Annotated in this window: 53 protein-coding genes (1 of these 53 only partly in view); 18 read left to right on the top strand and 35 right to left on the bottom strand. The window is 73.1% G+C overall.

All coding sequences use genetic code 11. The features are described from left to right. Positions 1-735 carry the 3' portion of an aminotransferase-like domain-containing protein gene (locus ACYP53_RS11255; RefSeq protein ID WP_189916002.1) on the top strand. Its footprint begins 720 nt before the window's first position, so only the last 735 of its 1,455 coding nucleotides appear in the window; the start codon falls outside the window, past its left edge; it ends in the stop codon at positions 733-735. Between the two features lie 42 nt (positions 736-777). Here the strand turns inward: ACYP53_RS11255 and htpX are convergent, their stop codons facing one another. The 11 genes from htpX to ACYP53_RS11200 all read right to left on the bottom strand — a co-directional run bounded on the left by htpX (position 778) and on the right by ACYP53_RS11200 (position 12,005). Then, on the bottom strand, positions 778-1,641 hold the full coding sequence (htpX, locus tag ACYP53_RS11250; protein WP_459647313.1) for a zinc metalloprotease HtpX: 864 nt from the start codon (positions 1,639-1,641) through the stop codon (positions 778-780). Between the two features lie 192 nt (positions 1,642-1,833). Beyond that, positions 1,834-3,396: an NADH-quinone oxidoreductase subunit N gene (locus ACYP53_RS11245; RefSeq protein WP_459647312.1), complete on the bottom strand. Its 1,563-nt coding sequence runs from the start codon at positions 3,394-3,396 to the stop codon at positions 1,834-1,836. Between the two features lie 56 nt (positions 3,397-3,452). Further along, complete coding sequence (locus ACYP53_RS11240) at positions 3,453-5,009, bottom strand: complex I subunit 4 family protein (protein WP_189915999.1); 1,557 nt, start codon at positions 5,007-5,009, stop codon at positions 3,453-3,455. A gap of 53 nt (positions 5,010-5,062) precedes the next feature. After that, positions 5,063-7,081, bottom strand: a complete 2,019-nt coding sequence (locus ACYP53_RS11235; RefSeq protein ID WP_189915998.1) for an NADH-quinone oxidoreductase subunit 5 family protein — start codon at positions 7,079-7,081, stop codon at positions 5,063-5,065. Further along, entirely contained in the window at positions 7,078-7,452 is a 375-nt protein-coding gene (gene nuoK, locus ACYP53_RS11230; protein ID WP_459647311.1) for an NADH-quinone oxidoreductase subunit NuoK, read from the bottom strand. The genes ACYP53_RS11235 and nuoK overlap by 4 nt, the downstream gene beginning before the upstream one ends. Next, positions 7,452-8,204 (bottom strand): NADH-quinone oxidoreductase subunit J family protein, encoded by a 753-nt coding sequence (locus tag ACYP53_RS11225; protein WP_189915996.1) that lies wholly within the window; start codon positions 8,202-8,204, stop codon positions 7,452-7,454. The genes nuoK and ACYP53_RS11225 overlap by 1 nt, the downstream gene beginning before the upstream one ends. Beyond that, on the bottom strand, positions 8,201-8,770 hold the full coding sequence (locus tag ACYP53_RS11220) for a NuoI/complex I 23 kDa subunit family protein (RefSeq protein WP_459647310.1): 570 nt from the start codon (positions 8,768-8,770) through the stop codon (positions 8,201-8,203). The genes ACYP53_RS11225 and ACYP53_RS11220 overlap by 4 nt, the downstream gene beginning before the upstream one ends. 73 nt (positions 8,771-8,843) lie before the next feature. Further along, positions 8,844-9,803 carry an NADH-quinone oxidoreductase subunit NuoH gene (gene nuoH, locus ACYP53_RS11215; RefSeq protein ID WP_373313718.1) on the bottom strand — a complete coding sequence of 320 codons (960 nt, stop codon included), beginning with the start codon at positions 9,801-9,803 and terminating at the stop codon, positions 8,844-8,846. Next, positions 9,800-10,942 (bottom strand): NADH-quinone oxidoreductase subunit C, encoded by a 1,143-nt coding sequence (locus ACYP53_RS11210; RefSeq protein WP_459647309.1) that lies wholly within the window; start codon positions 10,940-10,942, stop codon positions 9,800-9,802. The genes nuoH and ACYP53_RS11210 overlap by 4 nt, the downstream gene beginning before the upstream one ends. Then, entirely contained in the window at positions 10,939-11,598 is a 660-nt protein-coding gene (locus ACYP53_RS11205) for an NADH-quinone oxidoreductase subunit B (RefSeq protein ID WP_229928566.1), read from the bottom strand. Before ACYP53_RS11205 ends, ACYP53_RS11210 begins: the two co-directional genes overlap by 4 nt. Next, positions 11,589-12,005 (bottom strand): NADH-quinone oxidoreductase subunit A, encoded by a 417-nt coding sequence (locus tag ACYP53_RS11200; protein WP_229928565.1) that lies wholly within the window; start codon positions 12,003-12,005, stop codon positions 11,589-11,591. The genes ACYP53_RS11205 and ACYP53_RS11200 overlap by 10 nt, the downstream gene beginning before the upstream one ends. A gap of 326 nt (positions 12,006-12,331) precedes the next feature. Here ACYP53_RS11200 and ACYP53_RS11195 point away from each other — a divergent pair, with 326 nt between their 5' ends. Next, complete coding sequence (locus ACYP53_RS11195) at positions 12,332-13,555, top strand: sensor histidine kinase (protein ID WP_189915992.1); 1,224 nt, start codon at positions 12,332-12,334, stop codon at positions 13,553-13,555. 127 nt (positions 13,556-13,682) lie between these two features. On the opposite strand, the gene ACYP53_RS11190 is transcribed toward ACYP53_RS11195, so the two are convergent. Then, positions 13,683-14,858, bottom strand: a complete 1,176-nt coding sequence (locus ACYP53_RS11190) for a S1C family serine protease (RefSeq protein ID WP_459647308.1) — start codon at positions 14,856-14,858, stop codon at positions 13,683-13,685. A 143-nt stretch (positions 14,859-15,001) separates the two neighbouring features. Between ACYP53_RS11190 and galE the strand changes: the two genes are divergently transcribed. Beyond that, positions 15,002-15,988 (top strand): UDP-glucose 4-epimerase GalE, encoded by a 987-nt coding sequence (gene galE, locus ACYP53_RS11185; RefSeq protein ID WP_459647307.1) that lies wholly within the window; start codon positions 15,002-15,004, stop codon positions 15,986-15,988. A gap of 82 nt (positions 15,989-16,070) precedes the next feature. Here the strand turns inward: galE and ACYP53_RS11180 are convergent, their stop codons facing one another. Next, entirely contained in the window at positions 16,071-18,461 is a 2,391-nt protein-coding gene (locus ACYP53_RS11180) for an outer membrane protein assembly factor BamB family protein (protein WP_459647306.1), read from the bottom strand. A 425-nt stretch (positions 18,462-18,886) separates the two neighbouring features. On the opposite strand from ACYP53_RS11180, the gene ACYP53_RS11175 reads away from it, so the two are divergent. After that, positions 18,887-19,534 carry a TetR family transcriptional regulator gene (locus tag ACYP53_RS11175; protein WP_189915989.1) on the top strand — a complete coding sequence of 216 codons (648 nt, stop codon included), beginning with the start codon at positions 18,887-18,889 and terminating at the stop codon, positions 19,532-19,534. A 350-nt stretch (positions 19,535-19,884) separates the two neighbouring features. On the opposite strand, the gene ACYP53_RS11170 is transcribed toward ACYP53_RS11175, so the two are convergent. From ACYP53_RS11170 to ACYP53_RS11145, 6 genes are all read right to left on the bottom strand, one after another. Further along, entirely contained in the window at positions 19,885-20,829 is a 945-nt protein-coding gene (locus ACYP53_RS11170; protein WP_189915988.1) for a beta-ketoacyl-ACP synthase III, read from the bottom strand. Positions 20,830-20,945: 116 nt separating this feature from the next. After that, positions 20,946-22,316, bottom strand: coding sequence for a L,D-transpeptidase family protein (locus tag ACYP53_RS11165; protein WP_459647305.1), 1,371 nt, complete (start codon positions 22,314-22,316; stop codon positions 20,946-20,948). A 128-nt stretch (positions 22,317-22,444) separates the two neighbouring features. After that, positions 22,445-23,608, bottom strand: coding sequence for an aminofutalosine synthase MqnE (gene mqnE, locus ACYP53_RS11160; protein ID WP_189915987.1), 1,164 nt, complete (start codon positions 23,606-23,608; stop codon positions 22,445-22,447). 52 nt (positions 23,609-23,660) lie between these two features. After that, positions 23,661-24,623, bottom strand: a complete 963-nt coding sequence (locus ACYP53_RS11155; protein ID WP_189915986.1) for a threonine ammonia-lyase — start codon at positions 24,621-24,623, stop codon at positions 23,661-23,663. Positions 24,624-24,626: 3 nt separating this feature from the next. Then, positions 24,627-25,085, bottom strand: a complete 459-nt coding sequence (locus ACYP53_RS11150; protein ID WP_030232219.1) for an Lrp/AsnC family transcriptional regulator — start codon at positions 25,083-25,085, stop codon at positions 24,627-24,629. Between the two features lie 119 nt (positions 25,086-25,204). Next, a complete protein-coding gene (locus tag ACYP53_RS11145) occupies positions 25,205-25,915 on the bottom strand; it encodes a UbiX family flavin prenyltransferase (protein ID WP_459647304.1) in 711 nt (236 codons plus the stop codon). A gap of 66 nt (positions 25,916-25,981) precedes the next feature. Here ACYP53_RS11145 and ACYP53_RS11140 point away from each other — a divergent pair, with 66 nt between their 5' ends. The 4 genes from ACYP53_RS11140 (at position 25,982) to ACYP53_RS11125 (ending at position 29,405) form a co-directional block, all read left to right on the top strand. Further along, positions 25,982-26,734, top strand: a complete 753-nt coding sequence (locus ACYP53_RS11140; protein WP_189915984.1) for a cyclase family protein — start codon at positions 25,982-25,984, stop codon at positions 26,732-26,734. Positions 26,735-26,809: 75 nt separating this feature from the next. Next, complete coding sequence (locus ACYP53_RS11135; protein WP_459647303.1) at positions 26,810-27,526, top strand: MOSC domain-containing protein; 717 nt, start codon at positions 26,810-26,812, stop codon at positions 27,524-27,526. Positions 27,527-27,696: 170 nt separating this feature from the next. Further along, on the top strand, positions 27,697-28,452 hold the full coding sequence (locus ACYP53_RS11130) for an alpha/beta fold hydrolase (RefSeq protein WP_189915982.1): 756 nt from the start codon (positions 27,697-27,699) through the stop codon (positions 28,450-28,452). Positions 28,453-28,598: 146 nt separating this feature from the next. Further along, positions 28,599-29,405, top strand: coding sequence for a Rossmann-fold NAD(P)-binding domain-containing protein (locus ACYP53_RS11125; RefSeq protein WP_459647302.1), 807 nt, complete (start codon positions 28,599-28,601; stop codon positions 29,403-29,405). Between the two features lie 36 nt (positions 29,406-29,441). Here the strand turns inward: ACYP53_RS11125 and mqnP are convergent, their stop codons facing one another. Next, the gene (gene mqnP / locus ACYP53_RS11120; protein WP_189915981.1) at positions 29,442-30,338 is read right to left on the bottom strand and encodes a menaquinone biosynthesis prenyltransferase MqnP; all 897 of its coding nucleotides are present in this window, start codon (positions 30,336-30,338) and stop codon (positions 29,442-29,444) included. After that, complete coding sequence (locus ACYP53_RS11115) at positions 30,338-31,795, bottom strand: menaquinone biosynthesis decarboxylase (protein WP_189915980.1); 1,458 nt, start codon at positions 31,793-31,795, stop codon at positions 30,338-30,340. Before ACYP53_RS11115 ends, mqnP begins: the two co-directional genes overlap by 1 nt. A 92-nt stretch (positions 31,796-31,887) precedes the next feature. Here ACYP53_RS11115 and ACYP53_RS11110 point away from each other — a divergent pair, with 92 nt between their 5' ends. From ACYP53_RS11110 to ACYP53_RS11095, 4 genes are all read left to right on the top strand, one after another. Further along, on the top strand, positions 31,888-32,310 hold the full coding sequence (locus ACYP53_RS11110; protein WP_189915979.1) for a PLD nuclease N-terminal domain-containing protein: 423 nt from the start codon (positions 31,888-31,890) through the stop codon (positions 32,308-32,310). 451 nt (positions 32,311-32,761) lie between these two features. Continuing rightward, positions 32,762-34,363, top strand: a complete 1,602-nt coding sequence (locus tag ACYP53_RS11105) for an acyl-CoA carboxylase subunit beta (protein WP_459647301.1) — start codon at positions 32,762-32,764, stop codon at positions 34,361-34,363. A gap of 73 nt (positions 34,364-34,436) precedes the next feature. After that, on the top strand, positions 34,437-34,646 hold the full coding sequence (locus tag ACYP53_RS11100; RefSeq protein WP_189915977.1) for an acyl-CoA carboxylase subunit epsilon: 210 nt from the start codon (positions 34,437-34,439) through the stop codon (positions 34,644-34,646). A gap of 237 nt (positions 34,647-34,883) precedes the next feature. Further along, positions 34,884-35,495 (top strand): ScbR family autoregulator-binding transcription factor, encoded by a 612-nt coding sequence (locus tag ACYP53_RS11095; RefSeq protein WP_189915976.1) that lies wholly within the window; start codon positions 34,884-34,886, stop codon positions 35,493-35,495. A gap of 90 nt (positions 35,496-35,585) precedes the next feature. Here ACYP53_RS11095 and ACYP53_RS11090 read toward each other — a convergent pair whose 3' ends face one another. Continuing rightward, entirely contained in the window at positions 35,586-36,221 is a 636-nt protein-coding gene (locus ACYP53_RS11090) for a ScbR family autoregulator-binding transcription factor (protein ID WP_459647300.1), read from the bottom strand. A gap of 348 nt (positions 36,222-36,569) precedes the next feature. Here ACYP53_RS11090 and ACYP53_RS11085 point away from each other — a divergent pair, with 348 nt between their 5' ends. Further along, positions 36,570-37,661 (top strand): ScbA/BarX family gamma-butyrolactone biosynthesis protein, encoded by a 1,092-nt coding sequence (locus ACYP53_RS11085; RefSeq protein WP_459647299.1) that lies wholly within the window; start codon positions 36,570-36,572, stop codon positions 37,659-37,661. Positions 37,662-37,679: 18 nt separating this feature from the next. Here the strand turns inward: ACYP53_RS11085 and ACYP53_RS11080 are convergent, their stop codons facing one another. The 7 genes from ACYP53_RS11080 to hemL all read right to left on the bottom strand — a co-directional run bounded on the left by ACYP53_RS11080 (position 37,680) and on the right by hemL (position 44,764). Then, positions 37,680-38,087: a hypothetical protein gene (locus tag ACYP53_RS11080; protein WP_189915973.1), complete on the bottom strand. Its 408-nt coding sequence runs from the start codon at positions 38,085-38,087 to the stop codon at positions 37,680-37,682. Between the two features lie 125 nt (positions 38,088-38,212). After that, positions 38,213-39,343, bottom strand: coding sequence for a c-type cytochrome biogenesis protein CcsB (ccsB, locus tag ACYP53_RS11075; RefSeq protein WP_459647298.1), 1,131 nt, complete (start codon positions 39,341-39,343; stop codon positions 38,213-38,215). Positions 39,344-39,346: 3 nt separating this feature from the next. Beyond that, complete coding sequence (resB, locus tag ACYP53_RS11070) at positions 39,347-41,143, bottom strand: cytochrome c biogenesis protein ResB (protein WP_459647297.1); 1,797 nt, start codon at positions 41,141-41,143, stop codon at positions 39,347-39,349. 3 nt (positions 41,144-41,146) lie between these two features. Further along, the gene (locus ACYP53_RS11065; RefSeq protein WP_229928561.1) at positions 41,147-41,920 is read right to left on the bottom strand and encodes a cytochrome c biogenesis CcdA family protein; all 774 of its coding nucleotides are present in this window, start codon (positions 41,918-41,920) and stop codon (positions 41,147-41,149) included. Next, complete coding sequence (locus ACYP53_RS11060; RefSeq protein WP_189915971.1) at positions 41,917-42,534, bottom strand: TlpA family protein disulfide reductase; 618 nt, start codon at positions 42,532-42,534, stop codon at positions 41,917-41,919. Before ACYP53_RS11060 ends, ACYP53_RS11065 begins: the two co-directional genes overlap by 4 nt. Positions 42,535-42,721: 187 nt before the next feature. Next, positions 42,722-43,372: a histidine phosphatase family protein gene (locus tag ACYP53_RS11055; protein ID WP_189916225.1), complete on the bottom strand. Its 651-nt coding sequence runs from the start codon at positions 43,370-43,372 to the stop codon at positions 42,722-42,724. A 63-nt stretch (positions 43,373-43,435) separates the two neighbouring features. Beyond that, entirely contained in the window at positions 43,436-44,764 is a 1,329-nt protein-coding gene (gene hemL, locus ACYP53_RS11050) for a glutamate-1-semialdehyde 2,1-aminomutase (protein ID WP_459647296.1), read from the bottom strand. Between the two features lie 483 nt (positions 44,765-45,247). On the opposite strand from hemL, the gene ACYP53_RS11045 reads away from it, so the two are divergent. After that, positions 45,248-45,730, top strand: a complete 483-nt coding sequence (locus ACYP53_RS11045; RefSeq protein WP_078589103.1) for a hypothetical protein — start codon at positions 45,248-45,250, stop codon at positions 45,728-45,730. A gap of 56 nt (positions 45,731-45,786) precedes the next feature. Here the strand turns inward: ACYP53_RS11045 and ACYP53_RS11040 are convergent, their stop codons facing one another. The 3 genes from ACYP53_RS11040 to ACYP53_RS11030 all read right to left on the bottom strand — a co-directional run bounded on the left by ACYP53_RS11040 (position 45,787) and on the right by ACYP53_RS11030 (position 49,191). Beyond that, positions 45,787-47,232: an MFS transporter gene (locus tag ACYP53_RS11040; protein ID WP_459647295.1), complete on the bottom strand. Its 1,446-nt coding sequence runs from the start codon at positions 47,230-47,232 to the stop codon at positions 45,787-45,789. A gap of 108 nt (positions 47,233-47,340) precedes the next feature. After that, on the bottom strand, positions 47,341-47,829 hold the full coding sequence (locus tag ACYP53_RS11035; protein ID WP_189915968.1) for a MarR family winged helix-turn-helix transcriptional regulator: 489 nt from the start codon (positions 47,827-47,829) through the stop codon (positions 47,341-47,343). A gap of 63 nt (positions 47,830-47,892) precedes the next feature. Next, positions 47,893-49,191: a hypothetical protein gene (locus tag ACYP53_RS11030; RefSeq protein ID WP_459647294.1), complete on the bottom strand. Its 1,299-nt coding sequence runs from the start codon at positions 49,189-49,191 to the stop codon at positions 47,893-47,895. A 155-nt stretch (positions 49,192-49,346) separates the two neighbouring features. Between ACYP53_RS11030 and ACYP53_RS11025 the strand changes: the two genes are divergently transcribed. Continuing rightward, a complete protein-coding gene (locus ACYP53_RS11025; protein ID WP_459647293.1) occupies positions 49,347-49,934 on the top strand; it encodes a DUF4291 domain-containing protein in 588 nt (195 codons plus the stop codon). Between the two features lie 93 nt (positions 49,935-50,027). Here ACYP53_RS11025 and ACYP53_RS11020 read toward each other — a convergent pair whose 3' ends face one another. Then, positions 50,028-51,665 carry an RICIN domain-containing protein gene (locus tag ACYP53_RS11020; RefSeq protein ID WP_459647292.1) on the bottom strand — a complete coding sequence of 546 codons (1,638 nt, stop codon included), beginning with the start codon at positions 51,663-51,665 and terminating at the stop codon, positions 50,028-50,030. A 273-nt stretch (positions 51,666-51,938) separates the two neighbouring features. After that, entirely contained in the window at positions 51,939-52,178 is a 240-nt protein-coding gene (locus ACYP53_RS11015) for a chaplin (RefSeq protein ID WP_189915964.1), read from the bottom strand. Positions 52,179-52,751: 573 nt separating this feature from the next. On the opposite strand from ACYP53_RS11015, the gene ACYP53_RS11010 reads away from it, so the two are divergent. The 3 genes from ACYP53_RS11010 to ACYP53_RS11000 all read left to right on the top strand — a co-directional run bounded on the left by ACYP53_RS11010 (position 52,752) and on the right by ACYP53_RS11000 (position 53,870). Continuing rightward, positions 52,752-52,994: a chaplin gene (locus ACYP53_RS11010; RefSeq protein WP_189915963.1), complete on the top strand. Its 243-nt coding sequence runs from the start codon at positions 52,752-52,754 to the stop codon at positions 52,992-52,994. 109 nt (positions 52,995-53,103) lie between these two features. Next, positions 53,104-53,376: a chaplin gene (locus tag ACYP53_RS11005; RefSeq protein ID WP_189915962.1), complete on the top strand. Its 273-nt coding sequence runs from the start codon at positions 53,104-53,106 to the stop codon at positions 53,374-53,376. A gap of 113 nt (positions 53,377-53,489) precedes the next feature. Then, a complete protein-coding gene (locus ACYP53_RS11000) occupies positions 53,490-53,870 on the top strand; it encodes a hypothetical protein (protein ID WP_189916224.1) in 381 nt (126 codons plus the stop codon). A gap of 169 nt (positions 53,871-54,039) precedes the next feature. On the opposite strand, the gene ACYP53_RS10995 is transcribed toward ACYP53_RS11000, so the two are convergent. Further along, entirely contained in the window at positions 54,040-54,759 is a 720-nt protein-coding gene (locus ACYP53_RS10995) for a hypothetical protein (protein WP_459647291.1), read from the bottom strand. Between the last annotated feature and the right edge of the window lie 105 nt (positions 54,760-54,864).

Raw genomic sequence — 54,864 nt, 5'->3', positions numbered from 1 at the left:
GACCTGCTCGCCGACGCCTTCGCGGCCACCCGGGCGCGGGTCTTCGTCTGCCAGCCGCTGTTCCAGAACCCCACCGGCGCGGTGCTCTCCCCCGCCCGGCGGGAGGAGGTCCTGCGGATCGCCCGCGCGGCCGGAGCCTTCGTGGTCGAGGACGACTTCGCCCGGCTGCTGCTCCACGCGGACGCCCCGGCGCTCCCCCGCCCGCTCGCCGCCGACGACCGGGACGGCGTCGTCGTGCACCTGCGCTCGCTCACCAAGGCCGCCTCCCCCAACCTGCGGGTCGGCGCCCTCACCGCCCGCGGCCCGGCCCTCGCCCGGCTGCGGTCCACCCAGGTGGTGGACAGCTTCTTCGTGCCCCGGCCGCTCCAGGAGGCGACGCTGGAACTGGTCTCCGACCCCGCCTGGGCCCGTCACCTGCGCACCCTCGGCGCCGAACTGCGCGACCGCCGCACCGCCGCCGTCGCCGCCCTCCACCGCGAACTGCCCGGCTTCCTCACCATCCACCGCCCCGGCGGCTACCACCTCTGGCTGCGCCTGCCCGACGGCACCGACGACGGCGCCGTCACCGCCGCCGCCCTGCGCAACGGCGTCCAGGTCACCCCCGGCCGCCCCTACCACGCCGCCGAACCCCCGGCCCCGCACCTCCGGCTCAGCTACGCCGCCGCCGAAAGCCCCGCCCAGGTGGTCGACGGCATCCACCGCCTCCGCCTGGCGTACGAGGAAGCCACCGCCTGAACAGCCCCACCCAGTGCCCGCGCCCAGCTCCCGTCCGACGACCTACCGCCCGTACCCCGCCATCCGCTCCAGGCGGGCGATGCGCTCCGCCATCGGCGGGTGGGTGGAGAACAGCCTGGCGCCGGCCTCGCCCGGGCGGAACGGGCTGGCGATCATCATGTGGCTGGCCGTCTGGAGCTGCGGCTCGGGCGGGAGGGGCAGCTGACGGGTGCCGGCGTCGAGCTTCCGGAGGGCGCCGGCGAGGGCAAGCGGGTCGCCGGTGATCCGGGCGCCGTCGGCGTCGGCCTGGTACTCGCGGGAGCGGCTGACCGCCATCTGGATCAGTCCGGCTGCCAGCGGCCCGAGGATCATGATGGCGAGCACCCCGAACAGCCCCGGGCCGTCGTCGTCGTCGGAGCGGCCGAAGGGGACCAGCCAGGCGAAGTTGACCAGGAACATCACCACCGAGGCGAGTGCCCCGGCGACCGAGGAGATCAGGATGTCCCGGTTGTAGACGTGGCTCAGCTCGTGCCCGAGCACGCCCCGCAGCTCGCGCTCGTCGAGGATCCGCAGGATGCCCTCCGTGCAGCAGACCGCCGCGTTGCGCGGGTTGCGGCCGGTGGCGAAGGCGTTCGGGGCCGGGGTCGGGGAGATGTAGAGGCGGGGCATCGGCTGGCGGGCGGCGGTGGAGAGCTCGCGCACGATCCGGTACAGCTGCGGCGCCTCGAACTCGCTGACCGGCCGGGCCCGCATGGCCCGCAGCGCGATCCTGTCGCTGTTCCAGTAGGCGTAGGCGTTGGTCCCGAGGGCGATCAGCAGGGCGATCACGAAGCCGCCGCGACCGAAGAAGCTTCCGATGACCAGGATCAGCGCCGAGAGGCCGCCGAGCAGGACGGCGGTCCTCAGTCCGTTGTGCCGGCGGTGCACGTCAGGCCCTCCAATGGTGCGGTGGGGAAGCCCTTTCTGCCTCGTCCCTCTTGCCCGGTCAACGGGTGGGGCCGGGACCCTTGTTCCCTTGTGACCGACGCGACACCGCAGGGCGCGGCACCGCGGGACTCGACACTGCGGTGCGCCGCACCGCCCCGCACCCGGAGGCCGCCCGCCGGAGCGGGCCCCGGCTCAGAACAGGGAGCCGCCCGCGACCTGCAGGACCAGCTGCGGCGCCACCGAGAGGACCACCGCGACGCAGGCGGTGAGCCCGAGGGTCGCGGTCAGGCTGGCCGGCAGCCTGCGCTCGGCCCCGGCCCCGGTGCCCACCGGTTCCCCGGTCGCCGCCCCGTCGGCCGCCGGGGCGAACAGCCGCGCCGTCCAGAGCAGGTAGTAGTACAGGGCGACGACCACGTTGGCGGCCATCACGACGGCCAGCCAGCCCAGTCCGGCGTCGACGGCCGCGCGGAACACCACGACCTTGCCGAACAGGCCGATCACGCCCGGCGGCAGCCCGGCCAGGCAGAGCAGGAAGAAGGCCAGCGCCAGCGCCGTCCAGCGGCGGCGGGCGAACAGTCCGCGGAAGTCGTCCACGCTGGTTCCGGCGCGGCGGCCGACCGCCGCGACGACGCCGAAGGCGCCGAGGTTGACCACGCCGTAGATCAGCGCGTACGCGGCGGTGGCGCCGAGGGGGTCGGCCCCGGTGGGCGCGTAGCCGGCGGCGGCGAGCGGCACCAGCAGGTACCCGGCCTGGCCGACCGAGGACCAGGCGAGCAGCCGCACCGCGCTGTACCGGGTGTCGAAGCGCTGCCGCAGCGCGCCGACGTTGCCGACGGTCATGGTGACGGCGGCCAGTACCGCGAGCGCCAGGCCCCAGGTGTGCGCGTACGGGCGGAAGGCGATGGTGGTGGCGAGCGCGAGCCCGGAGAGGCCGGCCGCCTTTCCGACCACCGAGAGGTAGCCGGCCACCGGCAGCGGCGCGCCGGTGTAGGTGTCGGGCACCCAGAAGTGGAACGGGACGGCGGCGACCTTGAAGGCGAAGCCGACCAGGGTCAGCACCGCGCCGGCCTCGGCCAGCGGCTTGAGCTGTCCGGGGGCGTGCTCCAGGCCCTGGGCAACGGCGGCGAGGTGCAGGCTGCCGCTCGCGGCGTAGACGAAGCCGATGCCGAGCAGCATGACGGCGGTCGCGGTCACCGAGGAGACGAAGAACTTGAGCGCGGCCTCGGCGCCCCGGCCGTCCCGGCGCAGCGCGACGAGGGCGAAGGCCGGCAGCGAGGCGACCTCCAGGGCGATCACCAGGGTGGCGAGGTCGCGGGAGGCGGGCAGCAGGGCGGCGCCGGTGGCGCTGGAGAGCAGCAGGAACCAGTACTCGCCGCGGGGCAGCTTCTCGTCCTCGACCGTGTGGGCCGACAGCAGTGCCGCGATCAGCGCGCCGCCGAGGGCGAGCAGCTGGAACACCAGGGCGAAGTGGTCGGCGACGTAGGAGCAGCCGCCGTTGTCAGTGCCCCCTGCTACGTTCTGCACACAGAAGGTCGCTCGGGGTGAGCGTCCGGCGAGGGGGAGGAGTGCGATGAGGGCGAGGGCGAGTCCGGCCGCGGTGACGCGGCCGAGCCACTTCTTGTGCCGCTCGGGCAGGAACAGGTCCGTGATCAGCACGGCGAGGGCGGCCACGGCGGCGATCAGCGGCGGCGCGATCGCCACCCAGTCCACGGACTGGATCAGGCTGCCCGGGTTGGCTACGGCGAGGGAGGTCACAGTGTGCTGCCCCCTGGAGTGAGGTCCGAGTGCGGCGGTCTGGGCGGCGAGCACGGTCAGCCACCCCCGAGGAGGTGCTTGACGGCGGGGTTCGAGAGGGAGAGCAGCAGCGCGGGCCAGAGGCCGGCGAGCAGGGTGAGCGCGGCCAGTGGCGTCCAGCTGACCGCCTCGTAGCGGCGCAGGTCGGCCACCTCGGCCACCGGCGCGGGCTGCTCGGGGTCGCCCATGCAGACGCGCTTGACCACGATCAGCAGGTACGCGGCGGTGAGGAGGGTGCCGAGGCCGGCCAGGACCATGTAGGTGACGAAGGCGGGGCGTGACAGGCCCTGGGCGGGGTCGAACGCGCCGAACATGGCGAGCAGCTCGCCCCAGAAGCCGGCCAGACCGGGCAGGCCGAGGCTGGCGACGGCGGCGAAGGCGAGCAGTGCGCCGAGTCGTGGTGCCCGGCCGTACAGGGCGGCGCCGGTGGCGCCGGCGAGGGTGTCGAGGTCCGCCGTGCCGTAGCGGTCCTTGAGCGCGCCGACGACGAAGAACAGCAGACCGGTGATCAGACCGTGGGCGATGTTGGCGAACAGCGCGCCGTTGACGCCCACCGGGGTGAGGGAGGCGATGCCGAGCAGCACGAAGCCCATGTGGCCGACGGAGGAGTACGCGATCAGGCGCTTGAGGTCGCCCTTGGATCCGGGGCGGGCGAGCGCCAGGCAGGCCAGCGATCCGTAGACGATGCCGACGGCCGCGAAGGCGCCCAGGTAGGGGGCGAGCGTGGTGGTGCCGTCCGGCACGACCGGGAGGAGGACGCGGACCAGACCGTACGTGCCCATCTTCAGCAGCACGCCGGCGAGCAGCACCGAGCCCACCGTCGGGGCGGCGGTGTGGGCGTCGGGGAGCCAGCTGTGCAGCGGCCAGGCGGGGGCCTTGACCGCGAGCCCGACCAGGATCGCCAGCGCGGCGATCACCTGGGTGGTGTGGCTCAGGCCGCTGCCGTGTGCGGTGGCCAGGGCCTGCATGTCGAAGGTGCCGGCCTTGCTGCCGATCAGCAGGAAGCCGAGCAGCATCACGGCCGAGCCGAGCAGCGTGTAGAGGATGAACCGGTTGGCGGCCGGGACCTTGGCGCCGCTCCCCCAGCGGGCGATCAGGAAGTACATCGGGATCAGCACGATCTCGAAGGCCAGGAAGAAGAGCAGGAGGTCCAGCACCGCGAAGGTGGCGAGCATGCCGACTTCGAGGAGGAGGAACAGCCCGACGAAGGCCTGTGCGGACGGGACGGTGTCCCCGTTCGGCAGCCGCTTCTCCGAGTACAGCGCGCAGAGGAAGGTGAGCAGTGCGGTCAGCACGACCAGCGGCAGCGAGATGCCGTCCACGCCGAGGTGGAGGCGCACGTGCAGGGCCGGGATCCAGGACACGTCGGTGGTGGCCTGCATCCGGGCGGGTTCGTCGTGGTCGAAGCCGGCCGCGAGGGCGACGGCGAGCAGCAGCACCGCGCCGGTGACGACGGTGTTCAGCCGCAACGCCCGCCGGTCGGCGGTGGCCCGGTCCGGCCCGAACACCGGCGCCAGGGTGAGCGCGGCGCCGAGCAGCGGCAGCACCAGGAGGGCGATGAGGACCGCGTTCATCGGGGGCTCCTTGGTGCGGTGGTCGAGGGGGCGGAGGTGGAGGACTGCACCGGCTACACCGCCACCAGGACGGCCAGCAGGACCACGGCGGCCAGCAGGGCGCTGAGGTAGGTCTGCGCGTTGCCGGTCTGCGCGAGCCGGACGGCCCGGCCGAGCAGGTCGGCGCCCGCGCCGCTGCCGCGCACGTAGGTCTCGACGACCTCGCGGTCGAGGAAGCGGACCAGCCGGGCGGCGGCCGCCACCGGGCGGACGAACAGCGCGTCGTAGAGCCGGTCGACGCCGAAGCCGTGCCGGGCCGGGCCGAACAGCGGGCCGAGCAGGGTGCGCCCGGGGTCGGCGACGACCACCTCGGCGGCCGGGGCCGGGCCGCCGGTGCCCAGTCGGGCGGTGGCCGAGCGCCAGGCGCCGTACGCGGCGAGCACGCCGACCAGGGCGAGCCCGGTGCCGGTGACGGCGGTGACCCCGGAGGGCCGCAGCGGGCCGCCGTCCAGCAGGGCGGGCAGCCAGTCCGAGCGCAGGCCGGCGATGCCGAAGCCCATGGTCGGGACGGCCAGCACCCAGAGCGGCCAGCGCATCGCGGGCGGCTCGGCGGTGGCCGGGTCGGCCTCGTCCGGCTCGGGCGAGTACGGCGCGCCCGCTTCGTGGTCGGCCGCGGCGGTGGCCGGGTCGGCGGCTGGCAGCACCCGCGGCGCGGCGGCGGCACCGGTCGGGCTGTGGAAGGCCACCAGGAAGAGCCGGGTCGCGTAGGCGCCGGTGAGCAGCGCGGTGAGCGCGGCGGAGATCAGCACGATCCACCCGGCGGCCTGCGGCACCGCCGAGGCGGGGCCGAGCCCGTTGGTGAGCGCCTCGCCGTTGGCGGCGTGCTCGGCCGCGGTCAGCACCGCCTCCTTGCTGAAGAAGCCGGAGAACGGCGGCAGCCCGGCGAGGGCGACCAGGGCGATGCCCATCGTCCAGTAGGCGTCCGGGACGCGCTTGCGCAGCCCGGGGATCCGGGACATCACGGAGATCGAGTTGGTGTGCGCGGCGTGGATGACCACGCCGGCGGCCAGGAACAGCAGCGCCTTGAACGCGCCGTGGCTGACCAGGTGGAAGACGGAGGCCTCGCGGTCGCCGCTGGCCAGGGCGCCGGCCATGTAGCCGAGCTGGCCGACGGTGGAGTAGGCGAGCACCCGCTTGAGGTCGTCCTGGGCGAGCGCGCACAGCGCCGAGCCGATCATCGTCACGGCGGCCATCACCGCGAGCACGACCAGTGCCGCGCCCGAGAGCAGGAACACCGGCAGCAGCCGGGCGACCAGGTAGATGCCGGCCGCGACCATGGTGGCGGCGTGGATCAGCGCGGAGACCGGCGTCGGGCCGGCCATCGCGTCCGGGAGCCAGGTGTGCAGCGGGAACTGCGCGCTCTTGCCGGCGACCCCGGCGAGCAGCAGCAGCGCGATCAGCGTCGGGTGGCCGAGCCGGCCCTCGCCCGCGGCGGCCAGCACGTCCGGGATCCGGAAGCTGCCGGCGTCCGCGGCCAGCAGGAAGATCCCGAACAGGAACGGCACGTCGCCGAGCTTGGTGACCAGGAAGGCCTTGAGCGAGGCCGAGCGGGCGTCGGCGGTCTCCCAGTGGTGGCCGATCAGGAAGTACGAGCAGAGGCCCATGACCTCCCAGCCGACCAGCAGCACGATCAGGTCGCCCGAGTAGACCACCAGGAACATCGCCGCGGTGAACAGCGAGACCAGCGCCGCATACGAGGGGTAGCGCGGGTCCTTCTTCAGGTACGCGGTCGAGTAGACCTGGACGCAGGTGGCGACCAGGCCGACCAGCACCGAGATCAGCGAGGCGAAGCCGTCCAGGTGGAGGGCGAGCGCGATGTCCGGGCCGCCGGTCGGGGTGAGCCGGGTGGCCGCGTCGAGGGTCCGGCCGGTGCCGAGCTGGAGGGCGACCACCAGGGCGAGCACGGCCGAGACGGCGACCGGGACGATCGCCAGCGGCCGGGCCAGCCCGGGCGCCTTCCTCCCGACGGCCAGGGTCGCGGCCGCGCCGAGCACGGGCAGCGCGGGGACGAGTACGGGCAGGGCGAGGTTCATGCGGCGGCCTGGCCCTTCAGCGCCTCGGCTCCGGCCGGCGCCTCCTCGGTGGCGAGCGCCTCGGCCGGGTCGCCGAGCGCGGTGGCCCGGTCGATGTCCGCGGTGCCCCGGGCCCGGAACAGCAGCAGGACGATGGCGAGTCCCAGCCCGATCTCGGCGGCGGCGACGGTGATGGTGAACAGGGTGAGCGCCTGCCCGGCGTGCAGCGAGTCGCGCAGCCAGACGTCGAAGGCGACCAGGTTGAGGTTGACGGCGTTGAGCATCAGCTCGACGGACATCAGGACCAGGACGGCGTTGCGCCGGGCGAGTACGCCGTACACGCCGACGCTGAACAGCAGCGCGGCGAGGACGGCCGGGTAGGCGAGGTGCATCAGCTCTCCTCCGACGCGGCGGGCGCGGACGGTGCGTCGGACGAACCGGCGGACGGGGCGTCGGACGAACCGGCGGCCGAACCGGCGGCCTCCGGGGCGGTGCGCGGCGCGGTCGCGGCGACGGTCCCGTTCGACCCGACCGGCCGCCCGGCGCGCAGCTTGCCCGCCCGGGGCGCCGGCACCCGGCGCTTGTCCCCGCGCGACAGCACGATCGCGCCGACCAGCGCCGCCAGCAGCAGGACGGACAGCGCCTCGAAGGGCAGCACCCAGTTCCGGAACAGGCTCGCCCCGGTGACGGCGGCGGAGCCACCGCCCGCGCCGAGGTCGATCCAGGAGGTCCGGAAGGCGTCGACGACCAGCGTGACCAGCGTCCCGGCCGAGGCCAGCGCCACGGCCAGGGCCACCCAGCGGTTCTTGGAGTCGGCGTCCGGCGAGCGGCCGATCGGCGCCTTGGTGAGCATCAGCCCGAACAGCACCAGGACGACGACCGAGCCGAGGTAGATCAGCACCTGCACCCAGGCGATGAACTCGGCCGTGAGCAGCAGGAACTCCACCGCCAGCCCGCCGAGCGCGACGATCAGCCAGAGCGCGGCGTGCACCAGCTGCTTGGTGGTGACGGCGACCACGGCCGAGCCGAGCACGGCGATGCCGACCAGCAGGAAGACGATCTCCTGGCCGGTCGGAGACAGGAACGAGCGGGCGGCCGGCTCCAGCGAGCCGGTCGCCGCGAGGAGCGTGGCGGCGGGACTCATGCGTCGTCACCCTTCTCCTCGACTGCCACGGCGGCGGCCGCGGCGGCGGCCACGGCCAGCTTGTCCGCGGCCTTGCGCGCGGTGGCGATCTCCTTGGGCTCCTCGGCCGCCGGGTCCAGCGCCGGCGGCGCCGGGACGGTCCACATCCACTCGCGGAGCTTCTCCCGCTCGTGGATCAGCTCAAGGATGTCGGTCTCCGCGTACTCGAACTCCGGCGACCAGAACAGCGCGTCGAAGGGGCAGACCTCGATGCAGATCCCGCAGTACATGCAGAGCGAGAAGTCGATGGCGAACCGGTCCAGCACGTTGCGGGTGCGGGCCCGGGCGTTCGGCTCGGCGGCCGGCAGCGTCTCCTTGTGGGAGTCGATGTAGATGCACCAGTCCGGGCACTCGCGTGCGCAGAGCATGCACACCGTGCAGTTCTCCTCCAGCAGCGCGATGACGCCGCGCGAACGCGGCGGCAGCACCGGCTGCACGTCGGGGTACTGCGCGGTGACGGTCTTCTTCGTCATCGTCCGCAGCGTCACGGCCAGGCCCTTGGCGAGCCCGGCACCGGGGAAACTCATGCGCCCGCCTCGCTTCGCTCAACAGGGGCATTCGCCCATACGCACCTAACGATGATTCGCTCGCTTCGCTCGCTCATGAGATCGCCACCTTGATGATGCCGGTGAGGGCCAGCTGGACGAGGGCGAGCGGGATCAGCACCGCCCACGCGAAGCGCATCAGCTGGTCCTCGCGCAGCCGCGGGTAGGTGACCCGCAACCAGATGACCACGAAGGCCAGCGCGAAGGTCTTGAGGATCATCCAGAGCCAGCCGAGCTGGTCGGACATCGGCCCGTGCCAGCCGCCCAGGAAGAGCACCGCGGTCAGCGCGGACACCACGAGGATGCCCACGTACTCGGACAGCAGGAACAGCGCGAACCGCAGACCGGTGTACTCGGTGTACGCGCCGAAGATGATCTCCGAGTCGGCCACCGGCATGTCGAACGGCGGCCGCTGCAGCTCGGCCAGGCCCGCCGTGAAGAACACGAACGCGCCGATGATCTGCCAGGGCAGCCAGTACCACTGCCAGGAGTCCACGATCCCGGGCAGCGAGAGCGTGCCGGCGGCCATCGCCACCGAGGCCGCCGCCAGCACCATCGGCAGCTCGTACGACATCAGCTGCGCGGCCGTCCGCAGACCGCCGAGCAGCGAGAACTTGTTCGCCGAGGCCCAGCCGGCCATCAGCTTGCCGATCACGCCGACGCCCATCACGGCCAGCACGAAGAACAGCCCGGCGTCGACCGCCTGGCCGACGAAGCCGTTCGGGCCGACCGGGATCGCCAGCAGTACGAAGAGGTACGGCAGCAGCGAGACGGCGGGCGCCAGCTGGAAGATCCGGCGGTCCGCCCCGGCCGGGACGATGTCCTCCTTCTGCGCGAACTTCACGCCGTCCGCGACGAGCTGCGCCCAGCCGTGGAAGCCGCCCGCGTACATCGGGCCGAGCCGGCCCTGCATGTGCGCCATGACCTTGTGCTCGGTCTGGCCGATGACCAGCGGGAAGGTGAGGAAGACGACGAGGGTGGCGAGGCAGCGCAGCACCGTGTCGAGCAGGTTCACGTGCCGTCTCCGTCCCGGTCGGCCGGATCGGCCGCCGTCTCGTCCTTCTGCTCCGGCCCGCCCGGCCCCGCCGCGGGCTCGTCGCCCTTGGGCGCCGCGGGCGCGCGGCCCGACGGCTCCTCGTCGTGGGCCGGCACCGGGTTGTGCCAGGGCGCGTCGGCGGACGAGGGCCGCGCGGGAGCCGGACGCACCGGCGCCGGCTCGTCGCCGGTCTGGCTGACCGAGCCGGCGGAGACCGACCGGGTCCGCCGAGGCCGGTCCGCCCGCACCGCGGGCGTCTCCTCGGCGGGGGCGGCGGCAGCAGCGTCCCCAGCAGCGGAAGCCGGCGCAGCAGCGGTATCAGGAGCAGCCTGGCTGGCCGACCCCTCCGCCACCGTGCGCGTCCGCCGCGGCCGGTCCGCCCGCACCGGCGCGCCCTCGGCGGCACCGGCACCAGCAGCGCCGGCACCAGCAGCCGCACCGGCGGCAGCCGCCGCCCGGGGCGTGCGCGCCGCCGCGCCCGCCGCCCGCGCACCGCGCGCGGGCCGCTCGGCGACCGGCGGCAGGGTGCCCTTGAGCGGCCCCCACTCGTTCGGGTCCGGCACGCCGGCCGGCTGCATCTTGCGCCGGGCCGGCCCGCCGCCGTGGTCCGACTCGCCCGGCTCCTTGGCGCCCGGCCAGTCCTTGGCGACCCGGGCCGCGAGCACGAACTCCTTGCGCAGCGGGTACCCCTCGAAGCCGTCCGGCAGCAGCAGGGTGACCAGGTGGGGGTGCCCGGGGAAGTCGATGCCGAACATCTCGTGGGTCTCGCGCTCGTGCCAGCCGGCACCGGCGTAGACGGCGACGGCGGTCGGCAGTGCCGCCCCGTCGCGCGGCACCCGGGTGCGCAGCGCGAGGTGCCGCACGCCCGGCGCCTCGACGGCGGCCAGGTGCGCGACCACGGAGAAGCCGTCGGCGAGCTCGTCGACGGCGCTCAGCCAGTCGAAGAAGCCCAGGCCCAGGACGTCCCGGGCGTTGGTGAGCGCCTCGATCCAGTTCTCGGCCGGGACGTCGACGGTGATCAGCCCGTACGCCTCGGCGCCGGTCGCCCACTCCCCGACCGACGCCGCGCACTGCTCGGCCGTGAGCCTCTCGGCAGTTCGCTCGCTGCGCTCGCTCATGAGACCCCTCCCTCGTGCGAAGAACCGGCCGCGGGTCCCCCCTGGGGCCCCGCCACCAGCGGACGGCGCAGCGCCGCCGCGGGCGCGGCGTAGCGCGCGGGCAGGGACTCCTCGGCGATCTTCTCCTGCAGCTTGAGGATGCCCTGGAGCAGTGCCTCGGGCCGGGGCGGGCAGCCGGGCACGTAGACGTCGACCGGGATGATCTGGTCCACGCCCTTGGTGACCGAGTACGAGTCCCAGTAGGGGCCGCCGGAGTTGGAGCAGGCGCCGAAGGAGATGACGTACTTCGGCTCGGGCATCTGCTCGTAGAGGCGCTTGACGGCGGGCGCCATCTTGTCGGTGACGGTCCCCGAGACGATCATCAGGTCCGCCTGACGGGGGCCGGGCGCGAACGGGATGACGCCCATCCGGATGAAGTCGTGCTTGGCCATGGACGCGGCGATGAACTCGATCGCGCAGCAGGCCAGGCCGAAGTTGAAGCACCAGAGGCTGTAGCGACGCCCCCAGTTGAGCACCACCTTGACCGGGTCCGGCGCGAGCCGGGCCAGCGGGCCGAGGCCGCGGCGCTCGACGGCGCCGGGGCGCGCGGGGTCCGGCAGGCCGAGCGGGACCGGGCCGCCCTGCGCGCCGTGCGAGTGGGAGTGCGTCACGTCCATTCCAGAACGCCCTTCTTCCAGGCGTAGAGCAGCCCGACCGCGAGGAAGCCGATGAAGAGGAACATCTCGATCAGCGTTCCGGCGCCGTACCCGGCGGTGGCGAAGACGGTCGCCCACGGGAACAGGTAGATCGCGTCGACCGCGAAGATCACGTACAGGAACGCGTACACGTAGTAGCGGATCTGGGTGTGCGCCCAGTCCTCGCCCACCGGGTCCACGCCGCACTCGTAGGCGAGGAGCTTCTCGGGCGAGTGGACCACCGGCCGCAGCAGCCGGTTGGCGGTGAACGCCACGGTCACGAAGAGCACCCCGACGACGGCCAGCAGGCCCATCGCGGCGTACGCGTCGAAGTAGCCGCCGCCGGCCGCCGGGTCGGCCGCGACGGCAGCCGTGTGCTGCCCCTCCATGCCTTCCGCCTCCACCTCGGCCGTGGATCCGCCCCTCAAGGCAGTTCTACGACGTTTCCTCGCACGGTCACAACCACGGTCACAATCGCGATCACGATCACGATCACAACCATGGCCAATGCGTGAGTCTAAGGGGACGGCTCGGCGCCACCCGAACCCTGCCCACTCCACAAGACGACCCGTGGACACCCCGGTGAGCACCCGGCGGCCCGGACCGGGGTGGGGATAACCCCCGGCCGGGAAGATGTATCACCCCCATGGCATCCACCGCCCCCGGTTCGGGAAGCTTGGTCCAGTCACACGATCAAGAGGGACGGTAGATCCGGATGAAGCCGCTGCACCGCCGCGCCGTGGACGCCATCAAGGAGCAGGACGCCCGGATGGAGCGCCCGCCGCTGTACGGCGCCCGGATGTGGCGCCAGGCCGGGCAGCTGCTGCTGAACCTGCCACTGGGCATCGCCGGCTTCGTCCTGGCGGTGGTCACGCTCTCGGTCGGCCTGGGCCTGGCCGTCACCGTGGTCGGCCTGCCGATGCTGGCCGCCGGGCTGTCCACCCAGCGGGTCCTGGGCGCGCTGGGCCGCCGCCGGGCCCGGTCGGCGTACGGCTCCGCGATCGACGAGCCGGAGCCGGTGCGCCCGCGCCGCCCGGGGGCGGTCGGCTTCACCATCGCCCACCTGACCGACCTGCTGAACTGGCGCACGGCGCTCTACAACGTGCTGATGCTGCCCTGGGGCATCATCAGCTTCACCCTGACCCTGGTCTCGATCGTGGTGCTGTGGCCGGTGCTGCCCTGGGTGATCCGCGGTCTGGCCGCGGTCGACCGGATCCTGATCGAGTCGCTGCTCTTCCCCGGGGCCCTGGCCGAGCGGGTGCGCGAGCTGGAGGAGGACCGCGGCACGGTCGTCGACACCGCCGCCGCCGACCTGCGCCGGATCGAGCGCGACCTGCACGACGGCGCCCAGGCCCGGCTGGTGGCGCTGGCGATGGACCTCGGCATGGCCAAGGAGCGGCTGCGCGAGGTCGAGAGCGAGGACGACGTGGCGGTCGCCGCGAAGATGGTCGACAACGCGCACGGCGAGGTGAAGCTGGCCCTGCAGGAGCTGCGCGACCTGGCCCGGGGCATCCACCCGGCGGTGCTCACCGACCGCGGCCTGGACGCCGCGCTGTCCTCGGTCGCGGCCCGCTGCACCGTCCCCGGCGGGGTCAAGGTGAACGTGGACCTGGCCGGCCGGGACGGCGAGCCCGAGCGTCCGGACTCGGCGGTCGAGGGCATCGCCTACTTCACCGTCAGCGAGCTGCTGACCAACGTCTCCAAGCACGCCGGCGCCCGGACCGCGTCCGTCGACGTCTGGCGCTCCGACGACCAGCTGATGGTGCTGGTCCAGGACGACGGCAAGGGCGGCGCGGCCCCCTACCCGGGCAGCGGCCTGGCCGGGCTGGCCGAGCGGATCCGCGCGGTGGACGGGGTCTTCCTGGTGGAGAGCCCGGAGGGCGGCCCGACCACCGTCACGATCGAGCTGCCCTGGCGCACCCGCACCGCCCGCCGCTGACCCGCGGGGCGTCGCAACGGAGCCGGGCCCCCGTCGAGGCAGTGACGGGGGCCCGGCTCCGGTCCGGTACGGCGGCCGGTCCGCGGAACCCTTGCGCGGCGTGCGGCCCGGCGGCGCCGTACCGGGGTTACGGGGTTTCCAGCGTGCCGAGCGTGACGTCGGCGGTCTTGGAGGCGCCGTCCCGGGTGTAGGTCACGGTGACCTTGCTGCCCGGGGTGAGCGCGGCGAGCGTGGTGGTGAGCGCGTTCAGCGAGTCGACCTGGGTGTCGCCGATCCTGGTGATGACGTCCCCGGCCTGCAGCCCCGCCGAGGCGGCCGCGCCGCCCGGGCTGACCGCCACGATCACCGCGCCGGCCGGCTGGAACTGCTGGTTGAAGCTGGTCCGGGCGGTGATGCCGAGCGCGGCCCGGCCCGAGTTGGTGACCTTGCCCTGTTTGATCAGCTGGTCGGCGATGCTGGTGATGGTGGACGCCGGGATGGCGAAGCCGATGCCGGGGGCGGCCGCGCCGTTGGCCTCGGGCTCGGTGGCGGCGAGCGTGTTGATGCCGATCACCTGGCTGTTCAGGTTGACCAGCGCGCCGCCGCTGTTGCCCGGGTTGATCGCGGCCGAGGTCTGCACCATGTTGCCGATGGTGGCGCCCGGAGAGCCGCCGCCCCGGGGCTCGGAGACCGTCCGCCCGGTGGCCGAGACGATGCCCTGGGTGACGCTGCTGGAGAGCCCGAGCGGGCTGCCCATGGCGAGGGTGATCTGGCCGAGCTCGACCTTGCCGGAGTCGCCGAAGACCGCGGGCTTGAGGCCGCTCGGCGGGCTGCTCAGCCGGATCACCGCGAGGTCGGAGTCGGGGTAGCTGGCGACCAGGCTCGCGGCCAGCGAGGTGGTGCTGTTGGCGAGGGTCACGGTGAAGGTGGTCGCGGTGCCGACGACGTGGGCGTTGGTGACGATGTCGCCCTTGTCGTCGTAGACGATCCCGGAGCCCAGGCTGTCGCCGGTGGTGATCTGCACCACCGAGGGCAGCACGTCGGCGATCACCTTCTGGTAGGCGTCCTGCAGCTGGTTCCCGCTCTGCGCGGGGGCCGAGGAGGCCGGCTTGGTGCCGGAGCCGGAGGGCGAGCCGGAGGAGGACGCGGTCGGGGCCGGGGAGGACGCCGAGGAGGACGAGCCGCCGCTGCTGCACCCGGTCAGGGCCAGCGCGGCGGCCACGGCGACCGCACCCGCCGCGGGCAGCCGCACCTGGGCCGCCTTCGGCCCGGTCGGCCGGGGCCCGGCCGGCACCGGGCGGGTGTGTTCCTTCTTACGGCTCACCTGGCTGCCTCCGATTCGTCACCACGCCGAGGGCGCGGGCATGAGAGCACGGAAATCTTTGTCAGCATTTCACCGTTTTGTCCGGTTCGCTGGCCTGACTCGCCCGAAAGGCCCACGGAAGCGGAAGACCTAGGATTCGCGGCATGACTTGGTTGATCACCGGCGGTGCCGGATACATCGGCGGACACGTCGTCCGCCAGCTGCTCGACGCCGGTGAGCGCGTTGTCGTCCTGGACGACCTGAGCACCGGGGACGCGTCCCGGCTCCCGGCCGGGGTCCCGCTGGTCGAGGGCTCCACCCTGGACCGCGCCGTCCTGGACGCGGCGATCCGCGAGCACGGCGTCGAGGGCGTCCTGCACTTCGCCGCCAAGAAGCAGGTCGGCGAGTCGGTCGAACGGCCCTTCCTGTACTACCGCGAGAACATGATCGGCCTGCAGACCGTGCTGGAGGCCGCCGCCGAGGGCGGGGTCAAGCGCTTCCTGTTCTCCTCCTCCGCCGCCGTCTACGGCATGCCGGACGTCGACCTGGTCACCGAGACCACCCCGTGCGACCCGATGAGCCCGTACGGCGAGACCAAGCTGGCCGGCGAGTGGCTGGTCGCCGCGGCCGGCAAGGCCCACGGCATGTCCACCGTGGCCCTGCGCTACTTCAACGTGGCCGGCGCCGCCTCCCCCGAGCTCTCCGACGCCGGGGTGTTCAACCTGATCCCGATGGTCTTCGAGCGGCTCACCGCCGGTCAGGCGCCGCGGGTCTTCGGCGACGACTACCCGACGCCGGACGGCACCTGCGTCCGCGACTTCATCCACGTCTCCGACATCGCCTCGGCGCACGTGGCGGCCGCGAAGCGGCTGGCCGCCGACCCGGCCGGGGAGACCACGCTGGTGCTCAACATCGGCCGCGGCGAGGGCGTCAGCGTCCGGGAGATGCTGGCGGTGATCGGCGAGGTCACCGGCCACGACACCACCGCCGAGGTGACGCCGCGCCGCGCCGGCGACCCGGCCCGGGTGGTGGCCTCCGCCGACCTGATCCACCGCGAGCTGGGCTGGACGGCCCGCCACGGCGTGAAGGAGATGGTCGCCTCCGCGTGGGACGGCTGGTGCGTCCGCCACCCGGAGGCCCGCAAGGGCTGACGGCCCCCGGGACCGACGCGCCGAGGGCGGCGGGGCCGGTGCCCCGCCGCCCTCGGCTGCTCGACGTCGGCTCGGCGGCGGCTCAGCGGGCCGGCACCGCCGTGCCGTAGAAGGCGTCCAGCGCGTACACGCAGCGGTCCTTGGAGCCCACGAAGACCCGCCCGCCCACCGCCACCGGCGAACCGGTGAGCTCGCCCTTGGTGCCGAGCTCCCAGCGCAGCTGACCGCTCGCCAGGTCCAGGGTGTGCAGCGAGTGGTCCCGGCTGCCCAGGTGCACCAGCCCGTCGGCCAGCGCCGGGGAGCCGACGATCTCGCCGCGCGCGGTGTAGCGCCAGCGCTCCCGCCCGGTCGCCGCCTCGAAGGCGTACAGCACCTCGCCGCTGCCGACCAGCACCATGCCGTCCCCGACCACCACCGGCTCGGCGCCCTGGCGGCTGCCGGTGACCCCGCGCCAGCGGTCCAGCCCGGTGGCCGCGTCCAGCGCGTAGACCGTGCCCAGGTAGTCGGCCACGTAGACCGCGTCGGCGTCCAGGGCGGGCGGGGTGAACAGCACCACCGGGGCCTCGAAGCGCCAGCGCTCCGCCCCGCTGGCCGCGTCCAGCGCGTACACCCGGGTGCCGGCCGTGACGTACAGCACGCCGCCGCGCTCGACCGGGTGCGAGGGCACGTCCTCGCCGACCGGGAAGGACCAGCGCAGGCCCGCGCCGCGCGGGTCCACGCAGCGCAGCCGTCCGGCGCCGTAGTAGTACGCGGCACCGGCCACCAGGACCGGGCCGGACTGCGGGTTCTCGTAGTCCTGCTGGGCGTCGTCGGCGCGCCACAGCTCGGCGCCGTTGGCCGCCGAGCGGAGCTGGACGCCGCCGCCCCTGATGCCGCAGCAGAGCACGCCGTCGGCGGCGGAGAGCGAGTAGACCCAGCCGTCCAGCGAGGTGCGCCAGCGCTCGGCGCCGTCGGCGGCGTCCACGGTGTACAGGTGCGGGCCGTCCGCGGCGTGCACCCGGCCGGCGTCCACCGCGAGCGCCCAGGCGACGTCCCGGGTCTTGTAGCGGCGCTCTCCGGAGCCGATGTCCAGCGCGTGCACCTCGAAGCTGGAGACGAAGAGCGTGCCGTCGGCGACCACCGGGGTGCCCCAGACGTCGTTGGACATCCGGAACCGCCAGGGGCGCCAGCGGGCGGCCGGGACCGCCGGGGGCGGCGGGGTGGGGGCCGCCCGGCGGACCCAGCCGGTCGCGGCCGGGGCGGTGTTCGGACCGGGCTGCTCGTGCTCGGCTCGCGGCCCCGGGCCTATCCGCACCGAGGCACCGGACAGCTGCACCTCGACGGCGCCGCCGCCGGTCGGCGCCCGGTGCCGGTTCGGCGAGGCGATCTTCGCGGTCGGGATCTCGGCGTCGGAGCCCTGGGCGGGCCGCGGCGCGGTGTGCACCGGCCCGGCCGGGGGCTGGGCGTGCCGGCCGCCCGGATCGGTGCGCGGGTCGGCCGGCCCGTGGGGCTGCGGCGGGACCTGCGGGTGCGGCGGCGCGTGCGGGGGCGGCTGCGGCGGCTCGACCGGGCCCTGGGGCGGGCGGGGCGGCGCCGCGGCCGGACGGCGGCCGCGCTTGCGCTCGATCAGTTCGAGCGCGTTCGGCGGCAGCCAGTCCCCGACCTCTCCGCCCGCGTCGTCCCGGGAGAACAGGTGCGGGGCCAGCTCGGCCTGGATCTGCGCCGGGGTGGGCCGCCGCTCGGGCGCCTGCTGCATGCAGGCCCGGACCAGGTCCATCAGCTCCGGCGGCATGCCGGTCAGGTCCGGCTCCTCGCGCAGCAGCTGGAACACCGTCTCGACCGGGTTGGACCCGCGGTACGGCGGGTGCCCGGTGGCGCAGAAGACCATCAGCGAGCCGAGCGAGAAGACGTCGCTGGCGCCCCGGACGGTCCGGCTGTCCCGGGCCTGCTCGGGGGACATGTAGGCCGGGGTGCCGACCGCGACATTGGTCATGGTGAGCCGGGTGCTGGAGACCCCGGACGCGATGCCGAAGTCGATCACCTTCGGGCCGTCCTCGACCACCAGGACGTTGGAGGGCTTGAGGTCCCGGTGGATCAGCCCGGCTGCGTGGATCGACTGCAGGGCCTCGGCGATGCCCGCGACCAGCCAGCGGGTGGCCTCCACCGGCAGCGGGCCGCAGTCCTCGACCAGGTCCTCCAGGGAGGGCGCCGGGATGTACGCGGTGGCCAGCCAGGGCACCCGGGCGTCCGCGTCGGCGTCCACCACGGCCGCCGTGTAGAAGCCGCCGACCGTCTTGGCGGCCGCGATCTCCCGTGCGAAGCGGACGCGGAACAGCTCGTCCTCGGCCAGCTCCCCCCGGACGGTCTTGATGGCCACTCGTCGCCCGGACGCGGACCGCGCCAGGTAGACCAGCCCCATCCCACCCGCGCCGAGCCGCCCCAGCACCTCGAAGGGCCCGATCCGCCTCGGATCGTGCGCCGTCAGCTGGTCCACTCCGCTGCCACCTCCCCGTTGTCCGCACCCGCCGCGTGGTGCCGGACCCGATTCTCCAATGCCGCCCGGCGCATCTCCAACATCCCCCGCCCGGAGAGCACCGCGGAGCGCCCCCCGGCAGGCCGGGACGGAACGGCCGGATTCTGACGCCCGCTCCGGCCGCGGCTTGCGCCCGGGGCTCCGGACCGTCCACTTCCGGACGGTTCGCCGACCACCCTCCATGGTCACGATCTGTCACCGGACCACCCCTCAGCGGACTCGCCGTCACGCTGTGAGATCAAAGGCACACGGGGGGGCTTCAACAGGGGCTTCGGGGCCCGGTGAATATCCGTCCGAAGCGGTTCATGCCGCTATACCAACCCCCGTGCGGAGTAATAGTCGCATCACCGAATCGCGCCAAGATCGTGCCACGGTAAGCTGACGGCATGACAGGACAAGTTCGCACCGTCGACGGTCGCGTCGCCGGGCGACGCGGACAGGAGACGCGGCAGAAGCTGCTCGACTGCCTCCGCGAGATGCTCAGCACGTCGCCCTATCGGGACGTCAAGGTCATCGACGTCGCCCGTATGGCGGGTACCTCCCCCGCGACCTTCTACCAGTACTTCCCGGATGTCGAGGGCGCAGTCCTCGAAATCGCCGAGGAAATGGCCAAGGACGCCGACACCCTCAAAGAGCTGGTGGCGGGAAAGTCCTGGGCAGGGAAGTCCGGACCGACCACTTCGGAAGAACTGGTCGACGGATTCCTCGCCTTCTGGCGCAAGAACGACGCCATTCTCCGAGTGGTCACGCTCGGTGCCGCCGAAGGGGACAAGCGGTTCTTCAAGATCCGCATGACGGTCCTCAACGCGGTCGCCAAGCCACTCGCGGAAGCCGTCAAGGAACTCCAGGCGAAGGGTCAGGCCGACAAGTCGCTCGACCCGAACGCCGTCTCCGGGGCCCTGGTCTCGCTGCTCGCCTCGGCGGCCGAGCACCAGAAGGCCTTCACCTCCTGGGGCGTCAAGGTCAAGGACCTCAAGCCCAACCTCGCTCCCCTGGTGTACCTGGGCGTCACCGGCAAGAAGCCGCCCAAGTAGACCGGACCCGCCACGACCCACCATCCGCTCCGCGCGCGACCCCGGCCTCCTGTCCGGGGGAACGACGGACGGCGGCCGTGTCCTCGGGGGAGGTCCGCCGACGTACCGCACGCGCGCCAGACATGCCGGTGGGCGGGCACCCCACGAGGGTGCCCGCCCACCGGCGTTCGTTTGTCAGGCGAGCGGGCGCCCCGCCCCGGCTCTTCGGCTCGGGGCGAGTGGGCGACCCGCCCCGAGCCGAAGGGCCGCGCCGGTGCCGAAAGGGAGAAGCGAGGAGGTCCGAGGGACGAGGGCCTTGGAGCGCCGACCGTCGGCGCCGGGTCTGAGCGGCCCGGAGGCGAGTGGGCGAATCAGGGACAGCGCACGACCTGGCCGGCGTAGGCCAGGCCGCCGCCGAAGCCGAAGAGGAGGACCGGGTCGCCGGGCGAGAGCTCGCCGCGTTCGACGAGCTTGGAGAAGGCCAGCGGGATCGAGGCGGCCGAGGTGTTGCCGGAGTCGACCACGTCCCGGGCCACCACCGCGTCGGCGAGGCCCAGCTTCTTGGCGATCGCGTCGATGATCCGCAGATTGGCCTGGTGCGGGACGAAGCCCTTCAGCTCGGCCGGGTCGATCCCGGCCCGCTCGCAGGCCTCACGGGCCAGCGGGGCGAGCTGGGTGGTGGCCCAGCGGAACACCGACTGGCCCTTCTGGCTGATCACCGGGTCCCAGCCGGTGATCACCACGGCGTCGCCCTTCTCCGGCTCGGAGCCCCAGACCACCGGCCCGATGCCGGGCTCGGCATCGTCCTCCTGGGCCTCGACCACCGCGGCGCCCGCGCCGTCGCCGAAGATCACGCAGGTGGAGCGGTCGGTCCAGTCGAGCGTGTCGGACATCCGCTCGGCGCCGATCACCAGCGCGCGGCGGGCCGCGCCGGCCCGGATCGCGTGGTCGGCGGTGGCCAGGGCGTACGAGAAGCCGGAGCAGACCGTGTTGATGTCGTACGCGGCGGGCGAGCGCACGCCGAGCCGGGCGGCCACGGCGGCGGCCGTGTTGGGGCTGCGCTCGATCGCGGTGCAGGTGGCGACCACGACGAGGTCGATCTCCTCCGCCGTCCGGCCGCTGTTGGCGAGCGCCTTCTGCGCGGCCTCGGCCGCGAGGTCGACGAGGGTCTCGCCCTCGGCGATGTGCCGGGTCCGGATGCCCACCCGGGTACGGATCCACTCGTCGTCGGTGTCGACGAGCGCCGCCAGGTCGTCGTTGCTGAGGACCTTGGGGGGCTGGTAGTGCCCGAGTGCCACAATGCGCGAACCGCTCATGTTGCCATGGAACCGGGTTACCCGCTGGTCAGCCGGGCACGACCGGCGACAGGATCCGTGCTCATGATCTGTAGGGGGTCGACAAGGGGCCTTGGGGGGCCCGGGTCGTTCCCGGGTCAGGCGGCGAGGGTGGCCGTGTCGCCCATCACGATGACGGGGTGGGCCGCCGGGTCCAGGGTACGGATCAGCTGGGCCATCTTGTCCTCGGGGATCGACACGCAGCCGTGGGTGGGGCCGTCGTGGTCCACGTGGAGCCAGATGCCGCCGCCCTTCTTGGAGCCCATCGGGCGGCGCGCGTCGAGCGGGGAGTTCCCGGCGACCCGGTTGTAGTTGATCGCGACCACGTAGTCGAAGGAGCCGGCCAGCTGGTCGCCGAAGAAGCCGGTGCCGGAGACCACGAAGCTCGGGTCCTTGTCGTACGGGAGCTTGCTGCCGGGGTCGGCCTTGCGGCCGCCCGCGTCGGTGAGGCTGAAGACGCCGATCGGGCTGCGCAGGTCGCCCTCGTTGTGGTCGGCGGTCCAGCCGTTCTTGCCGTTGTGGCCCTGCCAGGTCTCGCCGGCCAGCCAGCGGCCCTCGGGGGTGCGGGTCCAGAGCACGACGGTGTTCTTGTCGGTGTTCTTGTCCGCGCCGGAGGCGACCACGACCTGGGTGGTCTCGGTGGGGATCTTGGCGGTGAAGGCGGCGCCGAGGCCGGGTATCGCGGCCACCGAGGCGTCCGGGCGGGCCTCGCCGCGGGCGGCGGCCTGGGGCGCGGCCTGCCGGTCGGCGGCGGCCTGGACGGCGGCGGGGGCCGGGGCGGGCTGGTCGGGCTTGCTGACGCCTTCCGGGCCGGGGCCGTCGGCGGCGGTGAGCCCGGGCTTGGCGCCGTCCTGGCCGACGGCGTACCAGCCGGCGGTGGCCGCGACCAGCAGGGCGGTTCCGGCCATCACGGCCTTGCCGTGACGTTTCTGCTTCACCTTGCGCCGCCGGCCCCGGGCGGCGGCCCGGCCGCCCTCGACGGGGGCGGCGAGGGGCACCACGGGGGCGAGCGGCTCGGGGGCGAACACCTCGGGGTCGAGCGGCTCGGGCGCCGGCTCCTGGCCGACGGGCTCCGGCACGGCCTCGTACGCCCCGAACGGCTGGTCGTACACCTCGAAGTACCCGTCAGGGGCCTGCTCGTACGACTGCCCGGCCGGCTGCTGGTACGCCGGCCCGGCCGGGGCCTGCTCGTACGACGACCCGTGCGGCTGACCGTACGACTGCTCGTAGGACTGCTCGTGGGGCTGCCCGTAGCCCTGTTCGTAGCCCTGCCCGTACGGCTCGTACGACTGGTACACGCCCTGGTCGTACTCCTGCCCGGCCGGCTGCGCGTACGCCTGCCCGGCCGGCTGAGGGTACGGCTCGTACGTGCCGTACGGCGCCCCGGGAGACTGCTGCGGCACCCCGTACACCGGCTCCCGCGTCGGCTCGTACGGCGGGTACTCGGTGGCGCGATGAGAACCGGACATGCCGTCGATCCTGCCAAACGCCGTACCCGTTGGTAAACCCGGGTCACGTGCGGAGGCCGTGAAGGCAACCGCCGCCCGGGCCGGAGAGCGGCCCGGGCGGCGGGGAAGTGCGCTGGCCGGAGCCTCGGTCAGAGGCGCATGGCCTGCGGGGACTCGCGGCGCATCGGGTCCGGGCCCTCGTACTCGCGGATGATCTCGTAGCGGGTGTTGCGCTCGACCGGGCGGAAGCCGGCGTCGCGGATCAGGCCGAGCAGGTCGTCGCGGCCGAGCTTGTTCGGGGTGCCGAAGTTGTCCGCGTCGTGGGTGATCTTGTACTCGACCACCGAGCCGTCCATGTCGTCCGCGCCGTGGCTGAGCGCCAGCTGCGCGGTGGTGACGCCGTGCATCACCCAGAAGACCTTGACGTGCGGGACGTTGTCGAAGAGCAGCCGGGAGACCGCGAAGGTCTTCAGCGCCTCGGCGCCGGTGGCCATCTCCGTGCGGGCCATCAGCTTGTTGCGCACGACGCCGTCCTTGGAGTCGTGGAAGTCGTGCTGGTAGCGCAGCGGGATGAAGACCTGGAAGCCGCCGGTCTCGTCCTGCAGCTCGCGCAGCCGCAGCACGTGGTCCACCCGGTGGCGGGGCTCCTCGATGTGGCCGTACAGCATGGTGGCGGGCGTCTTGAGGCCCTTGGCGTGCGCGAGGCGGTGGATCCGCGACCAGTCCTCCCAGTGGGTGTCGTGGTCGACGATGTGCTGGCGGACCTCCCAGTCGAAGATCTCCGCGCCACCGCCGGTCAGCGACTCCAGGCCGGCGTCGATCAGCTCGTCCAGGATCTCGTCGGCGGGCAGCCCGCTGATCTTCTCGAACCAGTGGATCTCGGTGGCGGTGAAGGCCTTCAGCGAGACGTTCGGCAGCGCCGCCTTGAGCTCCCGCAGCGAGCGCGGGTAGTAGCGCCACGGCAGGGTCGGGTGCAGACCGTTGACGATGTGCAGCTCGGTGAGGGAGTCGACCTCCATCGCCTTGGCGAGACGGACGGCCTCCTCGATGCGCATCGTGTAGGCGTCCTTCTCGCCCGGCTTGCGCTGGAACGAGCAGTACGCGCAGGACGCGTTGCACACGTTGGTCATGTTGAGGTGACGGTTGACGTTGAAGTGGACGACGTCGCCGTTCTTCCTGGTCCGCACGTGGTGGGCCAGTCCGCCCAGCCAGGCCAGGTCGTCGCTCTCGTAGAGCGCGATCCCGTCCTCGCGGGTCAGCCGCTCACCCGCGTAGACCTTCGCCTCCAGCTCGCGCTTGAGTCCTGCGTCCATGCGGTGCCCCGCCTCCTCCGACATTCGATTCCTTGCCGGAACGAGCGTACGCCTATGTGGTCAGCAGCTCCGCGAGCAGTGTGGGTTCGATGTTCCCGCCGCTGACCACGGCCGCCACCTCCTGGCCCCCGGTTTCGGCGGCGCGGTGGAAGTAGGCGGCCGGGGCGACCGCCCCGGAGGGCTCGGCGACCAGCCGGCCGCGGCGGGCCAGCAGGGCGACGGTGGCGCGGATCTCGTCCTCGGTGACGGTGACGATGTCGTCCACGTAGGCGGTGATGTGCTCGTACGGCAGCACGCCGACGGACGGGGTGCGCAGGCCGTCCGCGATGGTGCGGTAGGTGTCGGCGACCGGCCAGGCGAGCCGGCGGCCGGCCCGCAGACTGTCCCGGGCGTCGGCGGCCAGCTCGGGCTCGACGCCGATCACCCGGATGCCGGGGCGGGTGAGCTTGAGCGCGGCGGCCGTGCCGCCGATCAGCCCGCCGCCGCTGACCGGCACCAGGACGGTGTCCAGCCCGGCCGGGGCGTCCTCGGCGATCTCCAGGCCCACCGTGCCCTGGCCCGCGATGATGAACGGGTCGTCGTACGGCGGCACCCAGACGTAGCCGTGCTTCTCGGCGAGCTCGCCGGGCACGGTGTCCCGCTCGTCCGGGCCGACCAGGATCACCTCGGCGCCGAACGCCCGGGTGTTCTCGACCTTGACCCGCGGCGAGGTGTCCGGCATCACGATGACGGCCTTGATGCCGAGCAGCTCCGCCGCGTACGCCACCGCCTGGGCGTGGTTGCCGCTGGACTGGGCGACCACGCCGCGGGCCCGTTCGTCCGCGGTGAGCGCGGCCAGCCGGTTGTAGGCGCCGCGGGTCTTGAAGGCCCCGGTCGGCTGGAGGTTCTCGGGCTTCAGCCAGAGCCGCCGGTCCCCGTCGGCCGCCCAGGGCGCGGGGACCAGCGGGGTGCGCACGGCGACCCCCGCGATCCGCTGCCGAGCGGCGTTCAGTTCCTCCAGGCCGACCAGTGCCATGCGTCATTCCCCTTCAGGAGGCAGTTCGCTCACCCGGTTCTCCCACTTCGTGGAGAGTACGACGGTGGTGCGGGTCCGGGCTACGCCCTTGGTGCCCGAGATCCTCTTCACCACCGACTCCAGGCCGGCCACGTCGGCCACCCGGACCTTGAGCATGTACGAGTCGTCGCCGGCGATGAACCAGCAGTCCTCGACCTCGTTGAGGTCCTTCAGCCGGAACGCGACGTCCTCGTGGTCGGCCGCGTCCGTCAGCTGGAGGCCGATCAGGGCCGTGACGCCGAAGCCGAGCGAGGCCGGGTTGACCGTCGCGCGGTAGCCCGTGATGACCCCGGCCTGCTCCAGGCGGTTGATGCGGTCCGTGACGCTCGGGCCGGAGAGTCCGACCAACCGGCCCAGCTCGGCGTAGGACGCACGGCCGTTCTCCCGGAGCGCCTGGATGAGCTGTCTGTCCACCGTGTCCATATACCGTCCGCGTCCTTCCGAACCTCTCCAGACCCACAGATCATTATCCGGATTCAAAGGCGCCGTGCGCCGACCGACCCGGATATCGCAGAGAAGATACTCTCCCGCCCCCGGCCTCCTTACTCCCCCTCAGGTGGTACGGCCGCATTCGCGTCGGTCCGGCGGGCGGCGGCCCCCAACTCCCCCTCCCAGCGCAGGTACAGGGAATGCGGCACGTCGACGGCGTCCAGCACCCGTCCGGCAACGAAATCCACGAGTTCGCGCACGGTGGAGCCGCCGGCGTAGAAACCGGGCGAAGCGGGCAGGACCACCGCGCCCTGCGCGTCGAGTTCCACCAGGTGCTTCAACGTCACCCCGTTGAGTGGCGTCTCACGCACGCACACGACCAGGGGGCGGCGCTCTTTCAGGGTGACACTGGCCACCCGCTGCAGCAGGTCCTTGCTCAGGCCGAGCGCGATCCCGGCCACCGCGCCGGTGGTCGCGGGCACCACCAGCATGCCCTTGGCCGGGTAGGAGCCGCTGGACGGGCCGGCCGCGAAGTCCCCGGCGGGCCAGTAGCGGACGTCGCCCAGGGCGCCCCCGGAGGCCTCGGTGTCCTCGGTGTCCCCGGAGGCCTCGAAGCCCAGCCAGGCAGCCAGGTCGGCGCGCCAGTGGGCGTCCCGGAAGGAGATCCCGGTCTCGTCCAGGATGGTGAGCCGGGCGGCCCGGCTGACGATCAGGTCCACCGCCTCACCGGCGGCCAGCAGCCCCCGGATCACCGAGGCCGCGTACGGCGTCCCCGACGCGCCCGAGACCCCGACCACCCACGGCTGACGCTTCGCTGTTCCCATGGGGCATTTCTATCCGGCTTCCCCCGGCGGAGCCGCATCCGCGGTCACCCCTGGAAGGATGGGGGCATGGCAGCGACCCTCGTCGACCTCACCCATCAGGTGACCACCGCGATGCCGGTCTACCCCGGCGATCCGGCCGTCCTGCTGGAGCCCGCGCTCACCACCGCCACCGCCGGGGTGAACGTGCTGGCCCTGCACCTCGGCTCGCAGTCCGGGACGCACGTGGACGCGCCGTACCACGTGGACGTCACCTGGCCGACCCTGGACGGGCTGCCGCTGGAGCGGTTCACCGGGCCGGCCGTGCTCGCCGACCTGCGCGGGCTGGAGCCCAGGGCGGCCGTCACCCCCGACCTGCTGGCGCCCGCGCTGGAGCGGGTCGCGGACACCGGCGAGGGCACCGTCCTGCTGCTGGCCACCGGCTGGGCCAGGCACTGGGGCACCGACGCCTACCTCGCCCACCCCAGCCTGACCCCGGAGGCCGCCGAGGCGATCGTGGCCGCCGGGGTGCGGACGGTCGGGGTGGACGCGCTCAGCGTCGATCCGACCCCCGACCCGGGCCCGGGCGACCCGGCGGTGGCCGCCCTGCTCGCCGATCTCACCGACGAGCACGACCAGGGCACCGCCGAGGAGCCCTCGCTCGCCGCGCACCGGGTGCTGCTGGGGGCGCCGGGCGGCGGGGTGATCGCCGAGAACCTGACCGACCTGCGGGTGCTGCTGGCGGCGCAGGAGGCCGGCCGCCCGGTGGAGGTCTCGCTGTTCCCGCTGCGGCTGGTCGCGGCGGACGGCGCCCCCGTACGGGCGGTGGCCCGGCTGGGCTGAACCGCGCCGACGGCCCCCGCCGGCACCGCACTTGGTCTAGACCATCCCCCGGTGGCGCCAGTACGCTGTCCGCCCATGGCTGAGATCATCGGAGTGATCGAGCGACTCTGGCGCTACCCCGTGAAGTCCACCGGCGGCGAGCGGCTCGACTCCGTCGAGGTGGACGGGCGCGGCCTGGCCGGCGACCGCCTCTACGCCGTCCGCGACGCGGCCGGAAGACTCGGTTCCGGCAAGAACACCCGGCGCTTCCGCCGGATGGACGGCCTGCTCCGCCTCTCCGCCCGCCTCGGCCACCGGATCGACGGTCCCGAGCTGTTCGACCCGCTCGGCCGCCCGGTCGAGCGGCCGGCCGCCTTCCTGCGCGCCTACCTCCAGCGCGAGGACGTCGAACTGGCCCGCGAGGACGCCGTCTCGCACTTCGACCGGCTGCCGGTCAGCGTGCTCTCCACCGCGACCCTGGACTGGGTCCGCGAGGCCGTCCCGTTCGCCGTCGTCGACGAGCGCCGGTTCCGGCCCAACATCGTGCTGCGCACCCCGCCCGGCACCCCGCCGTTCGTCGAGGACGCCTGGCTCGGCCGCCAGGCCCGCGGCGAGGCCCCGGACAGCGCCCGGCTCGCCTTCGCCACCTCCAGCGAGCGCTGCGCGATGAGCGGCGCCCCGCAGCCGGGACTGCCGCACGCACCCGAGATCCTCAAGGCCGTCGTGCACGCCCACGACGGCCGGCTGGACGCGCTCGCGGAGGTCGCCGCCCCGGGCCGGCTCCGGATCGGCGACCGCCTCGCCCTCGACTGACGACCCGTCAACTTGCCGTACGCGGCGGGCCGATAAGGAGGAGCGGATGCCCGGCCGGGTCGGCGAAGACGCTCCACCGGCCCGCGTCGCACAGGTGGGCCGCACCGAGCGCGCACACCTCTCGCGAACCGGCCGTTCGGGCGGGCCGGTCGCGGGGAACGACGGAGGGCATGACGATCCCTCACCGCTTGACCGGCACCGGCGACCACCACGTCCTGGTCCTGCACGACTGGTTCGGCACCAGCGCGGGCTGGGGCCCGTTCCTCGACTACCTGGACGGCGGCGCCTTCAGCTACGCCTTCCTCGACTACCGCGGCTACGGCGAGCGCAAGGACGTCACCGGCGACTACACGCTCGCCGAGATCGCCTCCGACGCGCTCGCCCTGGCCGACCAGCTCGGCTGGGACCGCTTCTCGGTGGTCGGCCACTCGATGGGCGGCAAGGCGGCCCAGCAGGTGCTCGCCGAGGCGCCGCTGCGGGTGCGCAAGCTGGTCGGCCTGGCCCCGGTGCCCGCCGGGGCCTACCCGCTGGACGAGGCCGGCGAGGCCCTGTTCTACGGCGCCGCCGGGGACCGGGAGAAGCGCTTCGCGATCCTCGACCTGGTCACCGGGCAGCGGGCCGGCCGGGTCTGGCTGGACCGGATGGTCGACCAGTCCCTGCGGCTGTCCACCGCCGAGGCCTTCGGCGGCTACGTCCGGGACTGGGCGACGGCCGACCTGGAGCGGCGGATCAGCGGCAACCCGGTGCCGGTCAAGGTCATCGTCGGCGAGCACGACCTCGCCCTCACCGCCGACGTCATGCGCGGCACCTGGCTCACCCACTACCCGAACGCGGAGCTGGAGGAGCTCGGCGGCAGCGGCCACTACCCGATGTACGAGGCGCCGGTCGCCCTGGCCACCGCCCTGGAGGGGTTCCTGCACAACTGACCCCGGATCCCCGGGAGCCGCGCGGGAGGTCGGCCGGGCCGGCTTCCCGTGCGGCTCCCGGTGACGGGCACCGGGGTAGACGCTGGCGCATGGACCCTAGACCCGTGCGCATTGGGCGTCTCATGCTTGTCGCCTACGTTCTAGGCATGACAGAAAAGCGAGTTGATGACGCGTCGCCCGTGCTGGTCGTCGGCGTCTCCGGAACGGTCGGACGGCACGTCGGGCTGCAGCTCGCGGCCTCCGGGATACGGGTGCGGACGCTGGCGAACCGCGACCTGCTCGACCCGGCGTCCCTGGAGGCGGCCGCCCAGGGCGTCGGCGCGGTGCTGCTGGGCTGGCCGCACCCGGGGACGGAGGCCGCGGCGGACGCGGTCGGCGTGCTGGCCCGGGAGGTCGGGCGGGTGGTCTTCCTCTCCTCGGCGGCCGTCCGGGACGTTCCCGAGCAGCCGGACGGCGAGGTCGAGGCGCTGCTGGTCCGCAGCGGCGTGCGGCACACGGTGCTGCGCACGTACGGGTTCGCCGCCGCGCTGCAGTGGGCGGAGGAGATCCGCGCCGGGGGCACCGTCCGGGGCTACGGCGGCGCGGCCGAGCTGAACCCGGTGGACGAGCGGGACGTGGCGGCGGTCGCCGTCCGGGCCCTGGTGGAGGACGGCCACGACGGCGCCCGCTACGTGCTGACCGGCCCGGAGTCGCCGACCCAGGCCGAGCAGGTACGGATCATCGGCGAGGCCGCCGGCCGCCCGGTGGCCTGGGAGGAGGTCCCCCGCGAGGCCGCCCGGCAGCGGATGCTCGCCGCCGGCCGGCCCCCGGCGACCGCCGACGGCGCGCTGGCCTTCGTCCACGCCCGGATCGCCGAGCCGCAGCCGCCCACCACGACCGTCCCGGACGTCACCGGCCGGCCGGCCCGCAGCTTCCGCGTCTGGGCCGCCGACCACGCCGCGCTGTTCCGGTGACGGCGCGGCCCGCCGGGAACGGGGAGCGGGCCCGGGTCAGATCCCGAGGCCGCGGATGATCAGGTCCAGCAGCGCGAAGACGAACAGCGAGATGCCCACGAACCCGTTCGTCTGGAAGAACGCCCGGTTGAGCTTCGACAGGTCGTTCGGCTTCACGATGGTGTGCTCGTACACGAAGGCGCCCGCGACGACCACCAGGCCGACCCAGAACGCCGCTCCGGCGTCCGTCAGGAGCGCGAACCAGCCCAGCAGGAGGGTGGTGAGGACGTGGCACACCCGGGCGCCCCGGATGGCCGCCGGGATGCCGAAGCGGGCCGGCACCGAGCGCACCTTGCCGTGCCGGTCGGACTCGACGTCCTGGCAGGCGTAGATGAGGTCGAAACCGCCGATCCAGATGCCGACCGCGACGCCCAGCACGACCGCGTCCCAGGACCAGCTGCCCGTGACGGCGAGCCAGGCGCCCACCGGGCCCATCGCCTGCGCGAGCCCCAGGATCGCCTGCGGGAAGTCGGTGAAGCGCTTGCCGTACGGGTAGACGACCATCGGCACCACGGCCACCGGGGCGAGCGCCAGGCAGAGCGGGTTGAGCATCGCCGCCGCGCCGAGGAACACCACCAGCGCGACCGCCGAGCCGACGTACGCGGTCTTCAACGACACCGCGCCGGTGACGAGTTCGCGCGAGGCCGTGCGCGGGTTCCGGGCGTCGATCTCGCGGTCGATGATCCGGTTGGCGGCCATCGCGAAGGTCCGCAGGCCGACCATGCAGACCGTGACGACGAACAACTGGCCCCAGTGCACCCGCTTGTCGGCCAGGAACATGGCCGTCAGCGCGGCGATGTACGCGAAGGGGAGGGCGAAGACCGAGTGCTCGATCATCACCAGACGCAGGAACGCCTTGGTGCGTCCCGGGGTTTCGACGGCAGCCGTACTCATCAGAGCCCGTACTCCTTCCAGCGGCGCGAGACCAGTGCGGCGGTGGCCGGGTCCGAGGAGACCATCTCGGGCCAGCCGCCGTCCCGGGTGTAGCCCTCCTCGGGCAGCTTGCGGGTCGCGTCGATGCCGGCCTTGCCGCCCCAGAACTGCTGGTACGAGGCGTGGTCGAGGTGGTCGACCGGGCCCTCGACCACGGTGAGGTCGCGGCTGTAGTCGACGTTGCCGAAGGCCCGCCAGGCGACTTCCTGGTAGTCGTGCACGTCGCAGTCGGAGTCCACCACGATGATCAGCTTGGTCAGCGACATCATGTGCGCGCCCCAGATCGCGTGCATCGTCTTCTGGGCGTGCTTGGGGTACTTCTTGTCGATCGAGACGATCACGCAGTTGTGGAAGCCGCCGGCCTCGGGCAGGTCGTAGTCGACGATGTCCGGGATGATGATCTTCAGCAGCGGCAGGAAGAAGCGCTCGGTGAACTTGCCCAGCGGGCCGTCCTCCGTCGGCGGGCGGCCGACCACGATGGACTGCAGGATCGGGCGGCGGCGCATCGTCACGCAGTCGATCTTCAGCGCCGGGAACGGCTCCTGCGGGGTGTAGAAGCCGGTGTGGTCGCCGAACGGGCCCTCGGGCAGCATCTCGCCGGGCTCCAGCCAGCCCTCCAGGACCACCTCGGCGTCGGCCGGGACCTGCAGCGGCACGGTCTTGCAGTCGACCATCCGCACCCGCTCCCCCGCGACGAAGCCGGCGAAGAGGTACTCGTCGATGTCGCCCGGCAGCGGCGCGGTGGCCGCGTAGGTGACGGCCGGCGGGCAGCCGAAGGCGATCGCGACCGGGAGGCGCTCGCCGCGGCGCTCGGCCACCGCGTAGTGGTTGCGGCTGTCCTTGTGGATCTGCCAGTGCATGCCGATGGTGCGGCGGTCGTGCCGCTGGAGCCGGTAGAGGCCGAGGTTGCGGACGCCGGTGTCCGGGTCCTTGGTGTGGGTGAGGCCCAGGTTGAAGAAGGAGCCGCCGTCCATCGGCCAGGTGAAGAGGGCGGGCAGCTCGTCCAGGTCGACGTCGTCGCCGGTGAGCACCACCTCCTGCACCGGGGCGTCGCCGGACTTCACGTGCCGCGGCGGGACGTGCGCCATCGAGGCGAGCTTGCCGAAGGCGTCGCGGAAGCCGGTGAAGCCCTGCGGCAGCTCCGGCTTGAGCAGGCCGGCGATCTTCTCCGCGATGTCGTCCGGGCCCTTGAGGCCGAGCGCCTTGGCCAGCCGCCGCTCGGTGCCGAAGACGTTCATCGCGAGCGGCATCGACGAGCCCTTGACGTTCTCGAAGAGCAGCGCCGGGCCCTTGGCCTTCTGCACCCGGTCGACGATCTCGCCGATCTCCAGGTGGGGATCCACCTCCGCCTTGATGCGCTTGAGGTCGCCTTCGCGGTCGAGGGCCCGGAGAAACGAGCGGAGATCGTCGTATGCCATGCCTGTCAGTATCCGCCACCAGATAGCCTGGCTTGCGTCAAGGGCCCGGGAAGGCGCCCGCCACTGCCGCCCGTTGGGGGGAGATCGCAGCCATGTTGCGGATTCTGCTGACCATCGTCCTTCCGCTCGCGCTCTGGGTCTGGGCGTTCGTCGACTGTCTGACCACGCCCGAGGACGAGGTGAAGCACCTGCCGAAGGTGGTCTGGGTGCTGATCGTGCTGCTCTTCCCGCCGCTGGGCCCGATCGCCTGGCTGATCGCCGGCCGGCAGCGCGGCTTCCTGCGGGTCGCGGCCGCCGACGGCCACCCGGGTCGCCCGGCGGCCGACGGTCCGGGGCGCCCGGCCGGGCGCGGCGGGCGGCCGCTCGCACCGGACGACGACCCCGAGTTCCTCGCCTCGTTGAAGAAGAACGACAAGGACCACGAGTCGATGCTGGAGCAGTGGGAGGCCGATCTGCGCCGCCGGGAGCGCGAGCTGCGCGACCGGGACGAGCCGGAGGACGGCCGGAAGCCCTGATCACCGGGGGTTCGCGCCTCCCTCCAACGGCCCACCCGAGCGTCCTGGGGTGGGCCACGGCCTTTTTGGCGCTTCCCTACGACTGGAGGCCGTCTCACACGGATGGCCGCCGTCCGGGCCCCCGGCTTGAGCGGACCTTGAGCGGCACCCCAGACGGCCGCCCTACATTACTGAGGGAAGGCCCTGACCTGCGCTTTTCTTCAGGCTCAGATCATCGGACCATCATCTGCCCGACAACCCCCGGTAATCGAACGAACACTGAGTGCCCCGGCTCCGACCCGACCGCTTCTGTGCAGGCCTGACAGCTAAACGAACCCGACCTTGTACGGAATCGACGCCGAAACCAGCGCACGGCCCCTCGTACAGTCATAAGTGAAGAAAGTGATTCGCGGCCGGGGGCACAGCAGACGTTGGCTGTCGGACAGTTCCCTCACCCTTGGAGTGGTTCGAGATGACGGTTGTGCATGAGGCGCCGGTCGACGGCGAGGTCCCCGAGGTCCCGGCCGACGCCCGCGGGCGGGTCGCCGAGCTGCACGAGCTGCGCGAGAAGGTCCTCCGCGGCCCCAGTGAGAAGGCCACCGAGGCCCAGCACGCCAAGGGCAAGCTGACCGCGCGCGAGCGCATCGAGCTGCTGCTGGACGAGGGCTCCTTCCACGAGGTCGAGCCGCTGCGCCGGCACCGCGCCCAGGGCTTCGGCCTGGAGGCCAAGAAGCCGCACACCGACGGCGTCGTGGTCGGCTGGGGCACGGTCCACGGCCGCACCGTCTTCACCTACGCGCACGACTTCCGGATCTTCGGCGGCGCGCTGGGCGAGGCCCACGCGCAGAAGATCCACAAGATCATGGACATGGCCATCGCGGCCGGCGCGCCGCTGGTCTCGCTGAACGACGGCGCCGGCGCCCGCATCCAGGAGGGCGTCACCGCCCTCGCCGGCTACGGCGGCATCTTCCAGCGCAACACCAAGGCCTCCGGCGTCATCCCGCAGATCTCGGTGATGCTCGGCCCGTGCGCCGGCGGCGCCGCGTACTCCCCCGCGCTGACCGACTTCGTCTTCATGGTCCGCGAGACCTCGCAGATGTTCATCACCGGCCCGGACGTGGTCCAGGCGGTGACCGGCGAGAAGATCACCCAGAACGGCCTCGGCGGCGCGGACGTGCACGCCGGCGTCTCCGGCGTGGCCCACTTCATCTACGACGACGAGCAGTCCTGCATCGAGGAGGTCCGCTACCTCCTCTCGCTGCTGCCGCAGAACAACCGCGAGATGCCCCCGCCCGTGATGAGCGAGGACCCGGTCGAGCGGAGCAACGACAGCCTGCTGGACCTGGTGCCCGCCGACGGCAACCGCCCGTACGACATGCGCAAGGTGATCGAGGAGATCGTCGACCACGGCGAGTACCTGGAGGTCCACGAGCGCTGGGCCACCAACGTGCTGTGCGTGCTGGCCCGGATCGACGGCCACGTCACCGGCATCATCGCCAACCAGCCGCAGTCGCTGGCCGGCGTGCTGGACATCAACGCCAGCGAGAAGGCCGCCCGCTTCGTGCAGATGTGCGACGCCTTCAACATCCCGCTGGTCACCCTGCTCGACGTCCCCGGCTTCCTGCCCGGCGTCGACCAGGAGCACGGCGGCATCATCCGCCACGGCGCCAAGCTGCTGTACGCGTACTGCAACGCCACCGTGCCGCGCATCTCGCTGATCCTGCGCAAGGCCTACGGCGGCGCCTACATCGTGATGGACTCCCGCTCCATCGGCGCCGACCTCTCCTACGCCTGGCCGACCAACGAGATCGCCGTCATGGGCGCCGAGGGGGCGGCCAACGTCATCTTCCGGCGCGAGATCAACGCTGCCGAGGACCCGGAAGCCATGCGGGCCCAGAAGATCAAGGAATACAAGAGCGAGCTGATGCACCCGTACTACGCGGCCGAGCGCGGCCTCGTGGACGACGTCATCGACCCGGCCGAGACCCGCCGGGTGATCGCCTCCGCACTGGCGATGCTCCGCACCAAGCACGCCGACCTGCCCAGCCGCAAGCACGGCAACCCGCCGATGTAGTGGGCGCGGTGCGCACCGCAGCAGGCCGTACCGAGCCACCTCAGACCACAGCCACCGGGGGAGAAACCAGAACATGACCGCTTCCGCCGAACCGCTCGTCCGCATCGTCCGCGGCACCCTCACCGACGAGGAACTCGCCGCCCTGACCGCCGTCCTGATGGCGCGCGCCGCCGCCGCGCAGCACGCCGCCGCCACCGCGCAGGTCGAGCCGATCGCCAACTGGCAGCGCCTGGAGCGCCGCCCGGCCTACTACTCGCCGGTCAGCTGGCAGCAGGCCGCCTGACGCACCGCGGCTTCCGCCGACGGCCGGTCACCCCGCACGGGTGGCCGGCCGTCGGCCGTTCCCCGGCAGCGGACGCACCCTTCGCGCCCGTCCGGCCGGTGGCCGACCGCCCGTGCGCCGGACCGGCCGGCGGGCGGCTCGGTAGGATGCCTACTGGACGGTATGCCTCCGACGCCCCGTCGGCCCCCATAGGATCGGCCGCTGCCGAGGTACCAGAACTTTCCCAGGGAGGCTGCGATGGCCAGGCAGGCCCGCGCGCTGGCGACCCGCCAGGCGGTACTCCTCGCGGCGGCCGAGGTGTTCGACGAGCGGGGCTACGCCGCCGCCACGATGTCCGAGATCCTGGACCGCGCCGGCGTCACCAAGGGCGCGCTGTACTTCCACTTCCGCTCCAAGGAGGACCTGGCGCTCGCCGTCATCGAGGGGCAGGGCGCCTGGATCGCCGGCTGGCACCCGTCCTCGGACAGCTCGGTGCAGAACCTGATCGACCTCGGGTACGCCTTCGCCCGCGCGCTCCAGGACGACCCGCTGGTGCGCGGCAGCATCCGGCTGACGATCGAGCACGGCAGCTTCACCCAGCCGCAGATCGCGGCCTACCAGGGCTGGATGGACCTGGTCCGGGAGCTGCTGGAGCACGCCAGGGACGCCGGGGACCTCCACCCGGGGGTCGACCTGGTCGCGGCCTCCGGGGTGATCACCGGGGCCGTCACGGGGATCCAGCTGAGCTCCCAGGTGCTGGCCGACCGGCAGGACCTGATCCAGCGGATGGCCGACCTGTGGACGCTGCTGCTGCCCGGCCTGGTCCAGCCGCACGCGCTCGCCCGGCTGAGCGTGGCCGAGCGGGCCTGAGGCCCGGACGGCGGGCGCCCGCCGCGAGCCCCACCGCGGGCCCGCAACAGGCCCGCAGCAGGCGCACGGCGGGCCCACAGCGGGCCCGGATCAGACCCGGTAGCCGGCCCGGTCCTCGGCCGCCACCAGGGCCGGCAGCGCGGCCGCCCAGACCCGGCGCACGGCCTCCGGCCGGGGCCGGTCGGCCTCCTCGCCCGACAGCAGCACCTGACCGGCCGCCACGGCGGTGAGCAGCTCGGCGGCGGCCCGCCGGTCCACCCCGGGGCACAGCTCCCCGGCCTCGGCGGCGCGGTCCAGCAGCCGGTGGACGACCGCGGTGAGGCTGCGCCAGGTGGCGTCCGGCCCCGGCGGGCCGCCCTGGCCGCCCTGGCCGTCGCCCCGGCGCAGGCCCTGGCGGCCGAGCCGGACGCCGGCCCGCACCACCACGTCCTCCCGGAGCATCCGGGCCAGCTCGTGCGAGAAGTCGATCAGCCCCTGGAGGGCCGGTCCGTCGGCGCGCAGGGCGCGCAGCGCGGCCGAGCCGACCTCCCGCCCGGCGGCGCGGCGCACCCCGTCGGCGAGGGCCTGCTTGGACACGAAGTGGAAGTAGAGGGCGCCCTTGCTGACGCCGGCGCGACGGCTGATGTCGACCAGGCTGGCGGCCTCGAAGCCCACCCGCGCGAAGGTCTCCGCCGCGGCTAGCAGCACGGCCTGCCGGGTCCGCCCAGCCCGTTCCTGCTTGACCACTGGCCCCCTCCGGACTCGGCCGGGCGCGATTCCCGCCCCGCCCGGCTGTTGTCGGCCCGCCCCCTGCCAGGAGCGGCGCTCGCATGCGGACGGCCGCGACCGAAACCGCATGGTTGGTATCTAATCTAGCGCCTGCTTCGCCCCCGCCGTCCAGCGGGGACCACCCCCCGCCCAAGGTCTGCGGTACCCCGTAGGGCATTGCCCCAGCCCACGGGGCGGGTAGCGTGAACGCGCCGGGCTGTGCGACCGGGGCACCCCAGTCGCCGAACACAAACCGGGTGGTATGTATGTTTTGCTCGGGCGTCCATGGCGGCCGCTCGACCGACACCCTGGGAGCGGGGGCCAGTCATGCCATCGATCGTAGAGCCGGACCCGCACGGCGCGTACGCCCGCCCCGGAACCGGCCAGGGCCCCGGTTCCGGCTACGACTTCCACGACCGGACCGTCTCCCGGCACCTGGTGCACCGCGCCTCGGTCTCCGAGGTCTTCCTCACCGGCTGGCAGGCCACCGGCCCGTACGACTTCCTGCTCGGCGCCCAGTGGCCCCGGCTGCACGGCTTCTACCGGCTGCCCGGCGACCGCTACCACGACCCGGTGCTGATGGCCGAGACCGTCCGGCAGGCCGGGCTGCTGATCGGCCACGCCGGGTTCGGGGTGCCGCGCGGCCACCACTTCGTGATGGAGGACCTCTCCTACGCGCTCGACGGGCCCGGCCTGCCCGGACTGGCCGTCGCCGCGGGCCCGGCCTCGCTGATGCTCGCCGTCGGCTGCGAGGACGTCCGGATGCGGCACGGCCGGCTGGTCTCGCTGCGGATCCGCGCGGAGATCACCCGGGACGGCCGGCCGGTCGGCCGCGGCTCCGGCCAGCTGCGCGTCCTGTGCCCCGCCTCGTACGCCCGGCTCCGCGGCCCCGCGCGGCACGCCGTCGCCCCGCCCCGGCCGCCGGCCCCCACCGCGCCCGAACTCGTCGGCCGCGCCCAGCCCGCCGACGTGGTGCTCAGCCCGACCCTGCGGCCGGACACCTGGCTGCTGCGCGCCGACGCCGCGCACCCGGTGCTGTTCGACCACCAGCTGGACCACGTGCCCGGGATGCTGGTGCTGGAGGCCGCCCGGCAGGCCGCCCAACGGCTGCGCCACCCCGAACCGGTGGTCCCGGTCGAGCTGGTGACCTCCTTCGACCACTACATAGAGCTGGACCGCCCCTGCTTCGTCCGGGCCGTCCCCGAACCGGCCGCGGACGGCCGCCGGCTGCCCGTACGGGTCCAGCTGGTCCAGGACGGGCGGACGGCGGCCGAGTGCCGGCTGCTCACCGAGCCCCTGGACGGGCCGCTGGACGGGCCCGCCGAGGGCCCCACGGTGCCGCCGGCCCGGCGGGACGCCCTCGACGGCCGCCCCACCGCGCCGGGCCTCGGCAGCACCCGGCTGCCGCTGGCGAGCTGAACCCCGCCCCGGGGGCCGTCAGGCGGCCACCAGCGCCGACGACGGCCGCCCGGCGTGCATCACGCTGAGGTTGGCCGCCAGCCTGACCGGGTCCTGCGCCAGCCAGAGCCGCAGCGCCGCGCCCAGGGCGGCGCTGGCCGACTCGATCCGGACGTCGGTGATCTGCGCGATCCGGGCCGCGCCGGGCACCAGCAGGTCCGCCAGCGGGGTCGGCAGCCAGACCGTCAGGGCGCACGGCGCCGGCATCGCGAGCGCGCCCAGCAGCCGGTAGGCGTCCCCCGGCGCGCTGAGCGTGGGGATGATGTCCAGCAGGGCGTCCGCCACCACCTCGGACACGTCGCTCCGGTGTCCCTGGGCGAGCCGGCGCAGCAGCAGCTGCTCTCCGGCGGTGATTCGGACGGTCAGCATGACCTCGTCGCACTCCATTGCGCGATTTCCTCCTCAGTTCCTCCCCGTACCGGCGCGGACGCGGCCGGCACGAACTACCCCTGTCACACCTCGGCCCGGCTACCCCCTGTGGAATGCCGGGCCGGTGGGTGGTCGCGCCCCGGTCAGATCCCCGCGTACGAGTGCTTGCCGGTGACGAAGATGTTCACGCCGTAGTAGTTGAAGAGCCAGCAGGCGAAGGCCGCCAGCGCCAGGTAGGCGGCCTTGCGGCCCCTCCAGCCGGCCGTCGCGCGGGCGTGCAGGTAGCAGGCGTAGGCGACCCAGGTGATGAACGACCAGGTCTCCTTCGGGTCCCACTCCCAGTACTTGCCCCAGGCCGCCTCGGCCCAGATCGCGCCCGCGATGATGGTGAACGTCCACAGCGGGAAGACCAGCGCGTTGATCCGGTACGACAGCTTGTCGAAGGTCGACGCGGCGGGCAGACGCTGCCAGACCGACGCCGGGGTGCCCAGCGGTCCGGTGGCCAGGCCCGCCGCGGCCCGCTTCTCGAAGGAGTCCTTGCCCAGGTACAGCAGCGTGGCGATGAACGCGGCGTAGAACGCGCCGCCGCAGAAGATCGCGGTGGAGACGTGGATCGCCAGCCACGGCGAGTGCAGCGCCGGGACGAGCTGGTCGGAGTCGGTGTACAGCACCGTGGTGGCGATGCCCAGGGTCAGCAGCACCGCCAGGACGACCGGCAGGCCGAGCCAGCGGACCTTCTTCCGCGCGGCCAGCAGCACCAGGTACGCGGCCGCCATCGCGAAGGCGAAGGCGCAGGAGAACTCGTACATGTTGCCCCACGGCCAGCGGGACACCGACAGGCCGCGGGTGATGATGCCGCCGCCGTGCAGCATCAGCGCCAGTACGGTGAGGGAGACGGCGATCCGCCCGGCCAGGTCGGCCTTCTCGCTGGTGCCGGCCGCGCCCGGGCCGTCCTCCTCCTCGGCGCCGCGCCCGCTGGTGACCACCGTCGCGCCCTCGCCCGCGACCGCGGTGCGGGTGAGCGTGGTGGTGCCGCCGCCGGCCGCGGCCACGGTGACCGTGACCTTCTTCGCGGCCTTCTTCCCGGCCGCGGCGACGGCCTCGCCCAGGCTGCCCGACTGTTCCTTCGAGCGGACGGCGACGGCGCCCTTGCTGCCGAAGGTCCACTCGATCATGTGGGCGAACATGGCGAGCGTGTAGACCACCATCGCCGAATAGATCAGCTTGTTGGAGAGGTCGGCCAGCTGTGGGTCGACCGCCGAGGCGAGTTGCACCGTCTACTCCTTGGAGTTCTGGTCGGCAGGGACTGCGGGGGCTGAGGCCTCGGCCTCGGAGTCGTCGGGTGCCGCGGTGTCCTCCGCCGCGGCGGCGGGGGTGTCCTCCTCGGCGGAAGGCACGTCGTCCTCGGCTGAACCGGGGGCGTCCTCCTCCTCGGAGGCGGGCGCGTCGTCCTGGAGGTCCACCGCGAGTTCGGCCAGCTCCTCGGCGATCTTCGCCGACTCGCTGCGGCCCAGCCCGGCCAGCTCCACCTGGGTGCCGCCGCCCGGGAGGGCGACCGCCCGCACCCAGATCCGGCGGCGCTGGATGAACAGCGAGCCGATCAGGCCGAGGATCGCCAGCACGCCGCCGGTCAGGGCGATCACGTTGCCCGGGCGGTGCGAGACGTCGAAGCTGGCCCAGCGCTTGTAGCCCTCGAAGGTGACGCTGCCGTAGCCGTCCGGGAGCTCCCAGGCCTGGCCGGGCTTGAGCCGGGCCTTGGCGGGCTGGCCGTCCTGGGTCAGCTGGGTCATCTTCCGCAGGTTGAGCTGGTAGATGTTCTGCGGGAGCCCGGAGTCGGTGCCCAGGTCGCCCGCGTAGGCGTTCAGCACCAGCTCCGGCGCCGCGTCGTCCGGGAACAGCGAGACCGGACCGGTGCCCTCGAAGCTGACCGGCGCGGTCGGCAGGAAGAAGCCGCTGAAGCCGAGCTGGGTCCGCTGGCCGTCCTTCTGGCCGTAGTCGGAGACCTTCACGACACCGGTGGAGGTCTGGTTGCCGTCCTGCGGCAGGAACGGCGTGGCGCCGCTGTAGACGACGTCGCCCTTGGCGTTGCGGACGGTGACCACCGGGGCGAAGCCGTGGCCGATCAGGTAGACCTTGCTGCCGCCGATCTCCAGCGGGTGGTTGACCTCGATCGTGGACTTCTTCAGCTTCGACGTGTCACTGCCGGCCGCGTACTCGACGTTCGCGGTGAACTGCCGGGCGGCGCCGATCTGGGAGCCGCTGGACTGGAACTTCGCGGTGAAGGTGTCCAGCTTCAGGTAGAACGGGTCGAGGTCCTGGTTGCCGTAGAACCGGGTGCCGTTGAAGTCGTCGAGCTGGGTGATGGTGTTGGAGTAGGCCTCGCCCTCGACCATCAGCTTGCCGCCGGTGCCCGAGGCCAGGCTGGCCCAGGCGAAACCGCCGAGCAGCGCGAACAGCGACAGGTGGAAGAGCAGGTTGCCGACCTCGCGCAGGTAGCCCTTCTCGGCGGCCACCGCGCCGCCGGACAGGTTCGCGCGGAAGCCGCGCTTGCGCAGCAGCCGGTGGGCGGCGGCGTTCACCGCGTCGGGGTCCGCCGCGGTGCGCCAGGCGGCGTGCACCGGCATCCGGGTCAGGTTGCGCGGCGCGGCCGGCGGCTGGGCGCGCAGCACGCCGACGAACTGCCAGGTGCGCGGGACGATGCAGCCGGCCAGCGAGAGGAACAGCAGGATGTAGATCGCGGAGAACCAGACCGAGCTGTAGACGTCGAACAGCTGGAGCTTCTCGTAGACCGGCGCGACGGTGCCGTGCTGCGCCTTCCACGCCTCGACCTTCAGCTGCCCCTGGCCGTTCTGGTACTGCGGGATCAGCGAGCCGGGGATGGCGGCCAGCGAGAGCAGGAAGAGCAGGACCAGCGCGACCCGCATCGAGGTCAGCTGACGCCACATCCAGCGCGCCCAGCCGAGCACCCCTATGCCGGTCGGCCCGTCGGACTCGACCGGCGCGGTGCTGAGCCGCTCGGCGGCGGTGTCGTCCGGCGCCGGGGGCTGCTCGGTCTCGGTCGTGGTGTTGCTCACGGGTCAGATTCCGATCTGGAAGTCGGCGGTCCAGGACTGCAGCTGGCTCATCATGGAGTCCCAGATCCCGGTGACGAGCAGCAGGCCGACCGCGACGAGCATGCCGCCGCCGATCCGCATCACCAGCGGGTAGTGCCGCTTGACCCAGCCGAAGGCGCCCAGCGCCCGGCGGAAGGCCACCGCGGCCACGATGAACGGTACGCCGAGGCCGAGGCAGTAGAACGTCATCAGCAGCGCGCCGCGCTCGGCGTCGGCCTGGTTCAGGGCCAGGTTCTGGACGGTCGCCAGGGTCGGGCCGATGCACGGCGTCCAGCCGACGCCGAAGACCACGCCGAGCAGCGGGGCACCGAGCAGGCCGACCGCCGGACGGCGGTGGGAGCGCACCTCACGCATGCTCAGGCCGGGGACGAGACCCATGAAGGCGAGGCCCATCACGATCGTCACCGACCCGAGCACCATCGAGATGACCCGCTTGTGCTCCTGGAGGGTGTCGCCGAACTGGCCGAACAGCGCCCCGCCCGAGACGAACACGGCGGTGAAGCCGAGGATGAACAGCGTCGCCCCGAGCAGCATCCGGCCGCGCCGCGCGCCGCGCGCGTCCGCGAGGTCGGCGGCGGAGAAGCCGGTGACGTACGACAGGTAGCCGGGGACGAGCGGCAGTACGCAGGGGGAGAAGAACGACACCAGGCCGGCGGCCACCGCGATCGGCGCGGCCACCAGCAGCGCTCCGCTCTGGAGGGTGCCGGTGTTGTCGGCGAGCTGCTGCGGCAGGCTCACTGCTTCTGCTCCGCGACCACCGGCTGCAGGATCGACTCCAGCGCGTCCTGCGTGGTGCCGCCGACGGCGCGGGCGGCCAGCTTGCCGTCGCGGTCGACGATCAGGGTGGTCGGGATCGACTGGGGGTTGAGGCTGCCCTTGGGGAACTTGAGCAGCTGGGTGCCGGCCGGGTCGAAGATGCTCGGGTAGTTGACGCCCTGCTCCTGCTCGAAGCGGACGGCGTTGCCCTTCTCGGTGTCCCGGGTGTTGACGCCGAGGAACTGGACGCCCTGGTCCTTGTACTTGTCCGCGACGGCCTGCAGGCTCTTCGCCTCGGCCCGGCACGGGCCGCACCAGGAGCCCCAGACGTTCAGCACGACGACCTTGCCCCGGTAGTCGGAGAGCTTGGTCTGGCTCCCCTCCAGGGTCTCCCCGGAGATGTCCGGCGCGTCCCCGCGCTTGCCGGCGTCCGCCGTCGACAGGTTGGTGCCCTTGACCGTGACGAAGCCGACCTGGCCCTCGCCGCCGGCGGACGAACCCGAGGAGGAGCAGCCGGTGAGGGCGAGCGCGGCGGCCGCGGCGGTGGCGACGGCGGCTGCGGCGACACGGGGACGGGGGCGCGTCATGGCAGACATGTGAAAAGTTTCGCATGGAGTTCCGGGCAGGTTCGGGGGGGTCCTGCCTTGCGCGTCGCACCCCCGCTGACCTGCTACGACTTCGGGTCACCCGGCGCTCGCCAGGTGACCCGAAGTCATACTTACACACCGCTTACGGGCCGTGCGGAGGACAGGCGACGGACCAGCGGCGGACCAGCGGCAGGCCCTACGCGCCGAAGCTCTTGCCCACCGGCTTGTCGCCCTTGCGGCCCTTGCCCACCAGGTGCGCGGGCAGCAGGTCGCGGGCCGGCTCGCGGTAGCCGACCGAGACGATCCGGTCGCCCTCGAAGGTGAAGCTGGTCAGCGAGGCCAGCGAGCACTGCCGGTTGCGCGGGTCGTGCCACAGCCGGCGGCGCTCGACGAAGGACCGCAGGATCCAGATCGGCAGCTGGTGGCTGACACAGACCGCCTCGTGCCCGCGCGCCGCGTCCCGGGCCGCGCCGAGCGCGCCCATCATCCGCACCACCTGGTCGAGGTACGGCTCGCCCCAGGAGGGCTTGAACGGGTTGGTGAGGTACTTCCAGTACCCCGGGTTGCGCAGCGAACCGTCGCCGACCCCGAAGGTCTTGCCCTCGAAGACGTTCTCCGCCTCGATCAGCCGCTCGTCCGCCGCGACGTCCAGGCCGTGCGCCTTGGCGATCGGCTCGGCGGTCTCCTGGGCCCGCTCCAGCGGCGAGGCCACCACGTGGGTGATGTCCCGGCCGGCCAGGTCCTCGGCCACCCGGTCGGCCATCCGCCGGCCCAGCTCGGACAGGTGGTAGTCCGGCAGCCGCCCGTACAGGACGCCCTCCGGGTTGTGCACCTCGCCGTGCCGCATCACGTGGACGACGGTGATCTCTTTGGCGCTCACTTCTCGACTGCTCCTGGGACTCGGGGTGGACTAGGCCGTGGCGGCGGCAGCGGCGCGCGCGGCGGCGGGCAGGGCGGCGGCGATCCGCTCGATCGCCCGCTCGTCGTGGGCCGCCGAGACGAACCAGGACTCGAAGGCGGACGGCGGCAGGTAGACGCCCTCGGCCAGCATCGCGTGGAAGAAGGCGGTGAAACGGTACGCCTCCTGGGTCTTCGCCTCGTCGTAGTTCGTCACGGCGGCCTCGGTGAAGAACACCGAGAACATGTTCCCGGCCGTCTGCAGCCGGTGCGCCACGCCCTCCTTGGCCAGCGCCTCGGAGACCAGGCCGGAGACCTCGGCGGCGACCTCGTCCACCCTCGCGTACACCTCGTCGGTGCAGCCGCGCAGCTGGGCCAGGCCGGCCGCGGTGGCGATCGGGTTCCCGGACAGGGTGCCCGCCTGGTAGACCGGGCCGGCCGGGGCCAGGTGGGCCATCACGTCGGCGCGGCCGCCGAAGGCCGCGGCCGGGAAGCCGCCGCCCATGACCTTGCCGAAGGTCAGCAGGTCCGGGGCCCAGCCCTCGTTCGCGGCCTCCAGGCCGTACCAGCCCGCCTTGGAGACGCGGAAGCCGGTCATCACCTCGTCGGAGATGAACAGCGCGCCGTTCTCCCGGCAGGCCTTGGCCAGGCCCGCGTTGAAGCCGGGCAGCGGCGGGACGACGCCCATGTTGCCGGGCGAGGCCTCGGTGATCACGCAGGCGATCTCGCCCGGGTGGGCCGCGAAGGCCCGCTCGACGGCGGCCAGGTCGTTGTACGGCAGCACGATGGTGTCGCCGGCCTGGGCGCCGGTGACGCCCGGGGTGTCCGGCAGGCCGAAGGTGGCCACGCCGGAACCGGCGGCGGCCAGCAGGGCGTCCACATGACCGTGGTAGCAGCCGGCGAACTTCACGACCTTCGCCCGGCCGGTGAAGCCGCGGGCCAGCCGGATCGCGGACATGGTGGCCTCGGTGCCGGAGGAGACCAGGCGGACCTGCTCGACCGGGGCGACCCGGGCGACGATCTCCTCGGCCAGCTCGACCTCGCCCTGGCCGGGCGTGCCGAAGGAGGTGCCGAGGGTGACGGCCCGCTGGACGGCGTCGATCACCGCGGGGTGCGCGTGGCCGAGGATCATCGGACCCCACGAGCACACCAGGTCGACGTACTCGCGGCCGTCGGCGTCGGTGAGGTAGGGGCCGGTGCCGGACACCATGAAGCGCGGCGTGCCGCCGACCGCGCGGAAGGCGCGCACCGGGGAGTTGACGCCGCCGGGCGTCACCACGGAGGCGCGATCGAACAGCGACTGGGACTGGGGGGCTTCGTAGGGGTAGCTCACGGGAGACATGGTCTCAAATCGTGTCCTTGCCCTCTGCATGTCGGACCCGATCATCTGGAACGATGATCCGGGCACCGTTGTCTGTACGGTTGTCCCTACAGTCCGTACCGACGGGGCCGCTGAGCGCTCCGGAGGACGGACCAGTCAGACTGTGTGCACAGGGTGCGCGAGCGCTCCCGTTGTGTGCAGGGGTGTGGAAGAGGACTGCTGTGCGCCGCGAGTGGGTACGGCCCACGAGTGGGTAGGGCCCGCGAGTGGGTACGGCGGCGCATGACGGGTAAGGAGCACGTCCGGAGGGACGCCGGACGTGCGGGGGTCTGTCGATTCCGGCGAATTCCGGTGAGGATGGTCCGAGTGTCCGAGGCGCAGGACGGCTACGACGAGGCCGCGGGGGGCTCCCGCCGGCCTGCCGAGGCCGCACGCGGGGGTACGGGAGCGGGTACGGGACGTGGTCGCCGCGGCGGCGAGAGGCGGGGTGAGGGACGCGTGGGGGTGACCTACAAGTACTTCGGAGCCCCCGACCGCGCGACCGCCGCCAGAGTCCCCACCGCCCTCGGCCCGGGCGGGCTCGGCCTGGACGCCGGCGAACTCGGCTCGCTGGGGCGGCTCGGCGACCTGATGGAGACCAGCGGCTCCCCCACCGGCCACCTCTCCACCAAGATCAAACCGGAGACCATGAGCGCCATGGTCCTCACCGGCATCCAGGGCGTCCCGCTGCACCAGGTGCCGCCGCTGGAACTCGTCGTGCTGCACCCGGACTACGCCGTCGTCCAGCTCCCCCACAACGTCGTCGAGCCGCTCCGCAAGGCCGACGAGACCGAACTCGGCGCCGCCGCCTTCATCTGGTCCACCGTCCCGGACCGGCGCGGGCCGCGGGACGCCTTCGTGATCTACAGCATGCTGCACGAGTGGCAGGACTTCGCCAACCGGCTGCACGAGGCCGGCCACCAGCTGTACTGCCTGGTCTGGCCCTGAGCACGCCACCCCGGAACCGCGGAACGCGGGCCGGGGTGAGGTGATGTGACGATTCGTCAACTCTTCGTGGTGGGCTTCGGCTTGAGCACGGTGGCGGCGACCAGCAGCGCCACGGCGAGCAGTACGGCGGCGATCCCGAAGGCGAGCCGGAAGCCGCCCGCGAGGGCGTCGGGGGCGGCCTGCCCGGCCGCGGCCAGGGTGGCCGTACGGCCGTCGGCGAGGGTGGTCAGGACGGCGACCCCGAGCGCGCCGCCGACCTGCTGAGTGGTGTTGAAGAGGCCGGAGGCGGTGCCCGCGTCGTCCGGACCGGCGCCCGACATGCCGAGCACCGCGAGGGTGGAGAGCACCAGGCCGCCACCACCGATGAGCAGCATGGTCGGCAGCAGGTGGACGCCGTACTCGGCGTCGACGGGCAGCCGGGCCAGCAGGCCGAGCGCGACGACCAGCAGGGCGAGACCGGCGAGCAGGACGCGGCGCTCGCCGAAGCGCGCGCTCAGCCGGGCGGAGAGCAGCAGGGACACCGCGCCGATGGCGACCGCGGCCGGCAGCATCGCGAGGCCGGTGGCGGCGGCCCCGTAGCCGAGGACGTTCTGCATGTAGAGGGCGGCCAGGATCTGGAAGCCGAACATCCCGGAGATGGTCAGCACCTGGACGAGGTTGGCGCCGGAGACGTCGCGGGAGCGGAACATCCGCAGCGGCAGCAGCGGGTGGGCGGCCCGGCCCTCGTGCCACAGGAAGGCGGCCAGCAGGGCGACGGCGAGCGCGCCCAGGCCGAGGGTGCGGGCGGAGGCCCAACCGTACTCACCGGTGCCGACGATGGTGTAGACGCCGAGCATCAGGGCGGCGGTGATCAGCGCGGCGCCGGGGGCGTCGGCGCCGGCCCGCAGGCCGGGGCCGCGCTCGGACTCCAGCACCCGGACGGCGAGCAGGGCGGCGGCGAGGCCGAGCGGGAGGTTGATCAGGAAGATCCAGTGCCAGTTGAGCGCCTGGGTGAGCACCCCGCCGAGCACCTGGCCGATCGAGGCGCCGGCCGCGCCGACGAAGCTGAACGCGCCGATGGCGCGGCCGCGTTCGCCCGGCTCGGGGAAGAGCGTGACGATCATGCCGAGGCTGACCGAGGAGGCGAGCGCGCCGCCGACGCCCTGCAGGAAGCGGGCGCCGATCAGCAGCCCGGGGCTGGTGGCGACGGCGCAGAGCAGCGAGGCGGCGGTGAAGAGGGCGAGCCCGGCGACGAACACCCGCTTGCGGCCGATCAGGTCGCCGAGCCGGCCGGCCAGCAGCAGCAGGCCGCCGAAGGCGATCAGGTAGGCGTTGACCGTCCAGGTCAGCCCGGCCGGCGAGAAGCCGAGGTCCTCCTGGATGGCCGGCAGGGCCACGGTGACGATCGAGCCGTCCAGGATGATCATCAGCATTCCGGCACAGAGCACCGCGAGGGCGAGCAGGCGGGAACGGGTGGAGGTCGCGGAATCCGTGCGGGGCGCGACCGGCGCGTGCGTGGTCATGGCAGTTCTCCCGGTTCGTCGAGTACCGGGTAAGACGCTATCAGATTGTTTTGTTCGGGACTATCTATCTCGGGAGCAGGTTCCGAGGGCAGGCTTCGGGCGGTCGGGCTACCCCCGGGCCCGGCGGGCCCTGCGCACGGTGCGTTCGCTCTCCACCGGTTCCGCGAGATGGCCCTCCACCAGGTGGGTCAGGGCCGAGACGAGGACCTCGCGCTCGGGCTGCGGCAGCGACTCCAGCAGCTCCCGGTGCACCCGGTCGGCGATCGCGGTGCCCCGCACGACGGCCCGCTCGCCCTCCTCGGTGACCGAGATGATCCGGGCCCGGCGGTCGGTCGCGGACGGGCGGCGCTCGGCCAGGCCCGCCTTCTCCAGCTCGTCGACGGTGACCACCATCGTGGTCTTGTCCAGGTCGGCCAGCTCGGCCAGCTGGATCTGGGTGCGCTCGGCCTCCTGCGCGTGGAACAGCACGCAGTACGCGCGGGGGGTGATCCCGAGCTCGGTGAAGGCGGCCGACATCCGGGTCGCCAGCACATGGCTGGCGTGGTCCAGCAGGCCGGAGATGTCGCGGATCTGGCGCACGGGAGGGGTCGTCGTCATACGTCCGAGGTTAGCAACGGCCCGTCTGCTGCCGGATGATCCCGTTGCCAACCAACGCCGGGTCTACGGGATGCCCAACTCGAACAGCGCATAGCCGGCGTACCAGCCCGCCGCGATCGCGGGCATCGCGAACAGCCCGACCAGCGAGGACAGCCGCACCTTGCGCAGCGCGAACGCCAGGCCGATGCAGAGCGGGAAGGCCGGCAGCAGGTAGCGCGAGATGTTGCCGAAGATCTGGTTGCTGCTCAGCGCGGTGGCGATGGTCAGCGCCGTGTAGACCCAGAGCACCAGCGGCGGCCGGGCGCGCCAGAGCAGCACCAGCAGGCCGGGCAGGGCGATCAGCAGGGCGATCGCGATCAGGTCCGGGACGGGGTTGGACTGCCAGAAGTCCCAATGCCCGGTGATCACGTCCATGAACGTGCGGAGCGTGGAGGCGCCGCCGTCGAAGTAGCGGTTCCACGCGCCGCGCTGGAGCTTGAAGTAACCGCCCCAGTCCCCCATCCTCCAGCCGACCCAGGCGACGTAGCCGATCAGGCCCCAGGGCGTGATCAGCATCGCGGTCAGCGGACGGGCCACCCCGTCGGTGCGGCGGACCAGCGCGACCAGCGCGGCGATCGAGACGGCGGCGATCAGCGCGGCGGCGGTCGGCCGGTTGAGGCCCGCCACCAGTGCCAGCAGGCCGGCGGTCAGCCAGCGGCGGGTCATCACGCAGTAGCAGGCCCACGCCGACAGCGCGACGAACAGCGAGTCCGAGTAGACCGCCCACTCCACGCCGGAGCCCGGGAACAGGCCCCAGATCACCGCGGCGGTCATGCCCGCCCGGAAGCCGCCGAGCCGCTCGGCGATCGCGAAGATCCCGGCCGCGGCGACCAGCGAGGCCAGCACCGAGACCACGATCCCGGAGCCGTACGGGCCGAGCCCGGTGACCGCGCCGACCAGCCGCATCAGCCACGGGTAGAGCGGGAAGAAGGCGGCCGAGTTCTCGTAGTAGGTGGCCAGCGGGAAGCCGCGCAGCGGGATCAGCTGCGGGTCGTACCCGTTCTCGGCGATCCGCTGGTACCAGACGCCGTCCCAGGTGCCCAGCACGTCCCACGGGTTGGCGCCGCCGCCGCGGCCCGGCTGCTTCTTCAGGTAGTCCCCGGTGTGCGAGAGCAGCAGCAGGAAGACGGTCAGGCCGGTGGCCTTGACCACCGCGTACGCGCCCAGCGCGGGTGCGAAGCGGTCCACCAGCGCCCCGAACCGCCCGGGTGCCCGGCCCGCCCCCGTCCCGGACGGCTCCGCCGTCGTCGCCGCGGCGGGCGCCCCGGGTTCGGTGCTGCCGGGCTCGGTGCTGGACGACTCGGTGCTCGATGCCGTGCTCATCTGCTCTGGGTACTCCCCGCCCCGCTCGTGGTCCGCGCGGCTCCGGCGCAACGATGTTCCCGAGAGCCTACGGCACGCCCCCGGCGGGCCCGCCGACCCCCGCCCGGTGGAAAACCCCTGGCGCCCGGGCAGCGGCGCCCGCGACGATTCCCCGTATGCCCAGCACCCCCGCGACACGCCTGATCAGGGCCGAGCACACCGCCGACACGATCACCGTCTACCAGGCGTTCCCGCCGGAGATCGCGGAGCCCGCGGCCGCCGAGGGGCGGTTCCCGGAGGCCTTCAAGCGCGACCGGATGACCTGGATCAAGCCGTCGTTCCTCTGGATGATGCACCGCAGCGACTGGGGCCGCAGCCCCGGGCAGGAGCGGGTGCTGGCCCTGGAGATCAGCCGGGAGGGCTTCGACTGGGCGCTGGAGCGGGCGGTGCTGAGCGCCTACACCGGCCGGGTGCACGACTCGCAGGCGGCCTGGAAGCGGGAGCTGCGGCAGAGCCCGGTGCGGGTCCAGTGGGACCCGGAGCGCGATCTGCACCTGCGGCCGCTGGACCACCGGGCGGTCCAGGTCGGGCTGCGCGGCGAGGCGGTGCGGCGGTACGCGGACGAGTGGATCCGGCGGATCTCGGACGTCACCGCGCTCGCCGAGCGGGTGCGGGTGGGGCGGGATCCGGGGCTGCTGCCGGTCGAGACGGCGTACCCGGTGGGTGCGGCCGTCGCCGCCCGGTTGGGGGCGGCGACGGCGTGAGGGGCGGGGTCAGCCCTCGGCTCAGGCCCTGACTCAGGCCCTGGCTCAGCTCTTGGCTCAGCCCTTGGCTCAGCTCTTGGCTCAGCCCTTGGCTCAGCTCTTGACGTAGACGATGCCGAGCTTGGTGAGCTGCCAGAGCTGGTTGGCGGCTCCGGTGTCGGTGGCCAGCTCGACGTAGGGGTTGCCCTTGGCGTCGAGGGTGCTGCCGGCCGCCAGGACCTTGCCCTGGTCCTGGGAGTCGGCGATCTTGTAGCGGCCGTCGCCGGCCGGCTTGAACACCCAGTGCTGGTTGCCGCCGCCGTTGCAGCGCCACTGCTGGATCCGGGTGCCGGGGGCGGTCGAGGCCGCGTTGGCGTCCAGGCACATGTCCCGGTTGCCGCTGAAGTCGAGCTCGTAGCCGCCGCCGGCCTTGGCCTCCAGCACGAAGGACTGGTTGAGCCCGCCGCCGGCCGGGTAGCTGATCGCGGCCCGGCCGTTGGTGGAGTCGCCGTAGCTGCCGCCGCCGGTGAGGTCCAGGGCGTTGCCGGTGCCCGCGTTGGTCAGCTGGTACCAGGCGCCGTCCTCCGGGACGTCGCCGAAGGGCTTGCCCGGGGTGAGCGGCTGGATCGACGTGGTGTTCTGCTGGTTGAGCGTGCAGTACGCCTGGGCCAGCTCGGGCCGGGCGTAGAACTGGCCGAGGCAGACGCCCTCGCCGCGGTAGCCGGCCACCCGCAGGTGGTACGACTGGCGGACCATGTTCATGCACAGGCCGGGGATCCCGATCTGCGAGTCGCAGCCGTTGCGCACCCACTCGGAGAGGTTGATGACGTCCCCGTTGCTGTACTCGTACGGGGAGCTGGTCCACTCCGCGCAGACCTCGTGCCCGAAGGCGACCCGCCGCTGGTCCAGGTAGCGGACGCCGGGCACCTGCTCGGCCGCGCCGCGCAGGGCGTCGCTGAAGGTCGGGACCACCCAGTTGTGGCCCCAGGCGAGGTCCTCGGGGAAGGCCGGACAGCCGTCGGCGACCTTGCCGAGGTAGTCGTTGCGCCGGATGTCCGGGGTGATCGGGTTGAAGTACGACTGGTAGACCAGCTGGTACGAGGAGTCGGCGTAGCCGGCCCGGCGCATGGTCTGCCGGATGTTCTGCAGCGCCGCGACGACCTTGGGCTGGACGCCCTTGGCGCGCTTGCGGATCTCGTCGCTGCCGATGGTGTCGCGGCAGCCCTGGTCCTTGGGGACGGGGAAGTACTGCGCCAGGCAGTGCATCATGACGCCGCTGAAGTCGAAGTCGTCGTTGGCCCCGATCGTCACCACGACCAGCTTCACGTCGTACCTGGCCGCCGTGTCGGCGAGCTTGACGTCCTGCTTGGGCTCCCCGAAGTCGCCGCTGCCCGGGCCGGTGATCTTCGCCAGCTCGGGGTCGCTGACCAGGTCGCCGGTCTGGGCGCCGGAGCAGGCGAGGTCGATCGGGGTGACCCCGGGGATGTCGGTGACGAAGATCTCCGACTTGGGGTGCCGGTGGCAGTAGTTGGTGGGGCTGTCCGTCTCGGGGAAGTAGCCGTCGCCGGTGTCGGTGCCGGCCCCTTCCCCGGATATGGCGCTGTCGCCGAGGGCGACGACCGCGGCCGGTTTGGCGGCGCCGGGCGCCGGGGCCGGTGCCGAGTCGGCGAGGGCGGCGGGGGCGCCGGCCAGGCCGAGGGTGGCGAGGAGGGCGCCGGTGGCGAGTGCCGCCGACAGCCGGGACCTGATCACACGCGACTCCTTGCAGGGGGGTGGGGACCGCCCGGGCGGGCGCCGAGCGGCGCGGAGCAGGAGAGGGAGCGGAAAAGGTGAGCAGGACTCGGATTCTAGGTACTGACAAGTAACGCAACAAGGCTTCTGACAGCGCCGGGAGCTGACGGCCGGACGGGCAACGCCTCGGGCAACGCCTCGGGCAACGCCTCGGGGAACGCGAAGAGCCGCCGCTCCGCGCCCCAGGAGGGAAGCGCGGAACGGCGGCTCGCACCGGCCGAACCGGGTGCGGTCTCAGCCCACGTTGGCGCAGTGGTTGCCGAACGCAGGGTTCAGCAGGCCGATGACGTTGATGGTGTTGCCGCACAGGTTGACCGGCACGTGCACCGGAATCTGGACCTGGTTGCCCGAGATGACACCGGGGGAACCGGCCGCGACGCCCTCGGCGCCGGAGCTGGCCATCGCGGAGCCGGCGCCGGCGGCCACGATGCCCACCACGGCCGCGCCCACGGCGGCGGTCTTCTTGATGCTCATGCGAGCCTCCTGACTGTTCAACAGAGATGCACGGGGAGTGCGACATCAAGAACGACACCCGTCCGGAGCGGTTGCGACGGCGCTCGTACTGTCACCCGTCCGGAGCAACGGGGTCTCCGGTCGGCATTCGGGTGATCGGCTTCGACCGGACCGTTTCCCCGCGCGCGGTGCCTCGTTCTCCCTCACGGAACCCGATCCACCGGCCCCCACACACGAATCGAGTACGGCCATGCGCAAGCGAGCCCACGGCGTCGTCGGCACCGCGGCCACCGGCGGCTCGATCGGCGTGGCGGGCCTCCCGAACGCGGCGTCCGGCAATCCCCGCCGGAACGCCTGACCGGGAATTCCACCTGGTCGCGCCTTCGCTCCGAAGCCTTTCCCGGCCGTGCGGGAATCGTTTCGACAGGCGCTGCTGGAACGGCGACCGCGTCCACGCCCGAGCCATGGGCGGAACACGCCGGTGTGCGCCACCCGAGTGAAAATCACGGCAATCCCTGAACCCTTCGGGTGAGTATTCGTACTCGCCCGGATCCCGACATTCACCTTCCGTCGGGCAGAAATCGGAGGAATGACATGCGTAACCTCAAGAAGGCCGCCGCGCTCTCCCTGGCCGCCACCGGCCTGGTGCTCGGTGCCGCCGGCGGTGCCTTCGCCAGCTCCGGCGCCGAGGGCGTCGCCGCCGGCTCCCCGGGTGTGCTCTCCGGCAACCAGATCCAGGTGCCGATCCACATCCCGCTGAACGTCTGCGGCAACAGCATCGGCGTCGTCAGCATCCTGAACCCGGCGTTCGGCAACAAGTGCGCCAACATCGGCTGAACCCGCGGTCGTCCTAGCGGCGACAGCTGATTCACCGAGCCCGTGCCGCGCCCCGCAGCGCCGGGGCGCGGCACGCTCCACCCGTGTGTGATCGAGGAGATCAACCCCCATGCAGAACGTGAAGAAGGCCGCCGTCCTCTCCGCCGCCGCCGCCGGCCTGGTGCTGGGCGCGGCCGGGTCCGCCGCCGCCAGCTCGGGCGCCGAGGGCGTCGCCGCCGGCTCCCCCGGTGTCGCCTCCGGCAACCAGATCCAGGTTCCGGTGCACATCCCGATCAACCTGTGCGGCAACTCCATCGACGTGATCGGCCTGCTGAACCCGGCGTTCGGCAACAGCTGCGCCAACGTCGAGGCGCACCCGGCGCCGCCCGCGGACGACTGCTGATCCCCGATCGGCACGTGTTCCGGCCGTACTGCCCCCCGACCAGCCGGCCGGGGGGCAGTTCGGCATCCCCGGACGGACGTCCGGGACCCCCGATCCTCCGAAGGGTGATCCGCATGGTTTCGAAGAAGAGCGGGGCCGGTCTGGCCGCCGCCGTCGGTGCCGCGGTGCTGCTCGGCGCCGGTTCGGCGCAGGCCGCCACCGCCCCGGCCGGTCAGGCCCCGGCCGGTCCGGCGACGCTGGCCAGGACCGACATCGGCCAGGCGCTGAACGGCACGACCTCCGGCCTCGGCTACGGCGTCGCGCCGATCAAGAGCCTGCGCCTGGACCCCTGGGCGAACTCCTCCGCCGACGTGCTCAACAACGGCGCGACCGTCCAGCCGGACCAGGGCCTGGCCCCGGTCGGCACCGACACGCTGACCGGCCCGCTGAGCGCGGGCGGCGGCGTCAAGGACCTGCCGCTGGTCGGCGGGCTGACCGGCGTCCTGCCGGGCTGAGCCCCGGACGCGCCGGAGCCCGGCACCCCGTCGCGCGAGCGGGGTGCCGGGCTCCTGCCGTACCGGGCGCCGGGCCGGTGCCCGAGCTCCCGGACCGGGGCCGGTGCCGGGCCACGGAGCGGTGCCGGGCCACGGAGCGGTGCCGGGGTCGGGTCGGATCAGAGCCGGGTCAGAGCCGGGTCAGGTCGGTCAGGCCGGTCTGCTGGACCACGCCGGTGGCGGTCGCGGTGGTGGCCGCCGGGTCGGCCAGTCCGGTCTGCCCCACCACCTCGGTGGCGGTCGCGGCGGTGGTCGTGGTCAGGTCGCTCACCTCGTCGGTGACGGAGAGCCGGTGGTCCTCGCCGCCGAGGCTGGCGTTGGCCCCGGGAACGGCCTGCACGGCGCCGGTGAGCAGGCGCGGGTCGAGCTCGTCCACCTTGAGCCGGCCGTCGGCGAGCTGCCCGGCGCCGTCCTGGGCGAGCGAGAGCGGCTTGCCGAGGGTGAGGCCGGGGGTGTCGGCGTGCAGCGGCGAGGCCGGGGCGTCCAGCAGCACCCCGCCGAGGTCGGCGCCCTGGTCGACCAGCGGGAGCGGCAGCTCGGCCTTGGCGCTCGGGCCGACCTTGCCGGTGCTCAGCTGGGGGACGATCCGCTCCGGGATCAGCTCGCTGCTGGTGCTGGTGGTCCGGCCGGGCACCGGCGGCATGACCAGCGAGGTCGGGATGCCGGCCGAGAGGTGGCTGCCCAGCGGGGTGAGCGGCACGTCCGCCGGGACCTGCTGGGTGGCCAGCTTGTCCTCCAGGGCTCCGACCTGGTCGGGGCCGACCGGCGCGGCGGAGGCCGGTCCCTGGGAGGCGAGCATGCCCGCACCGACCGCCAGCAGCATCGCGCCGGCCCTCTTGGAGAACTTCATGCTTTTCACCGTTCTGCTGTCCGTACTGGGGATCACTCGGGGAAGGGCTGCGCGGGCGCAGCCGGAAAGCAATCTGCCTCAACGAGTGAGCGGGAGCCCGGATTG

Source organism: Kitasatospora sp. Ki12, from assembly GCF_054601375.1.
This window is presented reverse-complemented; position numbering and strand designations above follow the sequence as displayed.

What these genes read in the sequence shown, in the direction of transcription:
- ACYP53_RS11080 (WP_189915973.1), bottom strand. Translation starts at nt 38,087, where the DNA reads ATGGAGTGCGACGAGGTCATGCTGACCGTCCGAATCACCGCCGGAGAG.
- mqnE (WP_189915987.1), bottom strand. Translation starts at nt 23,608, where the DNA reads ATGGACGCAGGACTCAAGCGCGAGCTGGAGGCGAAGGTCTACGCGGGT.
- hemL (WP_459647296.1), bottom strand. Translation starts at nt 44,764, where the DNA reads ATGTCTCCCGTGAGCTACCCCTACGAAGCCCCCCAGTCCCAGTCGCTG.
- ACYP53_RS11195 (WP_189915992.1), top strand. Translation starts at nt 12,332, where the DNA reads ATGAAGCCGCTGCACCGCCGCGCCGTGGACGCCATCAAGGAGCAGGAC.
- ACYP53_RS11205 (WP_229928566.1), bottom strand. Translation starts at nt 11,598, where the DNA reads ATGGACGTGACGCACTCCCACTCGCACGGCGCGCAGGGCGGCCCGGTC.
- ACYP53_RS11235 (WP_189915998.1), bottom strand. Translation starts at nt 7,081, where the DNA reads ATGAACCTCGCCCTGCCCGTACTCGTCCCCGCGCTGCCCGTGCTCGGC.
- ACYP53_RS10995 (WP_459647291.1), bottom strand. Translation starts at nt 54,759, where the DNA reads ATGAAGTTCTCCAAGAGGGCCGGCGCGATGCTGCTGGCGGTCGGTGCG.
- ACYP53_RS11220 (WP_459647310.1), bottom strand. Translation starts at nt 8,770, where the DNA reads ATGAGTTTCCCCGGTGCCGGGCTCGCCAAGGGCCTGGCCGTGACGCTG.
- ACYP53_RS11010 (WP_189915963.1), top strand. Translation starts at nt 52,752, where the DNA reads ATGCGTAACCTCAAGAAGGCCGCCGCGCTCTCCCTGGCCGCCACCGGC.
- ACYP53_RS11175 (WP_189915989.1), top strand. Translation starts at nt 18,887, where the DNA reads ATGACAGGACAAGTTCGCACCGTCGACGGTCGCGTCGCCGGGCGACGC.
- ACYP53_RS11140 (WP_189915984.1), top strand. Translation starts at nt 25,982, where the DNA reads ATGGCAGCGACCCTCGTCGACCTCACCCATCAGGTGACCACCGCGATG.
- ACYP53_RS11000 (WP_189916224.1), top strand. Translation starts at nt 53,490, where the DNA reads ATGGTTTCGAAGAAGAGCGGGGCCGGTCTGGCCGCCGCCGTCGGTGCC.
- ACYP53_RS11115 (WP_189915980.1), bottom strand. Translation starts at nt 31,795, where the DNA reads ATGGCATACGACGATCTCCGCTCGTTTCTCCGGGCCCTCGACCGCGAA.
- ACYP53_RS11085 (WP_459647299.1), top strand. Translation starts at nt 36,570, where the DNA reads ATGCCATCGATCGTAGAGCCGGACCCGCACGGCGCGTACGCCCGCCCC.
- ACYP53_RS11225 (WP_189915996.1), bottom strand. Translation starts at nt 8,204, where the DNA reads ATGAGTCCCGCCGCCACGCTCCTCGCGGCGACCGGCTCGCTGGAGCCG.
- ACYP53_RS11005 (WP_189915962.1), top strand. Translation starts at nt 53,104, where the DNA reads ATGCAGAACGTGAAGAAGGCCGCCGTCCTCTCCGCCGCCGCCGCCGGC.
- ACYP53_RS11110 (WP_189915979.1), top strand. Translation starts at nt 31,888, where the DNA reads ATGTTGCGGATTCTGCTGACCATCGTCCTTCCGCTCGCGCTCTGGGTC.
- ACYP53_RS11060 (WP_189915971.1), bottom strand. Translation starts at nt 42,534, where the DNA reads ATGTCTGCCATGACGCGCCCCCGTCCCCGTGTCGCCGCAGCCGCCGTC.
- ACYP53_RS11125 (WP_459647302.1), top strand. Translation starts at nt 28,599, where the DNA reads ATGACAGAAAAGCGAGTTGATGACGCGTCGCCCGTGCTGGTCGTCGGC.
- nuoK (WP_459647311.1), bottom strand. Translation starts at nt 7,452, where the DNA reads ATGCACCTCGCCTACCCGGCCGTCCTCGCCGCGCTGCTGTTCAGCGTC.
- ACYP53_RS11030 (WP_459647294.1), bottom strand. Translation starts at nt 49,191, where the DNA reads ATGAGCACGGCATCGAGCACCGAGTCGTCCAGCACCGAGCCCGGCAGC.
- ACYP53_RS11055 (WP_189916225.1), bottom strand. Translation starts at nt 43,372, where the DNA reads ATGCGGCACGGCGAGGTGCACAACCCGGAGGGCGTCCTGTACGGGCGG.
- ACYP53_RS11100 (WP_189915977.1), top strand. Translation starts at nt 34,437, where the DNA reads ATGACCGCTTCCGCCGAACCGCTCGTCCGCATCGTCCGCGGCACCCTC.
- ACYP53_RS11040 (WP_459647295.1), bottom strand. Translation starts at nt 47,232, where the DNA reads ATGACCACGCACGCGCCGGTCGCGCCCCGCACGGATTCCGCGACCTCC.
- ACYP53_RS11170 (WP_189915988.1), bottom strand. Translation starts at nt 20,829, where the DNA reads ATGAGCGGTTCGCGCATTGTGGCACTCGGGCACTACCAGCCCCCCAAG.
- ACYP53_RS11240 (WP_189915999.1), bottom strand. Translation starts at nt 5,009, where the DNA reads ATGAACGCGGTCCTCATCGCCCTCCTGGTGCTGCCGCTGCTCGGCGCC.
- ACYP53_RS11015 (WP_189915964.1), bottom strand. Translation starts at nt 52,178, where the DNA reads ATGAGCATCAAGAAGACCGCCGCCGTGGGCGCGGCCGTGGTGGGCATC.
- ACYP53_RS11025 (WP_459647293.1), top strand. Translation starts at nt 49,347, where the DNA reads ATGCCCAGCACCCCCGCGACACGCCTGATCAGGGCCGAGCACACCGCC.
- ACYP53_RS11155 (WP_189915986.1), bottom strand. Translation starts at nt 24,623, where the DNA reads ATGGCACTGGTCGGCCTGGAGGAACTGAACGCCGCTCGGCAGCGGATC.
- ACYP53_RS11135 (WP_459647303.1), top strand. Translation starts at nt 26,810, where the DNA reads ATGGCTGAGATCATCGGAGTGATCGAGCGACTCTGGCGCTACCCCGTG.
- ACYP53_RS11165 (WP_459647305.1), bottom strand. Translation starts at nt 22,316, where the DNA reads ATGTCCGGTTCTCATCGCGCCACCGAGTACCCGCCGTACGAGCCGACG.
- ACYP53_RS11130 (WP_189915982.1), top strand. Translation starts at nt 27,697, where the DNA reads ATGACGATCCCTCACCGCTTGACCGGCACCGGCGACCACCACGTCCTG.
- ACYP53_RS11150 (WP_030232219.1), bottom strand. Translation starts at nt 25,085, where the DNA reads ATGGACACGGTGGACAGACAGCTCATCCAGGCGCTCCGGGAGAACGGC.
- ACYP53_RS11105 (WP_459647301.1), top strand. Translation starts at nt 32,762, where the DNA reads ATGACGGTTGTGCATGAGGCGCCGGTCGACGGCGAGGTCCCCGAGGTC.
- ACYP53_RS11200 (WP_229928565.1), bottom strand. Translation starts at nt 12,005, where the DNA reads ATGGAGGGGCAGCACACGGCTGCCGTCGCGGCCGACCCGGCGGCCGGC.
- ACYP53_RS11095 (WP_189915976.1), top strand. Translation starts at nt 34,884, where the DNA reads ATGGCCAGGCAGGCCCGCGCGCTGGCGACCCGCCAGGCGGTACTCCTC.
- ACYP53_RS11035 (WP_189915968.1), bottom strand. Translation starts at nt 47,829, where the DNA reads ATGACGACGACCCCTCCCGTGCGCCAGATCCGCGACATCTCCGGCCTG.
- ACYP53_RS11210 (WP_459647309.1), bottom strand. Translation starts at nt 10,942, where the DNA reads ATGAGCGAGCGCAGCGAGCGAACTGCCGAGAGGCTCACGGCCGAGCAG.
- mqnP (WP_189915981.1), bottom strand. Translation starts at nt 30,338, where the DNA reads ATGAGTACGGCTGCCGTCGAAACCCCGGGACGCACCAAGGCGTTCCTG.
- ACYP53_RS11145 (WP_459647304.1), bottom strand. Translation starts at nt 25,915, where the DNA reads ATGGGAACAGCGAAGCGTCAGCCGTGGGTGGTCGGGGTCTCGGGCGCG.
- galE (WP_459647307.1), top strand. Translation starts at nt 15,002, where the DNA reads ATGACTTGGTTGATCACCGGCGGTGCCGGATACATCGGCGGACACGTC.